Below are 56,607 nucleotides of genomic sequence, written 5' to 3'. Positions count from 1 at the left end.
CGCACGTCTTCTCATTGCGTTTCATCGCATGTCTCCGGTCGATCAGGTGGCAGGGACACAACATGACGGCGCCGACCGAACCATTGGTTCGATCGGCGCCGCCCTTGGATGCAGTCAAGACCTCGCCGTGGGCGAGAGCTTGATCACTCGGTGTAGGACAACGTGACCGGCTTGCTGAAGTCGAACGCGTCGAACATATCAGACAATGCCGGGCTGTTGGTCGGAACATACTCGTTGTTCTTCGAGTAGGTCGGGTTCGGCAGGTTGTCGCGGCTGCGGTTCGTGAGCGGCTGGAGAGCCCAGTTGCGCTCGATGAACTTCAGCAGCGAAACGTGGTCGGCGTAGTTGTGGTTGACCTTGCCGCCCGTCGAATAGGGCGAAAGGATCAGGGTCGGAATGCGCGGTCCGTCGCCGAAGAAGTCGATGGACTGCTGGTAGCCGGAATCCCAATAGCCGCCGGCCTCGTCCCAGGTGATGAAGACCGCGGTTTCAGCCTTCAGCTCCGGATTGTTGTCCAGCGAGTTGAGCACGTTGAGGACATAGGCCTCGAACAGATCAACCTTCGAGCTCTGCGGATGACCGTCGAGCAGGCCGTCCGGCTTGCCGAACGACACCGCAGGCAGCGTGTTGTTCTGGATCGCCGTGATCAGATCGGCAGTGTCCTTCATGTGAGCCTGACGCACGGCCGGGTTGGCCATGATCGAGGTCGCATACTGGAACGGATTGCAGATCTGGCAGTAGGCAACACCGAGCGCGTGCGCCGGATCGGCGACCGCAGCGGCGCTGAGGTTGGGGTTCGACGGATTGGCGGCAACCGCGGCGTTGGAAAGCGCCACGGCGTCGTTGAACGCGCCACCATAGAACGCCCAGGAGACGTTCTTCTCCATGAGCGCATCGCCGATCGTGCGAACCGACGACGGCGGCACGTTGTTACCGCCCGACAGCGCGCCGTTCGGCAGATAGCCCGGGTTGACGTTGTTGAGCATGTAGTAGTGGTTGGGCTTGCAGTTCGGCTCCGCCGCGTATGGCAGATTGTTGAGGTAGGTGACGATCGGCTTGACGCCGGGCTGGAAGACATCAGAGCAATTGCTCCAATTGCCGTCGACAGTGTAGCGGTTGACCGAACCCGCGACCGGATTCGGATTGGCGATCAGGTTGGCCGGCGGCGTCACCGGATTGCCCTTGCCGTCGCTCCAGAAGGCCGCGTCGCCGGTACCGAGCATGAAGTGGTTCGCGCCGGTGCCGCCGTGGAACGACTGGTGGAAGTTGTCGCTCAGGGTGAAGCGGTCGGCCAGCATCTTCAGGACCGGAGCCTGACCCTGCTGGGCATTGTAGAAGCCCATCGAGTTGGCCATGCTCTTGTTGGACGCCGAATAGGTCGCCATCACGAACGGGAACAAGTCGTTCAGGCAGCCCGAATTGTTCTTCTTGGTGGCGTTGGCGGCGCTGCAGTCTTCCTGCTGCCAATCCTGATAGAAGCGATGCGTCGAGTCGCCGGTATAGTCGTCGTCGCTGATCTGCTCACCCTGCAACTGGAACGGTCCGTTCAGACCGCCGGCGCCGGGAATGCGGGTATCCAGCACACCGGTCGGCAGGCCGCTGAAGCCGGTGGTGAGGATATCGAGATCGGCCGGGTCCATGTCCTTCTCGACGCTGGCTTCGGCGATCGTCTTGAACGGGGGCGCGGTGTCGCTCTGCGCGGTCGGCGTGCCGGCCGTGTTCGGCTGCGGCATCGGGTTGGTCGCGTTGTAGGGCGACTTCGCGATGGTCGGTGCGCCGATATAGTACAAGGGCTGGCCCGCGACCGAGGACTGCTGCGCCTGCGCAAAGTTCGGTCCCGGCGTTCCATCCTCGTTGACGATGCCCTTCGACAACAGGTTGGAGATGGTCTGTCCCTTGCCCTTCGGCTTGTAGATGCCGAAGGTGTGATCGAGGCCGCGGTTCTCACCGATCAGGATGATGACGTGCTTGATCGGCGACGCGGTCTTCACGCCGTGATCGCCGTCACCATGATGGCCATGGTTCCCATGATTCGCACGATCGCCCTCCTCGTGCGCCTGGTGATTGTGATGCGGACGCTTGTCCCAATCACTGCGGCCGCCCGGATAGTGAGCAGCATATGCGGCCGTTGCGACGAGCACCGTTGACGCGATGCAGAGCGCGGTGCTGGTTCGCCAGTGCTTTTTGTAATTCAAACTCATTGTCGACCTCAGGGTGTTTGCGGTTAGCAACACACACTGCTTAGTGCGACAATATGACGCATGGTTTTCGCTTACGTGAAAGCGCGCAAGAAATTTCGAAACGTTCAAATATTTTCTAAGGAGACATCTGCCGCCGCGCGGTGCATCTCCACGATTCAATCATGCAACCAATGATCGAAAATTGATCGAGCATCCGCGCCCGCAGCGCAGATCGCAAAATCACTTCAATACAACGCAATCAATGCGAAAGGTGCCTGGAGCGCATCACCTGGCGAAGCGCAGCATAATGTTGGTCATGCACGCCCTGATTGAATAGCGACCACGGCTCGGCGCTGGCCAACAGCGCCGGCACTGCAGCAGCCATCAGATTGCGATAATTCCTGAACTCGGTTGCGGCATCCGCGTTGCGCCCTGCCGCAACCGCCATCTCGATTCGCCGCAGCGTGAGCACGAGCTCCTTGAGGCCGTTGCGCGCAAGTACGCGCTGCTGCTCCCCGCCCGAGACGCTGGTGTTCTTGCGGTCGGGATACTGCTCGGTCAACTCGCGCAGTTCGCGGCCGATCGTATCGACCGCCAGCGCAACGATGTCCTTGTCACCTGCCGGAATCGCAGTCGCGAGCACCATCGAGAAATCGTTGATCTCTTTCAACGTTGCACCGGCACCGTCGCGCTCATAGGGCTGAACGCCATCGCCGACTGCCGTGAGATAGGCGACGAGGTCGCCCTTGTCCTGCGCCGAGAGCTCGAGCTGAAAGGTCCGGTCGAAATAATCGACAACCTGGTCGTAATTGTCGAAGCGGCCGTCGTGAAAGTACGGCGCGTTGAAATCGGCATTGCGCAGCGTCGGCGTCTTGAACAGTCCGCCCGAACCGACATCGTGCTGCTGGTGATCGACAAAGCCGGACGACGGAACGTGGCAGCCCGCGCAGCTCAGCGCGGGATCGTGCGGGAACGGCTTTGCGAACAGCACCTCGCCGCGGCGCTCCGCGTCGCTGATCTTGCCGGCCAGCCGTCCGGCGGGACCAAGGCTCGGATTGGGCAGGAAGTCGATGTCGTGAATATACGCCACGATCGCATCGAGCGTTGCCGGCGACGGCTCGGGACCTGCGAACTCGTTGGTGATGACGTTGTGGACGAAGTCGCGCAGCGAGGCGAAGCGGCCGTCGGCGCCGTAGGGCGCAAGATAGCGGGCGCCGCGCAGGCTCGGGATCCGCACGGAATCGAACGCCAGATTGTTGGCCTTCGGATTGAACAGCGGACCGGTGGTGTCGAACGTGCCGGGCCGGCTCGACATCTTCGGCATGAAGAATTTGGCGTTGTTCGCGCCATTGACGTGGCAGGTGCCGCAGGTCACGCCGGCCTGCCGCGCCACGTCACCGAGCAGCCCAGGCGAATTGAACGCGAGATCGCCGAGATTCACCAGATACGACTTGGCTCCGGTCCGCTCGGACTGGAACACCTCGCGCGGCTTGTCGAGCGCATCCTCGTTCAGTTCGGTCGCGACAGGCAGCACGGTCTTGTCACCGTCGACCGGAAACGCCACCGCACGCCCGAGCAGTGCCAGGGCGATGACACCGGAGAGCAGCGTGGCCAGACGCAGGTGAAGCGATGTCATCGCGCCTGGGCCTCCAGGGTCGGCCGCTGCAGCCCGAGCTTTGCCGAGGCGCTCTGCAACGCAACCACCAGTTCCTCGCTGGTCTGGCGCAGATCGGCAATGTTGACATGCGGCAGGTCGGGCGTAGCGACGATCGCTTCGAGCTGCTCGATCCGGTTGGTCACCATCTCGTCGAGCTTGCCGTCGACCGTGTTGAGCGCCGCCGAGAAGATCGTGTGGTAGGCGAAGTCGATGCCGGCGATGTTGTTGCGCATGTCGTCCAGCGAGGTGCCGCTAATGCGCGACTCGCCGCCATCGGCCTTGCTCTCTCCGACCTCGTAGGCAAGCCGCACCGTGCCATCCAGAAGGCCCTGCGGCGTCAGCTTGATATCCTTGAGCTTGCCGTGGAGATCGTTCAGATGCTCGACAAGGCCGGTCGCATCCGTTGCAACGTCGGTGCTGGCAGCTCCGAACAGTTTCGCCTCGATGGCGTGGAACCCGCTGTCCGCGTTGGGCCAGGCGTCGATCTGCGCATCGAGCTCAGGCACGAAGCCCGCGGTGAACACCTCCGAGCGCTCCCAGCCGGCGCGCGCCGACAGCCAGGCCTTCTTCGCTCCGGGCAAATCCGCCGCTGCGGCGCGCTCGCGCAGTGCACGCGCGCCTGTCAGCGCACCGGCGACGCCCTCGATCAAATATGGCCGGTAGCGCTCGGCGCCCTCCTCGAGAGCGCCGGCATTCGCGGCGCGCACGCCTGCGAACGCTACCAGCAAAGCAAGGCACGCCGCCACTTGCATCTTGTGCATAGTCAACCCACTCGTCTGCCACGAAGGGCTCGCGGCATGTAGCGGGGCGAACTATTGTCGGTATCCTATGCGGATTTGTGACAGCGCAGACTTTTTGTCGCATCTTTTCTGCTTCGCGATCGTCGATGACGATCACAATCTCGCAAACTCGTTGGCGCTGCTGCAGACGGATTGAAATTGGACTGTTCAACGCGCGTGAGTTGTTGCAACACAACGTTCGCACCCGTCACACTTGTCCGTCGTCATGCAGATTGATCGCGAAGCTCTCTATTTTATCGGATCTTACGGCGCGCTTTGCATGCTTTGCTGCGCGGTCGCGCTGATCGATCTTCGCCACGGCATCATCCCGAATTGGCTGAACCTTGCGATCGCGGCGCTCGGTCTCGCCAACGTCGTCGTCACCGAAGGCACGATGGCCGCCTTCACCGCCATGGCGATTGCGGTCCTGGTCGGCATCGTGTTCCTTCTACTGCAGCGTCTTTACTTCGCCTTGCGGCATGTCGACGGATTGGGACTTGGCGACGTCAAGTTTCTTGCCGCCGCGGCGATCTGGGTCGGCGCGACAGGCGTTCCGACCTTGCTGCTGATCGCGGCACTCGCGGCGCTCGGTGTTGCCGGCGGCCTGCAACTCGCAGGTCACGAGATGAAGCGCCAGAGCTCGATCCCGTTCGGCCCGTTTCTGGCGCTCGGGTTTCTCGTGACGCCGGCCCTTCAGAGCTGGCTCGCGTTGAACTAGCATCTCGGTCCGACGCGCGGTCACATCTGGCGCCGCGCGGCCAAGGGCTTCCTTTCCGTGCTGACCGGAACCAGGCGGACATCGCCGCTCTCGTCGCCACCGGGCTGGGGCAATGTGAGCACGGCCCCCTGATCGTCCTTCTGCATCGTGACTTCGCGGCCGTTGATGGACCGCAGCTTCCATCCCTGGAAGTCGTCGCCGATCTTCAGCCGCAGCGCCGTCTTGGTCGACTGATCGAGAAAGATCCCGAAGCTTTCGTCATCTCCCGCGATCGTGCCGACCAGCGACAGCGGCGGTGGCTCGATCGCGACCTTGCGCGGCGGCGGCGGCGCCGGCTTGCTAACCTCCGGTTCCGCAACGACGGCAGGCGGCGGTCGCCGCGACGGCGAGAACACCGGCCGGTCGCGCGTGTTGGACAGTGTCTTGAGCGGGATGCCCCACAATGGATTTGCGCTGAGCGGCCGGGGTGTCGGTGCCGGCGACGGGACCACCCGGACCGACGTCACCGGTTCGGACGGTGGCGGTGAACTCAGCACCGGTCCGCCGAGGCGAGTATCGTCGAGCATCCCGGCGTCCAATGCATCGCCGGACGGGGCAGGCACCGCAGCCGGCGACGAATAGGCCGACACTGCCAACAGCACGATGGTCGCTGCGAAGCGTCGCATCATTTCGCTCCTCGCCATTGTCCGGAGACGCCGAGCAGCACGCGCAGCTTGCCGGGATCGGCGCTCTTGGCGGCCTCGTCGGCGACGGGTTGCACGACCAGTTGGTCGATGAACAAAAACGGCATGCCGGCTTCCAGATCGTAGAGCACCTGCTGCAATTGCGCTTGCTCGATCTCGCTGCTCGCGACCATGCTGATGAAGCCGGCCTTGGCCGGCGCGTTCGGAACGTCGAGCTGCGTCGACAGCACGTTGCCGCCGGCCTTGATCACCGCACCCGACACCCGTTGCAGCAAGGTGGCGCCGGCCACCGTGACGGTCGCCCCCTCGAGATAGGCCGAGCCGGTCGGCATCGGCGGCTGACCGGGCGCGGTATTCGCCCTGGATCTCCCCTCCAGTTGCTCGAGCATTCCGGCCGCTGCCGCGACATCGCTGCGCAGGCCGATGATGTCGGAGAGTGACGAGATGACGACAAAGAGCAGCAGCACGAACAGGCCGAGATAGCTCGCGGTCGCGACCATTGGCGAGGTGCTGACAGCGGTCAGCGATCGGGATGCTGCGCTCATGAGCCGGACCCAAAATAAGCAGTGATGTTGGCCTCGACGTGGAACCGCTCGGCCGATTCATTTGCCGCACGCGTCGTCGGCGCGAAGAACGTCGCGCGGGTGAATTGCGGCGACTGCTCCAGCAACCGGATCAGGGATGGCGCATCCTGGGTCAGTCCGACCACCTGCACCTTGTTGCCCTCGATGCGAAGCTCCGTCACATAGGTCGTGTCGGGCAGCACGCGCGAGACCGCTTCCAGGACCATGACGCTCGACGGCGTCGTCTGCTTGCGCTTGGCCAGCAGGCCGAGCCCGGACGAGTCGCCATTGGCATCGAGACGCAGCGCGGCGCGGCGCTGCGCGATCCGGTGTTGCAGATCGTCCTGCTCGGATTGCAGCCGCCCGCCGAGATAGATGTTCAGCAGCAGCGAGCCCGCGGCCGCGGCCGCTGTCGAGACCAGGCCGACGCGCAACAGGCGCGGAACCGAAGGCCCGGCAAGGCCGCGCAGCGACTTGTCGAGCAGCGTCACCTGCTGCGCGGCGCCGTCGCCGCCAACCGCCGGCGCGAAGACCGCGACGGAGGCGGCGCCGAGCATCCTCGCCATCCGGATCAACGGATCGACCTTCGCCGCCGCGGTCGCGCCGAACGCGACTTCGATGCGGTCATTGGCGATCGGTTGCGGCGAACTCCAGCCAAACACGGCATCGGCAGCGCTCCATGGAGTCAGCCGGTCGACCTGTGCGCGGATCATGCCGTCGAGGAAGTCGCTTGCCTGGCTCGGGAAATCGAGCACGCGGCTGACGATTTGATCCGATCGCAAACGCACCTCGATGCGGCTGCCGTCGAACGCGGTCTTCCACTCCGCCGGCAGCGGAGGCTGCGGCGCATCGTGATCGAGCCGGAACGAAACCGGCATCGAAGGCGAGCCATCCTTCGAGACCGCGAGGCGGGCGGTGAACGTACCATCGCCATTCTCGTCGAGCTCGATGCTGCGCCGGCGCATGAACATGCCGGCGACGCCGTCGACGGCCGTCGCGACCGCGGCGATCCATTGCTCGAACCATTGCCGTGCCTCGGCAAGCATTGCCATCAACCTCTCCTGCGCGGCAGAGCCGTAATTCGCGCCTCGACGTCGTTTTGCCAGGACAACACCCGATAGGGCTCGACCTTGTCACCGAGTGCGATCACCGCCTCGGATGTGGTCCGGTGACCGTTGCGGAAGCGGATCGAGATTGCGATCCGGTAGCACGGGCTCTGCGCCGTCGATGCCGCGCTTTGCTGGCTTGGGGCCTGCGTTCCGGCAGCGATTCCGCTCGGCGAAGCCGGGCGCGCCCCGAAGCCGTCCTGGTCCTTCCCCGGTGCCTTATCGACGGCGAGAGCGACTTCCGGTGCGGCAATGGTCGGATCAACGTCCGGACCGCCGTTAAACACCGTCACGAATGGCAACACGCGATCGACAAACGCTTCGGGGATGCCGGCGACCAGCGCCAGCTCGTTGACATGGGTGAACAGCCCCTGCCGCGGCGAATAGCCAAGCGCGTTGTAGCGCGCCGCCTCCACGTTCTCGCTGCCCGGCGCGGGCCGGGTTCGCCAGCCGACGATCCGGTCGGCATATTCGGCGGCGGCGTCCTTGCGGGCACCGAGCACGACGAACAGGCCGATCAGCATCTCCTTCGATGCATAATTCAGATCAAGGCGGCCGGCCTCCGACGTGAAGGTGACATCGACGCTGGCATCGTCGAGACCGAAATGAAACGTCCCCTGCTGCGGCCTCGTCTTCTCGTCCGCCAGCGTCAGCTGATAGGCGGTGAGCTCAACCCCGGCCGACACCAGCGCCTCGGTCTGCAACGACAGATCGCTGGCCGCCAGCGCGCGCGCCGACGCGGCCAGATAGGCCGAGAAGATGATCGCCAGCGACGACAGCGCCAGCAGGATCCAGAGCACCGCAACGATGACGAAACCGCGATTGGCCGGCGATCGGCCGATCTTGCCGGACGCGCCCATCACGTCTTCCCCTGATCGGTGTCACTGCCGGAACTCTGCTTGTCGCCGCAATTGCCGTCCGGCTTGGTGCAGTCGCTCGGAATCTGGACATGGACCGGCGCGATGGTCGAAACCGACAGGACGCGCTGGCTCGCCGCGTCGCGCACGGTCAGCCGGATCATCGCCGGCAGTCTGTCCGCGTCCTTCCACGCGCTCTTCCAGGCCCGGTCAGCACCGGCATAGGCGAACGACAGCCGATAGGGCGCGCGCAGCAGCACCACCGGGCTGGCGAGATGGACCTGTTCCGACAGCGACACCCCTTCAGCCAGCGGCGTGAACCGCGTCTGCGTGCGAACCGTGACGAACTCGCCGCGATCGCGCGTCTCGCCAAGGCGCACCACGTCGAGCCCCGGCCCGGCATTCGGCCCCACCGACGTGCGCACAAACATCACGGACAACTCCGATCCGTCGAACAGCGGCTTGTGGCTGTCGCGGTTGGCGGCAACGAACTCCGCGGCCGCAAGATCGGCGCCGATCCGCTCCAGCGCGATCCCGATCAATTCGCTGCGCTGGATCCGGTCGAGGCCTCTGTTCCAGCTCGGCAGCCACTGCGCCGTGATGCTGGCGAACGCCGACAGCAACAGCCCCATCAGCGCCAGCGCGACGATGGTCTCGATCAGCGTGAAGCCGCGCTCGCCCGTTCGCTGGTCTGCCCATGCCCGGGTCATTCCGACGACCTCGGCATCAGGCGCACGGTGCGAATGTCGGACAGCGCACCGCCCGGAGATTTGACGCGAATCCGTACCAGCTCCGGAGCCCAGGGCACATTGCCCTCGGGCACTTTCCAGTCGCCACCGAGCGGACTGACATCAATCGTCCAGCGGTAGCCCTCCGCCTGCCCCGTCGAGGTGCCCGACTGCAATTCCGCGCGGGGCGGGATGCCGACCGTCATCAAGGTGCGCACCGCCTGCATCAGCGCCACGTGCTGCTCCAGCGCCCGCACGCCGCGCGTCTTGACGCCCATGACGGCGCCGATCGCAACGATCGAGACGGCCACCAGCGCCAGCGCCACCAGCACCTCGATGATGGTGAACCCCGCATCAGTGCGGTTAGTTGGCGGCGACGTCGCGAGCAACGATTTCAACCCTTCCGGTAAGCCAGTTGACGCGGACCTCATATCCCGCATCGAGCCGCGTCAGCGCGATGGAGCCGCCGCAGGAACCGCCATTGGCGAAGAAGCGGATCGTCGACAGTGCGGCGCGGCGCTGACAGCTCTGCGGCAGCACGGCATCGAACCGCACGTCTTCGGGGATCCGCACCGTCATGCGCGACGCGCCGGAGTGGATCACCCGGCTCGGCGCATCGACCAGCGTCGCAACACTGGTGCTGCGCTCGATGGCGGCATTCCGATCGGCCTTCAGCAGCGTCGCGGTCTGCAATGCATAGGCCTGCAGGCGCGATCGCGAGGTCTGGTGCGGAATGAACGGAAGCAGCACGGCCGCCAGCAGCGCGATGATGGCGAGCACGCACACCATCTCGAGCAGGGTGAAACCGCGCTGCGTCGCGTCACTCATGCTTGCGATGCATCCTTACTGGTCGTTGTTGTTGGCGGCGGTGGTCTTCTCGAGCGAGATATCGGCCGAGGTGCCGCTGCCGCCCTCCTGACCATCGGAGCCGTAGGAGACGATGTCATAGGGTCCGTGCTCGCCGGGCGAGCGATAGAGATAGGGGTGGTTCCAGGGATCGTTTGGCACGTTGCCGCCCTTCAGATACGGGCCGTTCCAGGCCGCGACCCCCGGCGTGCGCCGCACCAGCGCGGCGAGCCCCTCAGCCGTGGACGGGAAGCGCCCGGCGTCGAGATAGAACAGGTCGAGCGCGCTGGAGAAGCTCTGCAACTGAATTCGCGCGGTCTTGACCTTGGATTCGCTGAGATAGTTGAGCACGCGCGGGCCGATCAGCCCCATGATCAGGCCGATGATCGCGATCACCACCAGCATCTCGACCAGCGTGAAGCCCTCCTGCCCCGAACGCCTCTGGCTTTGCGACGGCGCGCGAGCGCGTTCCACTCGCGTGGCGAATGCCTTTATGATGGTGTTGCGCGATATCATGGCCGATGACCCCTGCTCTAACCGACTAGCTGCGTGACCGAGAGCAGCGCCGTCATGACCGACACGATCAGTCCGCCGACGACGGTGCTGATCGTGATGATCGCCAGCGGACCGACGATGCCGACGACCCGGTCCAGGCTGCGCTGCAATTTTGCTTCGTAGAATTCCGCGACCCGCCCGGCCAGCACCGGCAGCTGCCCGGTCTCTTCACCGAGCCGCAGCATGCGGACCGCCATCGGCGGCAGACTGTCCGCCACGGCGAGTGCTTCCGACAATTTGCCGCCATGGCGGACGCGGTCGGCGGCGGCGGTCCAGTTCGCCTCGCTTCCGGTCACTGACATGATGTCGACCAGGATGCGCAACGCGGCGGTGAGGTTGACGCCGCTGCCGAGCAGGACGCCGAGATTGCGGCAGAACAGGCTGGCGCGATAGAACTGGAAGGCGCTGCTGATGCCCGGCACCCGCGAGATGGCGTTGACCAGCGCGGCGCGGACGCGCGCCTGCCGCAGCAGCCACCATGCGAGCGCAATCGTCGCCGCGCTGATCAGGCTTGCCGCGGTGGCATTGGCGCGCAGGAAATCCGACACCGCGATGAAGCTGGCGAGCGCCGTGTCCGACTTGCCGCCGAAATCGCCGAGCACGGTCGAGAATTGCGGCAGCACGAACAGCAGGAAGAACAGCATCACCCCGGACGCTGCGACCAGCACGAAGGCCGGATATTGCATGGCGTCGGTCAGCTTGCGCCGCATCTGCTCGGAACGCGCGCGCTCGGTGCCCAGCATCTCCAGCACAGAATCGAGCGTGCCGGAGATTTCTCCCACCCGGACCAGGGCGATGTACATCGGCTGGAACAGGGTTGGATGATCGGCGACCGCGTCGGCGAAGCTCTCGCCGGTGAGCAGGGCGGCGCGAATTTTCGCCACCACCGGACGCATCCGGCCCACGTCCGCGTCGCCCGACAGCAGCTCCAAGGCATCGTCGAGACGCGCACCGGCCTTGAGCAGCAGTGCGAGATCACGCGTGAACGTAGTGACCTCGGCCGCGCTCGGCCCGCCGAACAAGCTGCGGGCGCCGACGGCGCCGGATGCGCGCTTGTCCTCGGTGGTTTCGATCGGCAGCAGCTTGAGATATTCGATCCGCCGCGCCACCTCGGCCGCCGTCGGGGCGGAGATCGTGCCGTTCACGATCTCGCCGGCCTGGGTCAGAGCGCGATAGCGATAATTCGGCACGGCGTCACCGCACCGTTGCGACGCGGAGGATCTCGGCGGGCGAGGTCAATCCGGCGCGGCATTTGGCGACCCCATCGTCGAGCATCGTGGTCATGCCCGAGCGGATCGCCATCGTATCGATCTTCAGCCCGTCGGTTCGCTCCCCGATCAGTTCGCGCAGTTCATTGGACAGTTCGAGCAGTTCGAACACGCCGAGGCGGCCGCGATAGCCGGTCCCGCCGCAGCGCTCGCAGCCGCATGGCTCGTGAATGATCTCGTCGGCCTTGAAGCCGAGCGCGGCGAGCCGGGGGTCCTCGGCGAAATCGGCTGTTGCAAGCGGCCGCGCCGTCTTGCAGCGCTCGCAGAGTTGCCGGACCAGACGCTGCGCGATCACGCCGCGCAGCACCGAACGCAACAGATAGCCTTCGACCCCGAGGTCGAGCAGACGCGGCACCGCGGCAGCCGCGGTCTCGGTGTGCAGCGTCGTCAGCACCAGATGCCCGGTCAGCGCCGCATGCACCGCGACATGCGCGGTCTCGGAATCTCTGACTTCACCGACCATGATCACGTCAGGGTCCTGGCGAACGAAGGACCGCAGGGCGGTGGCGAAGGTCAGGCCGATCGCGGGCTTGATCTGGGACTGGTTGACGCCGGGAAGCTCGTATTCGACCGGATCCTCGATGGTCAGGATCTTGCGGCTCGGCTCATTGAGGATCGACAGGATCGTCGCCAGCGTCGTGGTCTTGCCGCTGCCGGTCGGCCCCGTGATCACGACCATGCCGTGCGGCAGCTTCAAGAGCCGCCGCAGCTTGGCTTCGTCAGGCTCGGAGAATCCGAGCTTTTCGACCACCAGCAAGCCGCGATCCTTGGGCAGGATGCGGATGACACAGGATTCGCCGTGCTGCGTCGGCATGATCGCGACGCGGATATCGATGTCGGTGCGACCGGCCCGCAGCCGCGCCGCGCCGTCCTGCGGCAGGCGGCGCTCGGCGATATTGAGGTTGGCGATGATCTTGATGCGGGAGACCACCGCCTGGGGCAGCACGCCCGACAGCGCGGCGACCGGCCGGAGCAGACCATCGATCCGTAAGCGCACCATCAGCCCGCCGGAAAACGGCTCGATATGGATGTCGCTGGCGCGAAGCTCGACCGCCTTTTCGATCAGATCGTTGACCGCGCGCACCACCGGCGCGCCGCTGGCGAGATCGCGCAGGCTCTCGATGTCGTCTTCGCGGGGCAGCGCCGCCGCGCTATCGGCGGCCTCGGCCTCTTCAGTGCTGGAAGAGTTGTTCAGCGCGATGGCGACGTCTTCCGACGATGCCACTTTCACATTGATATCAGCGCCAAGCACGATCTGTGCCGCGCGCAGCGTCGCCTGATCGGTCGGGTCGACGACGGCGAGCACCGTGGTCCCGTCGACCGCCCGGCACGGATAGACCATGGTCTCGCGCAGGAAGCGCGGCGAGAACGCCCCGACCAGCGGCTCGGCCGACGTCATCTCCTGGAGCGTCAACCGGCCGAGCGCAAAGAAGCGCGCGGCTTCGTCGGCGAAGTCGGTCGGCGAGAGGCTGGTGACCTCCCACAGCTTCGATTGCCTTGCGTCGGCGCCCTGCCCGGTCCGCTCGGCCGTTCCATCGCTCGGCGCCAGGTGATTGTTCTGACGCAGATAATCCACGAACCGAACGGACAGGTCGTTGGCCATTCTCGATATCCCGCCACACTATCCCGGATCAGTTCGTGCCAAGTGCCGCTGCGTGCCGTCGCGTTCGGCTCCCGGCAATTGTGCGGTTATCGATCCGAAGTGTGACAGCTGTGCGAAGTCACATCATTCGTCGCGCTCAAGAAACTTTGAGGGTGGCATCGCGGACACAAGCAGCGCGCCGGCTGCACAGTTTAGGTGCGATGCGATGGGCAGGTCGCGAACGACAATCATGTAACCAATTTATTTCTGTCATGTTCGATCGCTAAGAGTCGCTCCGGGGCAGGACCGATCGTCGCAAGCAATCGAAATTTCAGTTAGTCAAAGCGAAGGGCCTTCATGCAACGCGTAGGCACAGTGGGCCGCTGCCCGACGATCCGTGGCGGCCTCGCAGCCATTTTTGCCTTGACGTCATTGGGGCTGTTGGCGTCCTGCAATTCTGCGACGGTCGGCGAGAGCGTGGACGCATCCCAACTCGACGTCACCGACAAGGTGCGCTCGCTGGACCTGGCGCAGCGCCAGCCGCAACCGGCGAACGCACTGGCGGCGACGGGCGGCAGCCAGAGCGGCAGCGTCCGCGCAGCGATGTATGACGGAAGCGAAGTGACGGCGGTCGCGGACGCGCGGCCTCAGCCGGCGTCGAACGGCAATGGCTTCGATCTGAATTTCGAGAGCACGCCGGTGGCGACCGTCGCCAAGGTGGTGCTCGGCGACATCCTGCATGTCGGCTACACCATCGACCCGCGGGTGCAGGGCACGGTCAGCCTGGTCTCGGTCCGCCCGGTGCCGAAGTCCGACATGGTGTTCGTGCTTGAAAACGCACTCCGCCTGAGCGGCGTTGTGCTGCTCAAGGATACGGCAGGCTATCGCCTGACGCCGCTCGGCGACGCCGTCGGCGGCGGCCGCGTCGATGCCGCGGCGGCCAATCCCGAACCCGGATTCGGCATCTCGGTGGTCCCCCTGCAATATGTGTCGGCGCAGACCCTCATGAAGCTGACCGACAGCTTCGCCACCAGGGCGGGCGCGATCCGCGCCGACACGACACGCAACCTGCTGCTGATCCAGGGCACCGGCGCCGAGCGCCGCACCGCGGTCGATACCGTGCTCAGTTTCGACGTCGACTGGATGCGCGGCCAATCCGTCGGCATCTTCCCGATCTCGAGCGGCTCGCCCACGCCTGTCATTGCCGAGCTGGAGAAGATCGTCGATTCCGGCGAGAACGGCCTCAGCCAGAATATCATCAAGTTCATGCCGATCGCGCGCCTGAACGCGATTTTGGTGGTGACCAAGAAGCCCGACATGCTGCACACGGCCGCGACCTGGATCAAGCGCCTCGACCGCAACGACACGGCGCGCACCTCGGTCCATGTCTACCGCGTCAAATACGGCGATGCGCGCCAGATTGCGCGGGTCCTGACCGACATGTTCCTTGGCGGATCGTCTGGCAACCTGCTCGACAGTGCCGACAGCCAGCTCGCGCCCGGCTCCGGCACCTCGTCGACCTCGAGCGTCGCCGACCGTCTGTCGCTCAACAACAACAACGGCGCGAATTCAGGCATGAGCAGCTTCGCATCCCGCGGCACGTCGGGGACAGGCGCAACAGGCCAGGGCCTTGGCCAGGGATTCGGCGCCGGCGGGCAAGCGAACAATCCCAACAATCCTGGCCAGGGCAACAATGCCGCGCTGGATGCCGGACGCGGTGCCGGCGGCGGCAACGGGCAGCCCGTCATGCAGGACGTCCGCATCACGCCCGATATCGTGAACAACAATCTCCTGATCTATGCCGACCAGGCCAACTACCGCATTATCGAGTCGACCCTGCTGCAGATCGACGAGCCGCAGCTCCAGGTCGCGATCGACGCGACGATCGCCGAGGTCACGCTCAACAACACCTTGTCCTATGGCGTGCAGACCTATCTCACCAGCCAGAACCTCGGCCTGAAGCCGAACACCGGCTCGATCCTCGGCACCCAGGCCACATCCGCTCCCGCGACCACCACCGACGCGACCACCGGCGCGGTCTCGGTCGCGGGGTCGCTCACCAATGCCTTCATCAACCAGAGCTTCCCGGGCTTCAACTTCCTGATCGGAAATGCAACGCAGCCGAGCCTGATCCTGGATGCGCTGCACGCCGTCACCAGCGTCAAGGTGCTGTCCAATCCCTCGCTGGTGGTGATCAACAACCAGGTCGCGACCCTGCAGGTCGGCGACGTCGTCCCGGTCTCGACCGGCAGCGCGACGGTGCTGACCACGAGCAACACGGTGGTCAACACCATCGACTATCGCAACACCGGCATCATCCTGAAGGTCTCGCCACGCGTCAGCGTGAACGGCACCGTACGGCTCGATGTCGAGCAGGAGATCAGCAACGTTCCCCAAAGCAGCGGCAGCACGGTCAACCTGACGCCGACCGTTTCGGAGCGACGGGTCAAGAGCCAGATCTCGGTGGCCAACGGTCAGACCGTGCTGCTGGCCGGCCTGATCAGCGAACAGCAGAGCGGCGCCCGCAACGCGCTTCCGGTGCTCGACCAGATTCCGGGCCTCGGTGACGCCTTCGGACATCAGAGCAACGGCACCCAGCGTACCGAGCTGATCATCTTCATCCGCCCGCAGATCATCCGCAACGGCTCCGACGCCCAGACCGTGGCCGAGGAGCTTCGATCGAAATTGCGCGGCAGCATCGCCACGACATCGACCAATGCGCCGATCACCACCAGCTATCACTGAGCCGGGCAGCAGGATGCGCCGCGTTCTCGCCCAACGGACAGGCCTCTCGGCTGCGCTTGCGATCGTGCTTTGGGCGATGACCGCCTCTGTCGCGAGCGCCGACAGCGTCGCGCGCGGATCGGCCGCTTTCCATCGCGGCGACTATGTCCGGGCGGCTCGGGAGCTCGCGCCGGCCGCCGAGCGCGGCAATGCGCGCGCTCTCGGCATGCTCGGCTTCTTGTATGAGCACGGCTTCGGCGTGCCGCAGGCCTACGCAGCCGCCGCCGACTGCTACTATCGCGGCGCCGTGCAGGGCGACCCGTTCGCGCAGGCCCAGCTCGGCCTGATGTACGACAAGGGTCACGGCGTTCCGACGGATTTCGTGCTGGCCTACAAATGGCTCAATCTGGCCGCGGCCCGCTCGAACGGGCGGCAGCGCGATGCCTATCTCCGTTTCCGCGATGCGGTCGCATCCAAGCTCTCGACCTATGAGATCATTGCCGGTCAGCGGTTTGCACTGGAATGGGCCCCCGATCGGCCGGCGCCGGACGTGCACCTGACCGCCAAGTAATCGCGCCTTACGGGGGTGTGCGCACGAGGCCCGCCGACACGCGCCTGCCTCGTACCCCCCGCCGCCGCAACCGGCGCCACCCGATCACGATCCCGCTGATCGAGATAATCGTACCAGCCGCCGATAGCAGCCACACCACGACGTCGCGCGCCGGCCAGATGCGCAGCAGCAGCGGGACATCGAGGCTGTGCAGCGCGTTGAACAGCCAGCGGTAGGACCGGCGGCTGTCATCGCTGCGCTCGAGGATCTCGCCGGTGACGGGGGAGATGTGCAGCCAGGTGCGGGCGGGATCGTCGAACCCGATCCGCAATACCGGAAGCTCGCGCGCCTGGTGCAGCGTGTACCAATAGGCGTCGGGTTCATCGAGCTGCCGCGCTGATGTCATCGCAGCGCCGGGCATTGCGTGTCGGGCGGCAGCGATGACCTCGTCGCGCGAGAGGGTCATCCGCGCACCGGTCACAGGATCGGCGATGCTGCGGCCGCCGTTGCCGTCGTCGAGCAACATTAACCGGTGTCCGCCGATCCAGACGAAGCGGGCCTCCACCGCAGGCATCGATGGCGACGACTGGAAGCCGGCGACGATGTCGGCCGTGTCATGGCCGCTATAGCCGATCGCGATCTCGCGGGTGACGCCGCGGCCGGAGAACGCGCCGCCGGGATTGAGCGACAGCCAGCCGCTAAACATCCAGGTCAAGACGCAGATGCCGCCGACCAGGCCGGCGATGTGATGCCAGGCCATCCAGCCGCGATAGGGCGAGACGGCGCCATCAGCGTAGCGGCGCATCAGCCGCAGGCGGAGGACGCCGATCCAGAAGCCGGTGACCGCGACGACAAGACAGACACCCGAGATCCACAGCACCACATCCCGCCACAGCGGGCCGTCCTTGCGCAACACGGTCGGATAGATCCAGTGCGGGATCGAGCCGAGCCAATTCCAGATCCGCTCGCAACGCGTGGTGTCGAGCGCGATCTCGCCGGTGCGCGAGGAAACATAGAGCTCGGTGCCATCGGCGTCGCCGAGACCGATCAGATAGAGCGGCCGCAACGGATCGAAGCGCGACGTGACTGACCATTGGTCGCGCGTGATCGTTTCGATCAAGCGAGGCTGCAAGGCATGCGGATGATGAGCGGCAATGGCCAGCGCCTGGTCCGGCGTGATCCGGTCAATCACGCTGCCGTCGGTCGCCGAAATGGTGACCGTCCCTCCCTTCCAGCCGGTCACCCGATAGACGGGCGTGTCGTCCATCATCGAAAGCCGCAGGTCACGCGGATAACGCTCGACACCTGCGATCGCCATCGCGCGATCAGGCGTGACCCGCACCTTGCTCCAGGGAATGACAGGAAGCGCGGCGAGGCGCTCGCTGTCGGTAAGGCGCGGAAAGGCCACGTACATCATGACAAGGCCGGAGATGAACCACATCGCGAACAGGAGACACGTCGCAATGCCGATCCAGCGATGGACGATATAGAGCCACCGCCGCCCGCGCCGGATCAGAGCGTTGCGCATGGTCAGAACTTCACGTTGACGGACAATTCGGCGGTACGCGGCATGCCTAGCAGCCACTGCCCGGTGCCGTTCGAGGTCACCGCGTAAGCCTTGTCGAACAGGTTGTAGACGCGGAACGCGACCGTGGTGCGGTTATCCGGCTTCCACCTGACGCCGCCATTGACCACATTGTAGCCCGGACGCAGCTGAGTGTTGGCAAGATCGGAGTACATCGCACCGACGATCTGCACGCCGCCATAGACCGACCAGTTGGGCGCGAAATCCCAGGTCAGCCAGACATTCGAGACCTGCTGCGGCACGTTGACCGGGACATTGCCGTTGAAGCTGACGATCTTGCCGCCGACCACCTGGCTGTTGTTGTCGTATCTGGCGCGCAACAGCGCAAGATTGGCGTCGACGCGCCAGCCGTCGTTCAGCGCGAGCCCGATCGATCCTTCGACCCCGCGGGATGATTGCTGGCCGATCTGCAATGCCACGCCGCCGGTAGGGTTGCCGGGATCGGGAATCGTGAGCCCGGTCTTGACGATCTCGTAGGCAGCCAGCGTCCACTCGCCGCGGCCGCCCCAGAACGACTGCTTGACCCCGATCTCGGTCTGCTTGCCGGTCGCAAGCTGGAATGTCTTCTGCGTGGTCGACAGTGAGATCAGATTGCTGACCGGATCGACGCCGACCGCGTACTGGCCATAGAACGCGAGGTTCTTGATCGGCTCGTAAACGAGGCCCGCGCGCCAGCTGGTGCCCGATAGCGTCGTCTCAAAACTGTTTGCCGGCGTCTTGTAGTCGGTGCGGTCCACTTCGGGGCGATCATACCTGACCCCGGTCACCAGCGACAACTGATCGTTCAGCGAGAGCCGATCCTCGGCGAACAGCGCGTATTGATTGACGATCGCGTTGAAGCCCCGCGTGGTCGCCGTCGTCGTGGCGAAGAACGATCCGGGATCGAACACATAAGGATTGACCGACGACGCGCCGCCATAGGGCGAGTTGTTGGTATGGGTGAAGTCGATCCGGTTGACGTCGAACCCGGCGACGACCTGGTTCGCAAGGCCGAACACGTGGCCGCTGAAGGTCGTATCCATCCGGTTGCCGAGCTGCTTCTGGTCGTGGAAGATCTCGATATAGCTCGTGCGATCGATCAGCTGGGTCTTCGGATTCCAGGTGTAGTTCTCGATGTCGCGCCAGTGCCGCTCGCTGGTCAGGTAATACAGCGTGTTGTTGACCTTGATGCCGTCGGCGACGTCCCACTCGGTCTTGAACCGGGTCCAGCTGTCCTGATAGCGGATCGCGCTGTCCGCTGCATTGTAGTTCTTGAAGCGCAGCGCGTCCTGGATCGAGCCGTTGATCAGCGGCGTGCCGAAATAGCGCGACGGGCTGCGGTCGCCGTAGTCTTCCGACAGCGTGAAGGCGAGATTGTCCGACGCCTGCACCCGCACGGCAGCGGAGACCATCGCGTTCGAGGTCTTGTCGCGATCGACCCAGCCGTCCGACATGTTGCCTGTGGCATTGACGCGGTACGACACATTGGGATTGATCGGACCGGTGCTGTCCACCGAGAGCCGCCGCGTCATGTTGCTGTCGAGCGAAACCTCGGCCTCGTTAGTGGGCGTATTGAGCGGTTTCTTCGGGATCACATTGATGACGCCGCCGATCGCGCCTTCGCCGTACAGCACCGAGGCCGGACCGCGCAGCACTTCGATGCGTTGCGTCGACCAGGTGTCGTAGGGGAACGTTAGCGTGCCGGAACCGATATAGAAGCGCGTGCCGTCATACAGCGTCATCACCGAGTTGCTGCCGGCAAAGCCGCGGGTGCTGAACGACAGGCCGCCGTTGCCGGGTGCCGGCGTTGCGACGAACCCGGCCGCATCCTGGGTGACGGCATCGAGCACATTATGCTGGCCGCGTTCGGCGATGGTCTGCGCCGTGATGATCTCGACGCTTGCCGGCGTCTGCAGCGGCGTCAGGTTGAGACGACTGCCGGTGCCGCCCTGCGTGGTGGCATTGAGCGTCGGCGATGCCGATCCCGGTACGCCCGACGCCGCGACGCGCGGGGCGTTGCCGGCTGTTGCAGGCCTCGGCCGTGGCCGCGCCGCAGCGGTCATGTCACGGCTGCGCGCCGCAGGCTTCGGCTTTGCCGCAGCGGAAGGCGCGACCTCAATCGGATCGAGTCTGGTTGGTGGCGGCGTTTGTGCCGAGCCTTCGACCGGCAACAACAATGATGACAGGGAGCAGAGAAGACCGAGGCGCCATTTGCGCGCAACGGGAGAGGACGGAGACATGAAAAGGACTCGCGGTAACGTGGCACGTCACCGCGAACGTGGACTGGCGCATTGCCAAAAAAGGCAGTGCTCCGATCCCACCAGGACGCCCCCGCCCGATGTGCTCGCGTGTGACCACGACTGACGGCAGGTCTCCTGGCTCACGGGTCATCGCCTGTCGACGCCTTCCCGGGCCTGATGGCCCAGTGGCAAATTGACGAAAGGCTCGCCGTTTACAGTTGCGGGGACAGCTGCGGCATTGGGGTTACCCTCGCACCGCATTCCCTTTTGATCCCCGAAGGGAACCGTCGGCAAAAACGATAGGTGCTGGCTGCAGAGCTGTCAATTCGATGCGATTGTCGCAGACCTGCTTTGCGGGTGATGCTGCGGCGATGACACAGCGACGTCGAGGGCTGACGCCGAAAAGCAACCCGTCATCCTGAGAGCCTGACTGAAAAATGGGTGAGTGATCTCAGTGGGGTGTGATTCCATCGGATTTGCAAAGATTCGAGGGAGAGCACGATGCCCTGGACCAAGATCACTCGGGAGCAATATCGGCGGGACGATCTGCGTTATGCAAGCGATATGACCGATGCGGAGTGGGCGGTGATCAGACGCCTGTTGCCGCGAGCGAACCGGCGCGGCCGGCCGCGTAAGACGGAGCTGCGTCGTGTGATCGAAGCGATCCTCTATATCGTTTCGACCGGCTGCCAGTGGCGGGCGTTGCCGCAGGAGTTCCCGCCCTATTCGACGGTGCAGGGCTATTTTTATAGATGGCGGGATACAGGCCGGTGGCAGAGGATTGTCAGCGTGCTTGTCCGCCGGGCGCGAAAAAAGCTTGGACGGACACCGAAGCCGACGGCAGCCGTGATCGACAGTCAAAGTGCGCCAACCACGCAAGCTGGCGGACCGCGCGGCTACGATGCAGGCAAGCGCATCTACGGCCGCAAGCGGCACATCGTGACGGATACCAATGGCCTCCTCCTCGGGGTTCATGTTCATCCGGCCAACGTTCAGGACTGCCATGGCGCCGTACCGCTGCTGAAGAACGTGCGGATGAACTTCCCCCGGCTGCGCCACGTCTTTGCCGACCGGATCTACCGCGGAAATCAACTCCTCGACGCGCTCTCAGACTGCGGTCCATGGACTGTCGAGATCGTCGAGCGGCCCCAAGGCGTCAAAGGCTTCCAGCTTCTGCCGAGGCGGTGGGTGGTTGAACGCACATTCGCTTGGTTCGGCAGATGCCGCCGCCTCGCCAAGGACTTCGAGGCGACGGTGGCAACCGAAGCTGCCTGGCTGCTGATTGCACACATCAGGCTCCTGACCCGCAGACTCGCGGCTGCAGCTAAGGTTGGGTGATTTATGAGTCAGACTCTGAGGAGCGCGGCACGCGCGTCTCGAAGGATGCACGGCCCGGCTGGTGGCCGATTCATCCTTCGAGACGCTGCTTCCCTCGCACCTCAGTATGACGGGAAACGTAGGTTCGCGTCACTGAGCCTCGACGCATCCCTGCATCACCTCATCAATCTCCGCGCGCGACAGCGCACCCATCTCGGCGATGAACACGATGCGCGTGCGCGGCACGCCGGGCGACGGCACGCCGCCCGCAGCCAAGGTCGCGCGGCCGCCGGCGAGTTGAAACACGGTCAGCCGCCCGGGCTGCTCCACCGTCTCGAACAATCCCTTCGCCCGCGCCAGCTTCGGCGCCAGTCTGCCGATCGCCTGCTGCAAGCGCGGCAGCACGACGGGCCACTCCGAGGTCCAGCTCAGCGTCTCGAAGCGATCGGACGCCGGCCGTCGCGGCGCGGTCTCGCGCGGAGCCGGCACATGATCGAGGTCCGCCGGGAACAGCAGCGCGGCCGGCACCTCGCCATGCAAGGCATCCACCACCACGGCCGCCGGACGCACCGCGCGCACGGCGTCGCGGATCGCGGCGCACGCAGCGGCGTCAGTCAGATCGACCTTGCTCAGCGCCACCACATCCGCCGCCCGGAGCTGCGAGCGCAGCAGCGCATCGTTCAGCATCGCCGCAGGCTGCGTCGCGTCGACCACGCACAGCACGGTCTCCAGCGGCGCCTCCTTCCAGATCACGGGATCCATCAGGTTGCGGATGATGTCGGCGGGATCGGCGATCCCGCTGGTCTCGATCACGATGAATTCGGGACGCGGATCACGCCGCAGCAAGGTTGCGAGCGTGCGCAGCAGGTCGCCCTCGAGTGTGCAGCAGATGCAGCCATTGCTCAGGCTGACCACGCCGTCGCCGGCGCCGGCGATCAGTTCCGCATCGATATTAACGGCGCCGAAATCGTTGACCACGGCGGCGATGCGCCGCCCTTGCGCATGCGCCAGCAGATGGTTGACGACCGTGGTCTTGCCCGCCCCGAGGAAGCCCGCGACCAGCAGGATCGGGACCGGCACCTCAGCCCCCCGTGATAGGCCGGCGCACCGGCCGGCCGGGACGCGCCGCGACATCGAGCACACCATCGCTGATCAGCGGCTGGCCGCTGACCACGAGATGCCGCACGCCCTCCGCCGGACGATTCATCGCCGAGAAGGTCGCGCGATCGCTCAGCGTCTCGTAGTCGAACACCACAACATCGGCGTCGGCGCCGACCTGCAGCCGGCCCTTGGCCCGCATCGCCGGCGTGCTCGCCGACAGGATCTCGGCCGGGATCAGCGCGCATTTGCGGATGCCTTCGAGCAGCGACACTTTCTTGCGCTCGCGCACCCATTCACGGATGAAGCGGGTGAAGCAGCCGGCCGAGCGCGGATGCGAGGTGGCATCGTCGGGCAGCGGCCACGCGTCGCCGCTGTAGGGACGGCCGTCCGACAGCGTCCACGGCATCGCGTCGGAGGCGATCGCGCCGCCCGGATACAGCACCGCCATATCGAGCAGATCGCGATGATGCGCGTTGTTCTCGATGTCGAGCACATGCCACAGCACCAAGGTCGAGGGCTCTTCGGCCTGTGCCGCCAGCAGCTCCTCGCGGCTGCCGAAACGGTGACCGTCGGTCACGCGCTGCACCGAATCGTAACCGAGGCCGTTGCGCTCCTCGAATTTCGGATCGCTGAAGAAGGTCGCCGCCAGCACGGTCGAGCCGGTGCCGTAGGGATAGGCCTCCACCGTGATCGGCAGGCCCTGCGCCTGCGCTTTCGCGATCAGCGCGACACAGCGCTCGATATCCGTCTTGCTCGACGAGTTGAAGTGGCAGATGTGCATATGCGCGCCGGTGGCGCCGGCATAGCCGATCAGGCGGATATAGGCTTCCGCCGCACTCTCGGGATCGATCCGCGACATGTAGGCGACGTGGGTGAAGGTCGGCACCGCATGATCCGCCGCGAGCTGGCACACCGCGGTCAATTCCTGCACGCCGGCGCCCGGCGCATAGGCGTTGAGAATGCCGATGCCGATGCCGCCCTCGTTCAGTGCGTTGGCGAGGCGCTCCAGGATGCCGCCGACCTCGCCTTCGGTCGCGACGTTTTCGATCCAGCGGCGATCGCGCATCGCGGCACCAAACGATTCCAGCGAGCTCTCCGAATTCGAGCCGGTCATCGCACCGATGCGCGCGAAGGCCCAGTTGGCGGCGGCGCCGTAGTTCAGCACCCTGCCCTTCTCGGCCTGGCGCTTGTACCAGGACGCGACCGGCAACACGCCGGCCTCGAGGTCGAGCGAGGTCGTCACCCCGTCGAACGCCTGCATGCGGTCGGCTGGAATGGTCTGGCCATGCGCGTGCAGGTCGATGAAGCCCGGCGCCACCACGAGCCCGGTCGCGTCGATCTGCCGTTCGGAACCGCCGAGGCCGGTGCCGACCGCGGCGATCTTGCCGTCGACGACGGCGACATCGCCGATCGCGTCCATCCCGCTGGCCGGATCCACCACCCGGCCGCCGCTGATCACCAAGCCACCCATCTCGCCACTCCCCGCATTCCGAAACCGACCGGTCTCCTGTCGAGCACAGAGAAGCGCATCGCACTGATCGCAGCAAGCCGGCCAGGGGTGTGGCGACATGCTGTGACGGAATATCCGCCGCGCCGTGATGGCGATTGCAGAGTGAGGCCCTTCCTACGTTCCGGTTGCACGCCGCGACGGCAGCCCGCGCCAGAGATCGGCGCCGGGCTTCACGTGGCTCGCCACGAGTTTCGGCGGCGTGCGGTCCCTGGCTATCGCCGCTTCGACCGCACGCTTGAGCCTGACATTGTCGATCTGCGCCAGGAACCGCCGGATGACGGCATCCTGATCCGCGCCCTGACCGGAGATCGCCGCGCACAGCTCCGCGGTCGTCCTGCGGAAGAAGTGGAAGGCGTCATCGGCCGCGCCGCCCAGCCGGTCGACCTCGCCGGCCACACCGAGCGCGTGCATCCGATCGTCGTCGTCGAGCGTCACTGCGAAGCGCAGCACGGCAAGCTGCCAGGCACGGAGCAGCTTGCTCTCCGGTTCGGTCGCATTCTCGCGCATCAGTCGAACACCCCGCGCGCCGGACGTCCTTCGGCTGTCGATGGAGGTCGGGCGCGGCGCGACTATCCTTGCGCAGGAATAGGTTTTCGAGGGGAGCGCGCCCCCGATTGCATAGGAATCGCATAGGCGGAGCGCGCCGAGCCCCAATTCTTTCAGATCCCCTCGAATTGCAGCCGGGCCAGCCGGGCGTAGAGTCCGCCCGCGGCGACCAGTTCGGCGTGGGTGCCCTGCTCGACGATCCTGCCCTGGTCCATCACCAGGATGCGGTCGCAGGACAAGACGGTCGCCAGCCGATGCGCGATCACCAGCGTGGTGCGGTGGCGCATCAACTCCTCCAGCGCGGTCTGCACCAGCGTCTCGCTCTCGGCGTCGAGCGCCGAGGTCGCCTCGTCGAGCAGCAGCAGCGGCGCGTCGCGCAGGATCGCGCGCGCGATCGCGATGCGCTGGCGCTGGCCGCCGGACAGCGTCACGCCGCGCTCGCCGAGCTGGGCGTCGAAGCCTTCGGGCAGGCGGCGCAGGAACTCGGTGGCATGGGCGAGATCGGCGGCACGCTCCACCTCGGCGTCGCTGGCATCGGGCCGGCCGAACCGGATGTTCTCGCGGGCGCTTGCGGCGAACACCACGGAATCCTGCGGCACCAGCGCGATGCGCGCGCGCACCTCGGCCGGATCGGCCTGCCGGATCGGCACGCCGTCGAGCGAGATAGTGCCCGATTTCGGATCGTAGAAGCGCAGCAGCAGATGGAACAGCGTGCTCTTGCCGGCGCCGGACGGGCCGACGATCGCGACCTTCTCACCTGACCGGACCGAGAGCGACACTTCATCGACCGCAAGCGCGTTGGGCCGGGTCGGATAGGCGAAGCTGACATTGTCGAAACCGACATCGCCGCGCGCCGGCTGCGGCAGCGCGCGCGGCGACGCGGGCGCCGCGATCTGCGGCCTGACGCGCAAGATCTCGAACAGCCGCTCGGCGGCGCCCGATGCGGCCGAGACCTCGCCCCAGACCTCGCTGAGCTGGCCGAGGCCGCTCGCGGCGAACGCCGTATAGAGAATGAACTGGCCGAGCCGGCCCGGACTGATGGTTCCGACCAGCACGTCGTGCGAGCCGACCCAGAGGATTACGACGACGCTGGCGAACACGATGAAGATGACGATTAGCGTCAGCACCGCCCGCGCTTTGGTCGAGCTGCGCGCGGCTTGATAGGCCTGCTCGACCTCGCCGGCAAAGCGCGTCCTGGCGAGCCGTTCGCCAGTATAGGCCTGCACGGTGCGGATCGCGTTGACCAGCTCGGAGGCATAGGCGCTGGCATCGGCCAGCGTATCTTGGGCGGTGCGCGACAGCCGCCGCACCCAGCGGCCGAACGCCACCAGCGGAATCACGATGATCGGGATCGCGAGCAGCACGAAGCCGGACAGCCGCGGGCTGGTGATCACCATCATCGCGGCGGCGCCGAAGAACAGCATCAGATTGCGCAGCGCAATCGACACCGACGCGCCGACCGCGGACTTGATCTGCGTGGTGTCGGCGGTAAGCCGCGACACCAATTCGCCTGATCGCGCGGAATCGAAGAACGAGGGCGACAGCGAGATCAGATGCGCGAACACGTCGCGCCGGAGATCGGCGACGATGCGTTCGCCGATCGTCATCACGAGGTAATAGCGCGATGCGCTGGCGCAGGCGAGCACCGCGACGACCACGATCATCACGCTGAAATAGCTGTTGATCATCGCGATGCCTTCGGGCGTGAAGCCCATGTCGATCATCCGCCGCACCGCGACCGGCACGATCAGCGTGGTGATCGCGGCGATCGTCAGCGAGATCAGCGCGAGGATCGCCCGGCCCTCGTAGCGCGCCACATAGGGCGCGAGCGCAAGCAACGGCCGCAACCGGGCACGGCTCTTCGCCGGCTCAGTGATCTGGCTCTCGATGAAGGCTTCCTCATCGAGCAACGCGTCGCGCGGAGGCTGCGGGGCGCCGCGCGGGGTCTCAAGCTGTTCGGCTACGCTCATCAATCTAGACCAGTTCTATCGCCCTCCACATAGGCCCGCCGACCCCCCGCTGGCAAATCCGGTAAAGTCCCAATCCGGTGATGGGCTTAGGCCCTTTCTTGGCTTGTTTTGGCGGGCTCCATGGGTTATAGACCCGCGCAAATCCCGTATTCCAGACATCTTGAGACGGGCGCCGGCGCGCCGAAGGAACTGTCATGAAAGCCGATATTCATCCGAATTATCATACGATTAAGGTCGTCATGACCGACGGCACCGAGTACCTGACCCGCTCGACCTGGGGCAAGGAAGGCGACACGCTGAACCTTGACATCGACCCCAAGTCGCACCCGGCCTGGACCGGCGGTACCCAGCAGCTGATGGATCGCGGCGGCCGCGTCTCGCGCTTCCAGAAGAAGTTTTCGGGCTTCCTCAAGAAGGACTAAAGTCCGCTTCGGGATCGCCCCGGCGACCACACGCAAAACGCCCCCGTCTCGGGGGCGTTTTTGTTTTTGGGGGCCGCTCCGGACCGGCGGGCTGAACGGGCCCGCGATCCTCCCGATGCGTCGTCCTGGCAAAGGCCAGGACGACAGCGAATGTGTGGCACGGCTTCCATCCACAATCGTCGCCCCTGCCTAGTGCGCAATTGCGCACGGGAGCAGGGACCCACAACCACAGGGCTGTGTTGTTGAAGAGGGCTGCGGCCCCAGCGTCGCGCAACTACTGTCATTTGTGGTTATGGGTCCCGGGTCAAGCCCGGGACGACACTGAATGTGTGGCTCGACTTTTGGGTCATACATCTGCAAGCAAGCATGGATGGGCTACTTCTTTAAGCGCGCTGCAGTCAGCCGGCGGCCTCGCGCAGACTTGCTTCGTAACGCGCGCTCGCCCGTTCGAAGTTGCGGCGCGCTTCTTCGCGGTCGGAGCGGCCCTCTTCAAGCGTCAACGAATCCCATTTGCTCCGCTCCGTGGCGAAAAAATCGCCGCCATAGACGTGGATTGCGCCGCTCAGCCGGTCGATTGGATTGATCACCGAATGGATGATGTCGGTGCCGAGCGGCACGGTATCGCGCACGCACAAGGCCCTGGCGCCGGCAGCCTCGATCCTGTTCGGCTCGCTCGGAATGCGCCGCCAGAAGACGTTGTCCTCACGGCCCCCATAAACGCCGATCACGGCCCACATGTGATGGTCGTGAGGTGGCACGATATAGCCGGGGGGCCACACCACGTTGAGGATGGTCAGCGTCTCGGAATGGAAGAGCGCGCGGCTTTCGGGACGCTGCGGCTCGCCGAGTCCCTTGAATACCGCAGCCGGTTCAGACATCGCGCGGGCAACGACCTCATGAATGGCTCGGTGAGACGGGTCCGCCGCGAACGCTGCGCGGCAGTCGGCAACGAAACGCTCGGTGTCAAACATCGCGATTCCCTTTTGGACAAATCTCGGCTGAGCGACGTAAGGATGTCGCGGCTTGCTCAATGTGTCCAATGCATTTATTATCCATCTATTCATGCATTTGGTGCATTGAAAATGGACCTTCGCCAGCTGCGCACCTTCGTCGTCGTTGCCGCGGCAGGCGGCTTTGCCGCCGCTCAGCAACAGCTGCGTCTGAGCCAGCCGGCGGCCTCTCGCCAGATCCAGGCGCTCGAGGACGAACTCGGAATTCCGTTGTTCGATCGCGTCGGCCGCGGGATCAAACTGACTTCAGAAGGCGAGGATCTGCTACGGCGCGGCCGCCGTCTCCTGCAGGATGCCGAATCGTTCGGCGAGCGTGCCCGCGCGCTGAGAACCGGCAAGGCCGGCGCGCTGCGCGTCGGCTGCAGCACCCAACATATGGAAACGGTGCTCGCCAATTTCCTCCCCCTGTTCCGGCGCAGGCACCCCTCCGTGGCCATCGATTTGATCGAGGATGGTGGTGCCCGCGTTCCGGATCGTCTGCAGCGGGGCGACGTTCATCTCGCGATCATTCCGGCCGCCGACGACGGCTATCACCGCCGGTTGCTGGCTCCCGTCCATATGCTTGCTGCGGTTTCGCCGCGGCATGGCTTCGCAAGCAGGCGGAAGCTGGAGATTGCCGAACTCGCCGAAGAGTCATTGCTGCTCCTGCGGCGGGACTTCGCATCTCGCGGCTGGTTCGATGCCGCCTGCAACGTCGCACACATCAGGCCACGCGTGATCCTCGAAAGCGCAGCGCCTCACACCTTGCTCGCGCTGGCAAAAGGCGGCAACGATGTCGCCATCGTGCCGTCGAATGTCCAAATCCCGTCCGCAGGCGTCCGCGCCTTTCCGCTGATTCACAGGGGCGCCTCGATCGGGCGATGGACTGCGGTGGCTTGGGATCCGCAGCGCTTTCTGGCTCCTTATGCCAAATCCTTTATCGACGAACTCGTCGCCTATAGCGGCCAGCACTATCCGGGACGCGAGTTTGCCAAGCGCGTCTCCCCTCTAGCGAGGCCGGAAGAAACAAAGGCGTAGTCGCCTTGCGGGAATTGCCGCGGATGGCCTGCTTCCGGGACCCGCAACGACGACTCAATCACGAACATGAAATGGTAGCTCGCGCCGTCGCGCGGATTCCGACGGCGAACCTAGCGCGGACGTTTCGGTCGCTTGAGTTCGGCGACCTTAAACTTCCCCGCGGCCTGCAGGCTGCTGCAAAGCCACCAGGCCCTGTTTCGGTACTCGCCCAGGAACCATTTGGTCTCGACGCAATCGACGTAGGACTTGTAGGTGAGGTTGTCTCGGCACGTCGACGAGAACGGTCCGTGGGTTTGTCCGCCCGTCGACTCGCTGCACCCGACCCAAGGGTCCTTGCCATGCGGGAGGCTCGATTCGCAGCCACCGTTGCAATTGCTGGCGACTTTCTCCAGCGCGGCAATCCTGCCCAGCACTGAATCCGGCGCCGGCGACGGCGCTCGAGCGGTTGACGACGACGTCTGGGTGGTTCTCGATCTCCGGTGAGATACCCCCGTGGTCACCACCTGTGTCGGACGATTTGGCCTTGCCACCGGCTTCGGCGCCTCGACCGTGATGGAGGGAAGCGGCTTGGCTGGGTCTGTTTGCGACGCTGCCGGGCCGCACAGCCAGACAGTTGACAACACGGCGACGGCTGAAGGCGCGACAAGGCTCGACGGCAATCTCATGACATAGCCCTCCCAAATCCGGGACGGAAATGCCGTCCCGACGAGGGCACGGTACCATACAGCCCGAGTTTGGCTACCTAGGGTTGAGGATAAATCTCCCGGTGTCTCACGATCGACGTCGACATGGCGGCGAGAGAACGCCCACCGCTCGCACCGTTCCGGCGTCTAGCCCAAGGCTGAGCTCGAACGGCTCTTGCCGATATTCGCCTTTGACCCGGAGCGGTTACTTGAACGACGCCGACACGCGGCGGGATCGGGTCGATTTTGCAGGCCCACGCCATTAGGTCAGCGGTTCTGCCCCATGGTCTCTTGTTCAGAAGTTGCTGGCGCCCCCTACTCTGGATCCAGCGGCCATGCTTTGGTCAAAACTGCGTTGAGTGTTTGGCAGGGGTCATCGACTTGGCGAAAATACGATCGCCCTCCTTCGGGTGACATGGAACCGGGTGCCAGGTCGTTCCCTACCGCATTCTTGAGGTGCCCACCGCAAAGGCTTGTGATGGAACGGGCAAGGTTCGATAAGGCCGGGATTTTCGCTTTTGGCGATGCTCGGAGCGCTGTGACCTACTCGATCGAACTTTTTATCGTCACCGCGATCTACGGGAGCCTTGCGGCCTCCGCACATTTCCTTCCCGCTATCAATCCGACCGCGACACCGCTGTGGCCGCCAACCGGGGTTGCGCTCGCGCTTATGCTGCTGCGTGGCTACCGGATCTGGCCCGCGATCCTGGTGGGCGCCGTCGCGCCTTACCTGATAACCGACCGATCGCTCCTGGAATTTGTCGCCGCCGGGATCGGCACCCTCCTTGCTGCACTGGCCGGGACATGGCTGATCGGACGCTGGTCGAACGGTTGCCAGACGTTTGCCACGCCATCCGGTGTCGCAAAGTTTGCAGGTGTCTCCTTTGCGCCGACCGCGATGATCAGTTCATTCTCCGCCCTGGCCGGATCCATCTTCGTCAACGAACCGAGCTTTCCCGATTCCGTCGCCGCCGGGCTGACCTGGTGGCTTGCCGACGCAGCCGCGATCCTGGTGATTGCTCCGGTCATCGTGCTCTGGGCGATGATGCCCTTACGGATTTCCTCCAGATGGGATCTGTTGGAATCGATCGCAGTTATCGCTCTCGCTGGTCTCATTGGGATCGTAGCCTACAGCCCGCTCATCGGCAGTGACCTCGTCAGCGACGATCTCAACGTGGCGTTGCCGCATCGCAGCCTGCTGGGTTTTCTGGCTTTGCTCCCGTTGATCTGGACCGGTCTGCGCTCATTTTCACCGGAATCGCAGTCTGGGGTTTCGCGTTCGGTAATGATCCGTTTCCGAAAACGGATCCGAACGGAGCATTGTTGTCACTGCTCGTGCTTTCGATCACCGTATCGGCCCCCTCTCTTGCCCTGGCAGCGGCAATCGCCACGCGTCACACCGCGGAAGCCCATCTGCTTTCCGTGCAGGACCAGTTGAACGGTCAACTTGAACGGAACGCTTCGGCGCTCGACAGCATCAGACGGCACTTCCAAACCCTTATCGAAGGCGTCGTCGATTATGCGATTTTTGCGCTTGATAGAGAAGGACACGTTACGAGTTGGAATAGCACCGCTCAAAAGATCATCGGCTACACCTCGGAAGAAATCATCGGCAAGCATTTTGGAATATTCTATCGGCCGGATGAACGCCGCGCGGGTTCGCCGACACACGCGCTGGAGACGGCAATCGAAAGAGGCAAGTACGACGTAGAGGGTTGGCGCATCAGAAAGAATGGTACGCCGTTCTTTATCACGGGCTCGGTCTCGTCGAGCCATGATGACTCAGGAAATCTGATCGGCTTCATCAGTATTCTGCGGGACGCAACCGAGCGACGCGACGCGGAGGAGAAGCTGGTTCAGGCACGCGAACAGCTCGCGATGTCGCAGAAAATGGAGGCAATCGGCAAGCTGACCGGCGGGATTGCACACGACTTCAACAATCTATTGATGATCATCGGAGGCAGTGCCCAGATCTTCACACGCCTGCTTGATCCAAAACTGCCCAAGGCAATTGAAGCCATACAGACCGCGGCCAAGCGCGGCGAAAGCCTCACCCGCCAATTGTTGACATTCTCTCGTCATCAGCATCTCAGCCCGACGGTCGTCGATCTGAATGCGTCCATCAAGAACATGCGGACCATGATCGAGAGCTCGCTGCGCGGGAACATCGTGTACAATGAGAACGTCGGCGAGGGTGTCGCGTCGGTCAAGGTGGACCTCGCCGAGCTGGAACTTGCGATCGTCAACATCGCCGTCAATGCGCGCGATGCAATGCCAAGCGGCGGCACGTTCACCTTATCCGTCCATGCGGTGACTGCGAACCAGGAAACCGGCGGCGATCGCCGCGCAAAGGCTTTCTTTGCGATCGCGCTTGGCGATACCGGCACCGGCATTCCGCCAAACCTGCTGTCCAAGATGTTCGATCCGTTCTTCACGACCAAAGAGGTCGGCAAGGGTACCGGGCTCGGCTTGTCCCAAGTCTATGGTTTCGCGCACCAGGCCGGCGGAACGGTGACGGCGGACAGCAAGGTTGGACAGGGAACAACGATTACAATCTACTTGCCGTCCTGCGCAGACGAGCAGATCACCAGTAAAGAACTGGCCGCTGCCAGAACAAGAGCAAGGCAGCCGCAGCGGCAGACGGTTCTCGTTGTCGACGACAGCCCCGAAGTGGCGGATGTGACTTCCTCGCTGTTCGAGCATCTGGGTTACGACACGATCTATCGAGATTCGGCCGAAGCGGCGCTGAAATTGCTCGACGCCGGTACAAAGATCGATCTCGTCTTCAGCGATATCGTCATGCCCGGGACCATCGATGGCGTCGGGCTCGCGAGAGAAGTCCGGTCGCGATACCCCGGTTTGCCGATCGCCCTTACAACCGGCTACAGCGATGCCGCAAAAGCAGCTCCGCCAAGTCTAAAAATACTCCGCAAGCCGTTCGATACCGACGCACTGAGAGATTTTATCCACGATCTTGCGCCGCCGCGACCACCGCGATCATCCGGCGCGCCCATGACGTCGAACACGACTGAAGCCTCGGGCAGAAATTGACCGGTCGCGCCATTGCAGAAGCAGCTCGTCGCGCAGCTTGGCGAAGCGTTGATCCGCACCATCGCCGCTGATGGACATGACTGCTTCTAGCGATCCTGGAAGGCCAGCCGCGCACCGAGCGCGACCAGGATGCTGCCGCCGATCCGCTGCATGATGCGCCGCGACCTCTTCGAGCGCTGCAGCTTCGACATCACGGCGCTGGCGAAGAACACGCAGACGATATCGACCGCCGAGAAGGTCAGATTGACCGCTGTGCCGAGCAGAAACAGCTGGGCCCAGACCGGCAGGCTGGCCGACGCATCGACGAATTGCGGCAGGAACGCCAGGAAAAAGATCGCCGTCTTCGGATTGAGCACCTCGACGACGATGCTTTGCGCGAAGGCGCGCTCCGCGGAGAGCGGCGCAAGTGTGGGGCGCTTTGCATTGTCGCGGTCGCGGAACAGCGACAGCCCGAGCCAGACCAGATAGGCCGCACCGGCAAGCTTCATCGCCATGAACAACGGCGGCACCGCATGAAACAGCAGCGCGAGGCCGGCCGCCGCGGCGACGACATGGACATAGCCGCCGAGATGCAGCCCGAGCGAGGCCATCAGCCCCGCGCGCCGGCCGCCTGCCAGCGTGCGGGCCGCGGCATACAGCATGGCGGGACCCGGGATCAGCGCGAAGGTCGCGGTCGTGATCGCGAAGGCGAGGTACAATTCCATGTGTGGGCGTCAATCTCTGCAGGGGTCGAGCGGGCGCAACTTCCTCCGCCGTCATTGCGAGCGAAGCGAAGCAATCCATCTGCCCGCATATGCCGATAGATGGATTGCTTCGTCGCTATCGCTCCTCGCAATGACGGTCTGGAATTTGTTCAAGGCGTCTCAGCTCGCCGGAATCATTGCCGCGACCTCGCGATCAGTCGGATTGTCGCTGGCCTCAAGCCCCGCGATCACGCCGGCGCGATCCTCGAGCTTGCGGTTCTGGCTCATCTTCTTCTTGGCATCGATCCGCGTGATTGGCATCCGGAAGCCGACGATCCCGCGCAGCTGCGCCTTGATGAAATCACCAGGCGCGTCACTGACCTGCCAGGCTTCCGGGCGCGAAGTTTCGTGCAGCTCGGTCAACCGGGTCACGACGTCCAGCAGACGATCGGCATTCTCGAAGAACTCGGCCGCGCCATAGGCGTGGACGGCGACGTAATTCCAGGTCGGCACCACTTTGCCGTGCTCGGCCTTGGTCGCATACCAGGACGGCGTCACATAGGCGTCGGGCCCCATGAAGATCGCCATCGCCTCGCCGACCGCGGGCAGCTTCCACTGCGGATTGGGCCGCGCGACGTGACCATACAGCGTGCCGTAGTCGCCCTCGTTCTCATTGAGGATCAGCGGCAGCGGCGTGCCGATCAGGCCGTCGGCGGTTGCGGTGACCAGCGTCGCGAGCTTCGAGGCCCGCATCGCGGCGTGGACCGGACCGAGCTCATCCATCCTGAAATGCGGCGGCAGGTACATCGCGGACCTCTTGACAGACCTCATCAATTGCTGCTCGCACCATAGCGCCGAAGTGGCCTATGATAAGGGCCACTTTCGATCAAACTAATTGGTCCACTATGCCCCGCCTGCGCGCCACGATCAGCATCCCCTCGCTCGCCACGATCGACCGCGCCGCCGGACAGGTCGGGCGGCAGATCGCGCAGGCCCTGCGCGCCGCGATTGCGAGCGGCGAGCTGAAGGCCGGGGATTTTCTGCCGTCGACGCGCGCGCTGTCGGCCTCGCTCGGCGTCGCGCGCGGCACGGTGACGGAGGCCTTCGAGCAGTTGCTGGCCGAGGGCTATCTGGAATCGCAGGTCGGTGCCGGCACCCGCGTCGCGCCGACGCTTGCCGAGCAGGCACGGCCCGTCGTGGTCAATCGCAAGCCTAACAAATCAGTGCCGATCCGGTTGCCGCCGCGCGCGGCGCGGCTTGCCAAAGTGGCGGCGGCCTTCAGGCCGATGCCGGAGGTCCCGTTTGCGATCGCGGTCCCCGGCGGCGCGGTCGCGCCCGACGACCATTGGCGCCGCCTCGGCAACCGCGTGCGCGCATCGCGCGCCGCGGCGCCGGCGAGCTATGGCGATCCGCGCGGCCTGATCGAGCTGCGGCAGGCGATCGCCGACTATGTGCGCAAATCCCGCGCGGTGCATTGCGAGCCCGAGCAGGTCGTGATCACGGCCGGCACCCAGCAAGGCCTCTATCTCGCCGGCCGCGTGCTGCTGTCGTCAGGCGATCCTGTCTGGGCCGAGGATCCCGCCTATCCCGGCATGACCGCCGTGCTCGACGATCTCGATCTCGTCACCACGCGCGTTGGCGTCGATGCGCAGGGCATCGACGTCGATGCCGCCACCGCCGCGTGCCCGCACGCACGCGCGGCGTTCGTGACGCCGTCGCATCAATATCCGCTGGGCATGCCGATGAGCATGGCCCGCCGCAATGCGCTGGTGGCGTGGGCGCAACGAAGCAATGCGTGGATCGTCGAGGACGATTACGACAGCGAGCTGCGCTACGCCGGGCATCCCTTCCCGTCGATGCAAGGCCTCGCCCCATCGCGGGTGATCTATTTGGGCACGCTGAGCAAGGTGCTGTTTCCCTCGCTGCGGCTCGGCTATGTCGTGGCGCCTTCGCCGCTGATCGACGCTTTCGCCGGCGCGCGGGCGCTGCTCGACCGGCATTCGCCGACCGCCGACCAGCATGTGCTGGCAGCCTACATGCGCGAGGGGCTGTTCGAAGCGCATATCAGGCGCATTCGTGGCGTCTACGCCGCACGGCGTGCGACGCTGATCGCGGCGCTGACGCACCACATGCCTGGTGACGTCACGCTGCAGCCGAGCGACCAGGGCATGCATCTGCTGTTGTGGCTGCCCCACGACCTCGACGATGTGCAACTGGCAAAATCAGCGCTTGCCGCCGGCATCGTGGTGCGGCCGATCTCGCCGATGTACAAGGCCGCGCCACGCCCCGGCCTGATGCTCGGCTTCGGCGGTTTCGAACCGGAGGAGTTGGAGGCGGCGGCGATCAGGCTGCGGCGCGTGATGGATCAGCACACGTCGCCGCGGCGGACCAGGCCACGCCGCGCGGACGCGTCACACTGATTTGCTGTCCGGATTACTGCTCGAACGCCGCCTTGAGGCGGTTGAGCTGCGGCACCAGCGGGTTGCCGATCGTCGAGCGGTCCGGCGCCGGCGCGTGGATCGTGGTGTCGAGGCGGCGGACGCGCGCCTGCAGATCCATCGAACGGGCGATCAGCTGCTGCAATTGCTCGGGCAGCTTGGTCACCATGTCGGCCGGGCCGGGATCGGCGGCCGACAGCTTCACCTTGGTCTTTTCGCGATTGGCCTGGGTCAGCGTCATCTCGCCTTCCTTGACCGCGCGATGCAGCAGCAGCCAGGAGGCGAGCTGCATCAGCCGCGTGGTCAGGCGCATGCTTTCGGTGGCATAGGTCAGGCTCACGGACCGTTCGAGCGCCTTGGCCTCGGCACGTCCGTCGCCGTCGAGATAGGCGGCGGTCTGCTCGACCAGGTCCATGCCTTCCCGGAACAGCACGCCGAATGCCGCAGAATTGGTCAGCCGTTCACTGAACAGTACAAGCCCGGCTTCGCTCTGGGAACGATCGGCCATGGTTAACGCCCTCACACCACCGTAACGCCCGCTGGCATCTGACGCGCCAGCTTATGATGAACAAATCATTGCGCGGGCGCGCCGAAGAGTCCAGCCGCAACCGGATTTATGGTTTCCAGCCCCTAGGACGCACAAAAAAGAGCCGCCGTTTCCGGCGGCTTTGAAGTTGATAACAGGGAGGCGTCAAACAGAGTGGACAGGAGCCACTCGGTGTCCAAACGAGGACAATGCAGTCATAATCGAGAAAGCTTAACCGATCGTAAATGAACGGATTTCTTGACACTTTGTTTGCCATGTCGGCCATTGACCTAGTTTGGGACAGGCCTCTTCTCCTTCCCCTTGAGAGGGGAAGGTCGGGATGGGGGTCAACCGCAGGCGACGGCGTATGTGAAGAGAGCTGATCCCCACACGCTTTGCTCTGGCGAGCAAAGCGACCTCCCCTTTTCAAGGGGAGGTGGAGCCGCGTAGCCCGGATGGAGCGCAGCGAAATCCGGGAACGGTCCATCCGCGGATAGCGCGGCTCCCGGATTGCGCTTCGCTTCATCCGGGCTTCTGTAACGGGCCTTGGTTAGTCAATCCCTTTTCGCGTCATCCACTCGCCGGGCACTTGCTTCTGTACGGGATCGGCGCGAAGGCCGTCGCCTGATGGGGTGCATTGAGGAGCCGGCCGGCCAATCTACGGATTGCGTGGTCGTGAGCCACTTCCCGGATGGCGGCCTGACCGGATCCATCGTCCCAGCGGAGGGACTTCGCTCGGGGAGAGCCTGGTGTCGTGGCCCGCCCGGAACCGATTGCTGCTCCTGGCTAGATGGCCTTGGTCATCGGGTTGAACGGTTTGGTGTCGGCGAGCATGCGATGCAGGATCACGGCGAGCTTGCGAGCCAGCGCTACCTTGGCCTTGCGCATGCCTGCGCGCCGGGCGATCCGCATCGCCCAGCTCTTCAATGCCGAGCAATTCTTGACCGGCTTGGTCAGCATGACGTGAGCTGCCTGGTAGAGTGCCTCGCGCACGGAGGCATCCCCGATCTTGCTGATGCGGCCGGTGTAGTCGGTCTCACCGGACTGGTACTTCTTCGGGGTGAGCCCAAAGTGGGCTCCCGTGGCCTTCGAGGAGCGGAAGCGCTTCGGGTCGTCGATCGCCGCGGCATAGGTGAGCGCCACGATCGGACCAACGGACGGCGTTGTCATCAGGAGCTTGGCGGATGGATGCGTCCTGGCGAGCTTCTGGGTGTGCTTGTCCAGGCTCTTGAACTCCCGCAGCAGCACCGCATGGGCTTGGAGCAGCGCCGCCGCGACCAACTCCAGTCCGGGATGGCCGGTCACGAGCTCGCGGATGCGTCCGGCGAACGTGCGCTCGGTGGTCGCACCGACCTTCAGGCCAAAACCGCGAAGTATGCCGCGCAGGCTGTTCTCGACATCGCGAAGCTTGGATTGCAGCAGCTTGCGCGCCGTCAGGATGGCGCGGGTCTCCTGCGCCGCGACCGACTTGCAGTGCACCGGCCGGAACCAGCCGAGCCGCATCAACTGCGCGATCCGGCGGGCATCGTTGCGGTCCGTCTTCACCGGCATCGACTTGAAGGCTTCGCGAACGTGCCGCGTTTCCAGCAGCTCGACCGCAAGCCCTGCGTCTCGCAGACCCGCATACAGCCATTGCGACAAGGGGCCTGCCTCCAGCCCGATCCGTTCCAGTACCAGACCCAGCGACCGGAACCAGGCGATCAGCGCCGCCGGCTCGCTCGCAACCTTCGTCTCGCGCAAAATCTTGCCTGTCCCATCGACAAGGCAAACGCTCGAGCATTCCAAAGACACGTCAATTCCTGCATAGTGGTACATGGTCGTCCCTTAATGATGCTTGGAGCGGGCTTGCCCGACTCCGTTGAACACCATCAGTTTGAGGGACGACCGCCTTCCAACCAACAGGCCGCTCGCGAGCGCGCTTCCAAATTGCGCCGTAGCGAGCGGGCGGCCGGCCCGTTACCCCATCTACGACAGAAATGATGGCGCAGCGCTACGACTTGAAGAACGCGTTGGCGGCGTCCTTCGACGCGCGCTTCTTCGTCACCGCCTCTTTCAGGCGATCGACTTCGGCGTTGAGCAGCGCGATGCGCTCCGTCAACTCCTCGACCGACAGCAGCGAGAGATCCTGGCCGATCTCATGGCTGATTTTCTTCCGCGGCCGGTCCTCATTCTCAATCGGCATGTGTCTTCCCCGCGATGCTGATCTGGCGTCCTGCGTCCAGCGATGATAGATATCCGTCCAGAGGAGAATTTTGCAGTGACTTTCGTGTGCCCGCAACATCTGACGCGAATGCCCCGGCCCGACCGCAAGGAATCTGACCGGACGGGATAGTTGCGCGCCTGCGCGCGAGGCATGAGCCGACCCCAAGCCCTTCCGGTCACGCGGGAGGGCTTTTTGATTTTCCGCTTTGATTCTTGCGGGGTCGGCATCACCGAACGCGAAAGACCTTAATCCATGACCAAGATTCTCATCACCAGCGCGCTGCCCTACGTCAACGGCGTCAAGCATCTCGGCAATCTCGTCGGCTCGCTGCTGCCCGCCGACGTCCACGCCCGCTTCCGCCGGCAGACCGGCTGCGACGTGCTCTTCATCTGCGCGACCGACGAGCACGGCACACCGGCCGAGCTCGGCGCCATCGAGGCCGGACAGGATGTCCGGGCGTTCTGCGACGCACAGCACGCCGTCCAGGCCGACATCTATCGGCGCTTCGGTCTGTCGTTCGATCATTTCGGCCGCACCAGCTCGCCGTACAACCATGCGCTGACGCAGCACTTCTATCGCCGGCTCGATGACGCCGGGCTGATCGAAGCACGCACCTCCCGACAGGTGTTCTCGCCGGCCGACCGGCGCTTCCTGCCAGACCGCTACGTGCTCGGCACCTGTCCGCATTGCGGCGACGCCGGCGCGCGCGGCGATCAATGCGACCATTGCGGCACGCTGCTCGACCCGCCGGACCTCATCGATCCCCGCTCGGCGCTATCCGGCAACCGCGCGCTCGAGATCCGCGACAGCCGTCATCTGTATCTGCGCCAGTCGCAGCTGGTCGACAGCATCGGCGCATGGATCGACAGCCGCACCGGATGGCAGCCCTTCGTGGTGTCGACCGCGAAGGGCTGGCTCAATGCCGAGCTGCGCGACCGCTGCATCACGCGCGATCTCGCCTGGGGCATCGCGGTGCCGCGCGACGGCTTCGACGGCAAGGTGTTCTATGTCTGGTTCGACGCGCCGATCGGCTACATCGCGGCGACGCAGGAATGGGCCGACGCCGCGCCAGGCCGCGACTGGCGGCAATGGTGGTGGCAGGCCGATGACGTCAGCTACATCCAGTTTCTCGGCAAGGACAACATCCCGTTCCACACCGTGAGCTTTCCGGCGACGCTGATCGGCTCCGGCGAACCGTGGAAGACCGCCGATGTGATCAAGGGATTCCACTGGCTGAATTACGAGGGCGGCAAGTTCTCGACCAGCAGGAAGCGCGGCATCTTCACCGATGCGGCGCTGGCGGAATTGCCCGCCGATCTCTGGCGCTGGTGGCTGATCGCCAACGCGCCGGAGAGCGCCGACACCGATTTTGGCGTCGCCAGATTCGTCGCCGACGTGAACAAGGATCTCGCCGATATCTTCGGCAATCTCGCCAACCGCATCATCAGCTTCGCGCATCGCGCCTTCGACGGCCGCATCCCGGATGGTGGCGCTCCCGGCGATGCCGAGCGCCAACTCGCGCTTGAACTGGAGCAGCGCATCGCAGCGCTGCACCGCCATCACACGGCGCTGGAATTTCGCGCGGCGGCGGCCACGACCCGCGCGATCTGGGACACCGCGAACGCTTATCTGCAACACGCGGCACCCTGGACAGCGATCAAGTCCGATCCGGCACGCGCGGCAGTCATCACCCGCACCGGGCTCAATCTTGTCGCGCTCAGCGCCACGCTGGCGTGGAGCATCGTGCCTCACCTCGCGGCGCGCGTGCTCGGCGCGCTCGGTCAGAGCGATGCCCTACCGCGCTGGCCCACTGGCCCACTCGTTCCGCTGCTCGATCGTGGCGCGGGCACGCCGGTCGCAAGGCTCGGCCCGCTGGTCGAGAAGATCACGCCTGAGCGAGCCAGCCAGCTCACGGCGCGGTTCGGGGCTTAATGGCGTTTCGCTTCGGTGGAAAAGGCGGTATGCCATCCGCCGATCCTCTCCACTGACCAGGGACCAGCCATGCCAAATCTGCCCGCGCAAATGACCGTCGTTGCCATCAGCAAGCCGGGTGGCCCTGAGGTGCTGGTGCCGGAGACCCGCGCGGTGCCGGTGCCGAAGGCCGGCGAGATTTTGGTCAAGGTCGCGGCCGCCGGCGTCAATCGTCCCGACGTCGCGCAGCGCTCCGGCTCCTATCCGCCGCCGCCCGGCGCCAGCGACCTGCCCGGCCTCGAAATCGCGGGCGAAGTGGTCGCGCTCGGCGAAGGCGCAAAGCACAAGATCGGCGACAAGGTGATGTCGCTGGTCGCCGGCGGCGGCTACGCGCAATATTGCATCGCGCAGGACGCGCAGGCGATGACCGTGCCGCCCTCGCTGTCGATGCAGGAAGCCGGCGCGATTCCGGAAACGCTGATGACGGTGTGGCACAATGTGTTCGAGCGCGGCGCGCTGCAGGCCGGGGAGACGCTGCTGATCCACGGCGGCTCGTCCGGTATCGGCACGATGGCGATCCAGCTTGCCAAGGCGTTCGGCGCCAAGGTGATCGTCACCGTCGGCTCGCAGGCCAAGGCCGATGCCTGCCTCAAGCTCGGCGCCGATCACGCGGTCAATTACAAGACCGAGGATTTCGTCGAGGCGGTGAAGAAGGCCACCGGCGGCAACGGCGCCAATGTCATCCTCGACATGGTGGGCGGCGATTATATCGACCGGAACTATGACGCCGCCGCGGTCGAGGGCCGCATCGTCCAGATCGCGTTCCTGTCGGGAACACCGAAGGCCACGGCCAATTTCGCCAAGCTGATGGTCAAGCGGCTGCACCACACCGGGTCGACCCTGCGCCCCCGTAGTAATGCGGACAAGGCGGCGATGGTCGCGGCGATCGAGGCGAAGGTGCTGCCCTTGCTGCGCGAAGGCCGCGTCAAACCGCTGATGGACAGCACATTCCCGCTGGAAAAGGCCGCCGACGCGCACCGGCGCATGGAGACCAGCGAACATATTGGCAAAATTGTGTTGGCGGTTTAACCCTCGCGACGGAAGCAGGGGCGGAAACCCTTTGATTCGCTTCGCTTTCGTGTCATTTATCGCGCCACCGCCGGGCCGGTCGCCGGGTCCGGTCAGTTTGTCGATCGCGGAGTACTGACATTGCGTCTGATCAGGTGCCTTGCGCTGCTCGCGCTGGGCCTCATGATGTTTGCCGCCGCGCCTGCCGCGTATGCGATCGACGCGGTCAGCGTGCGCAGCGATGCGCCCGCGATCGATCTGACGGCGGTTCTCGACCATCAGCGCAGTGAAGCCGACCGCATCCAGGTCTCCACCGCCCCCGGAACCGACGGCATCGTGCGCCGCATCGAGGTTCGCGCCCGCGAAGGCGGCCAGAACTGGGTGGTGTTCGCGCTCGCCAACAACACCGACGACCAGCTCGACCGCCTGATCGTTGCGCCGCACTACCGCATCGTGTCGTCCGGCTTGCTGTGGCCCGACCTCGGCCTGTCGCGCATCGCTACCATCACGCCGTCGGTCGGCGATCGTCCCGAGCGGCAGGAGAGCCCGACCGCCGACGTGTTCCGCATCACGCTCGATCCAGGCGCCGTCGTCACCTATGTCGCGGAACTGCGCACCGACAAGCTGCCGCAACTCTATCTGTGGGAACCCGACGCCTACAAGGACAAGGTCAACTCGTTCACGCTGTACCAGGGCATCGTGATCGGCATCTCGGGCCTGCTCGCGCTCGTGCTCACGATCTTGTTTGTGGTCAAGGGCAGCATCATGTTCCCGGCCGCCGCGGCGCTGGCTTGGGCGGTGCTGGTCTATATCGGCGTCGACTTCGGCTTCTGGGGCAAGGTGCTCGACATGTCGAACAACGCCGAGCGCGTCTGGCGCGCGGCGGGCGAGGCGATCCTCGCTGCGACACTGCTGGTGTTCCTGTTCGCCTATCTGAATTTGAGCAGATGGCACGTCCGCTACTCGCACATCACGATCGGCTGGCTGGTCTTCCTCGGCTCGCTGGTCGCGCTGGCGCTGTTCGATCCCGCGGTCGCCTCCGGCATCGCGCGCATGTCGCTGGTGATGATCGCCTTCGCCGGCTTCGCGCTGATCGTCTATCTCTCGACCCACGGCTTCGACCGCGCGGTGCTGCTGATCCCGACCTGGTTCCTGCTGGTGGTCTGGGTGGTCGCGGCCGGCATGACGGTCGCCGGCTCCGTCACCAACGACATCGTCGGCCCGGCGCTGCTCGGCGGCCTGGTGCTGATCGTGATGCTGATCGGATTCACGGTGATGCAGCACGCCTTTGCCGGCGGCGGCGCCACCACCGGCGTCGTCTCCGATGTCGAGCGCCGGGCGCTGGCGCTGACCGGCTCCGGCGACCTGATCTGGGATTGGGACGTGTCAGCCGACAAGGTGTTCACCAGCCCGGAGACCGAGGCCCTGCTCGGCCTCAAGCGCGGCACGCTGGAAGGCCCGGCGGCGAAATGGCTCGAGGTGCTGCACCCGCTCGACCAGGACCGCTTCCGCGCCGCGCTCGACAGCGTGCTCGACCAGCGCCGCGGCCGCCTGGTGCAGGATTTCCGGCTACGCACGCCGGACGGTCACTTCATGTGGTTCGCGCTGAAGGCGCGGCCGGTGGTCGGCTCCGACGGCGAGGTCTCGCGCGTGGTCGGCACCCTCACCGACGTCACCGAGTTCAAGAACTCCGAAGAGCGGATGCTTCATGACTCCGTCCATGACAACCTGACCGGCCTGCCGAACCGCCGGCTGTTCATGGACCGCCTCGGCGCAGTGGCGAATCTCGCCAAGACCATGCCGAACCTGCGGCCGACCCTGATGGTGATCGACCTCGACCGCTTCAAGCAGGTCAACGATTCCGTCGGCATCGCGGTCGGCGATTCCATTTTGCTGACGCTGGCGCGGCGGCTGACCCGCATCCTCAAGCCGCAGGACACGCTGGCCCGCATGGCCGGCGACCAGTTCGGCCTGATCCTGCTGTCGGAGCAGGACCCGGCACGGATCACCAATTTCGCCGAGACCATCCGCAAGACCATCCGCGCGCCGATCGCGTTCAACGACCGCGAGATCTTCCTGACCGCCTCGATCGGGCTTGCGTTGTCCGACCCGGCGGCGCCGCTGACCGACGAGATCATCAAGGACGCCGAGCTTGCGATGTATCATTCCAAGCGGATCGGTGGCGACCGCATCGACGTCTACAAGCCGGCGATGCGGGCGCGCAAGACCGACCGCCTGACGCTGGAGAGCGACCTGCGCCGCGCCATCGAGCGGCAGGAGATCACGATCCTGTACCAGCCGATCGTGCGGCTGGAGGATCGCGCGATCGCCGGCTTCGAGGCGCTGGCGCGCTGGGATCATCCCAAGCTCGGCCGGATGTCGCCGTCGGAGTTCATCAACGTCGCCGAGGAGACCGGCCTGATCGTCGATCTCGGCATGTTCGTGATGGACCAGACCGCGCGCCAGCTCGCGGTGTGGCAGCGCGCGATGCGCGCCCGCGAGCCGATCTTCGCGTCGGTCAACGTGTCGTCGCGGCAGCTGCTGCGTCACGATCTGATCCACGATATCCGCACCGTGCTGTCGCGCTCCTCGGTGGCGCGCGGCACGCTGAAGCTTGAGCTGACGGAATCGCTGGTCATGGAGAATCCGGAGCACGCCGCCCAGATGCTGGCGCGGATCCGCGAGCTCGGCACCGGGCTGTCGCTCGACGATTTCGGCACCGGCCACTCCTCGCTGTCCTATCTGCAGCGCTTCCCGTTCGACACCATCAAGATCGACCAGTCCTTCGTCCGCACCACCAGCCGCGGCACCCGCCCGGTGATCCTGAAATCGATCATCGCGCTGGCGCACGATCTCGGGATGGAGGTGGTGGCGGAAGGCGCCGAGACGGATTCGGATGCCGTCGAGCTCTACCAGCTCGGCTGCGAATACGCCCAGGGCTTTGCCTTCGGCGAGCCGATGGACGCCGATGCGGCGACCCGGCTGCTCACCGAGGAACGGCTGGAAGCCGCGAGCTAACTCTTGTCGTCCCGGCCTCGTGCGCAATTGCGCACGGGAGCCGGGACCCATACGCCGCGGCCCATCCATGACGCGCTGGGGCCGGTTGCCTTCGTAACAACAACGCCCTGTGGTTATGGGTCCCGGCGTTCGCCGGGACGACGGTTGGGCATGCGCTTGAACCTGACGCTCTTGCCGTCGGCCTGGCGGGTGGCGATGTAGCCGGCCTCGATGCAGGCCTCGCGCTGCGGCATCTTCTCCTGCGGGCTGCGCAACGTCTCCCACCACGAGGCCCGGTGCGCGGCGCGCGGCAGCGCCGCATCGATGATCGCCTCGATCTCCTCGAAGGTCAGCACGAATTCCGGCAGATGCTGCTTCTTCAGATAATCCCGCAATGCGTCGTAGTCGTTCACAACGTCCTCGATGACAAAAGTCCGGCAACCACCCGTTAACCCATTCGGCGGCTGCTGTCGCCATTTAAGGCGACAACAAGATTTCCCGTTGCATGACGGCGCATTGGAGCGGGACATGTCATTTCGACGGCGAAACGACGCAAGGCGGCGCTGGCGGCTATCGGCAAAGCTGCTGATCGCGGCGTCGGTTGCGACCGTCCTCGGCTTCTCCGCGGTCTGCGCCGGCGTGATGTTCGACATGCGCCGCGGCGAGGAGGAACTGGCCCGCCGCACCCTGGAGAATCTGGCGTCGGGGATCGAGGCCGACATCAGCCGCAACATCGAGCTCTACGACCTGTCGCTGCGCGCGGTCGCCAGCAATCTCGAGATGCCGGATATCCGCAATATCAGCAAGGAACTGCGCCAGCTGATCCTGTTCGATCACGCCGCGACCGCAAAACATTTCGGCGCGATCCAGGTGTTCGACACCAAGGGCAATTTGACCATCGACGCAGCGAGCCTGGATCCACGGCCGGAGACCCGCAGCGACGAGGAGTACTTCACGGTCCAGCGCGACAATCCCGATGCCGGCCTTTACATCAGCCGGCCGATGCTGCATCGCGGCGCCTACGCCATCGTGCTGAGCCGGCGCATCGTCGACGACGAGGGCCGCTTCCTCGGCGTCGTGGTCGGCTCGATCCGCTTCAGCTATTTCCACGATCTGTTCGGGCGGCTGAACCTCATGCCGGGCGACACCATCACCGTGCTGCGCAACGACCGCACCATCATCATGCGGACGCCGTTCGATCTCGACGTGATCGGCAAGAACCTCGCGGAGCGGCTGGACTGGAAGGCCGAGAACCTGAAGGTGGGCGGCGCCTTCTCCGGCAAGGGCCCGGTCGACGACATACCGCGGCTCTATGTCAGGCGCAGCAGCTCCGGGCCGCTTTACGTGGTGGTCGGCAAGCCGCTCGAAGCCGTCTTCAACCTCTGGCGCACCGAGGCCATTCGCATCGGCGCGATCATGGCGTTTCTGATCCTGTTCGTGCTCAGCGCAACGCTGGTGCTCGCCCGCGAGATCGTCCGCCGCGCCGACGCCGAGGACAAGCTCGAGGAGATGGCGACCACCGACGCCCTCACCGGCCTGAAGAACCGGCGCAAGTTCGACGGCGAGATCGAGCGCGAATGGCGCCGTGCCGGCCGCTACGGCCAGCCGGTCGCGCTCTTGATGATCGATGCCGATCATTTCAAGGCCTACAACGACACCTATGGGCATCAGGCCGGCGACCAGGTGCTGGTCGGGATCGCGATCTGCATTTCGGACGCGGTGCGCCGCGCCGGCGATTGCCCGGCGCGCTTCGGCGGCGAGGAGTTCGCCGTGCTGCTGCCCAACATGACCGCGCTCGAGGCCTTCAACCTGGCCGAGACCATCCGCCGCAAGGTCCAGCAATGGTGCGCGGGCGAACTGATCACGACAGTCAGCATCGGCGTGGCCAGCATGCGGCCGACCGCGGGCCAGCAATGGTCCGATCTGATCGAGGCCGCCGACAAGGCGCTCTACGCCGCCAAGGCCAACGGCCGCAACCAGTCGGTGCTCGCGACCGTGCCGAAGATCGCGCTGGTGGCGTGAGGGGCCAAGCGGCTGCAAAATACCGGGCGTCACAAGCAATCAGTTAGACGCGAAGCCCTCTCCGCATCGTCGTCCCGGCGAAGGCCGGGACCCATAACCACAGGCGTTCGTTGTCGAAGCGAGCTGCGGCTCCAGCGTTAGGCAACAATGAGCATTCGGGGTAATGGGTCCCGGCCTTCGCCGGGACGACGGTGAGGATGTGGCACGGCTTGTGACTCACACATCCGCACGCCAACTCAGCCCCGCCGCTTCTTCTTCGGCTTCTTGCCGAACTTCGGTTTCGCCGACACATCCGGCCACTGCGTGAGTCCGGCGTGGCTGGACTTGCCCGGATGCTTCTTTTTCTTTCCGAACCGCGGCTCGTCGCCGGATTTCGGCCTGAAGCCTTTTCCGTCCCGATCGGATCGGAACGAGTCCCTGGATTCCCTCTTTGACGCGTATTCCTGACGCGAACCGCTCGCGCCTTCGCTCGAAAATGCTCTGGCCTCTCGGTCCGGCGCGCCGCGCCGCTTTCCTGCACCCTCGGCGCGCGGCGCGCCGTATCCGCCGTCGCCATCGTCGCGCCAGGGCTTGCGCGCCGGCTTCTCGCGCACCTCTCCCTGCGGCGCGCCCGCCAGCGGCTCGATGCGGATGCTGTCTTCCTTGTCCGGACGCTTGATCTTGACCGCGAAGGAATCCGCGACCCGCGCGGCGATCTCGAATTCGGTGCTCGTGTCCATGATCTTGATCGCGCCGATGTCGCGCTTGTCGATGCCGCCACGGCGGCAGATCATCGGCAGCAGCCAGCGGGCTTCGGCGCTCTTCCGGCGTCCGATCGCGGCGCGGAACCAGACGGTCGCCTCCTCCATGCCGTGACGCGCGGAGGACTTGCCGGTCTTCGATCGCGGCCCGGCGGCACGATCATCGCGGCGCGAGGCGCGCTCGCCGCGGCGATCGTCGCGGTCCCGACCGCGTCCCTCGCCGGGATCGAGAATGTCTTCGGGCGCAGGCAGCCGCGCACGGTAAAGCCGGGCGAGCGCTGCGGCAATCGCCTCGGGCGCGCGTTCGGCGAGCAAGGCCTGCGCCAGCGCCAGATCATCTGACGTCGCCTCTTCGGAGAACACTGCATCCTGCAGCAGGCGATCATGGTCGAGCTTGCGGATCTCCTCCGCCTGCGGCGCGGAGCCCCAGACCACATCGATGCCGGCGAGATCGAGCAGCAATTCGGCGCGCCGCCGCCGTGCCGGCGGCACCAGCAGGATGCTGACACCCTTGCGGCCGGCGCGGCCGGTGCGGCCCGAGCGATGCTGCATGACCTCCGGATCTTTCGGCAGATCCGCGTGAATGACGAGATCGAGGCTCGGCAGGTCGATGCCGCGCGCCGCGACGTCGGTCGCGACGCAAACCCGCGACCGCCCGTCGCGCAACGCCTGCAGCGCCTGGGTCCGCTCGTTCTGGGTCATTTCGCCCGACAGCGCGGCGACGGAGAACCCGCGCTCGAGCAGCGCCGCCTGCAAATGCCTGACGGCCTCACGCGTGTTGCAAAACACCAGCGCGCTCGGCGCCTCATGGAAACGCAGCACGTTGACGACGGCGTGCTCGACATCGTCGGCGGCCACCCGGATGGCGCGGTACTCGATATCGGCATGGCCGCCTTCGTCACCCGCGACCTCGATCCGGAACGCCTGCTCCTGATACTGCTTGGCGAGCGCGACGATGCCGCGCGGAAACGTCGCCGAGAAGAGCAAGGTGCGGCGGGTGTCCGGCGTGGTCTCGAGGATGAATTCCATATCCTCGCGGAAACCGAGATTGAGCATTTCATCGGCCTCGTCGAGCACGACGACCTTGAGTTCCGAAATGTCGAGACGGCCGCGCCGCAAATGGTCGCACAACCGGCCGGGCGTCCCGACCACGATGTGGGCGCCCTCGGCAAGCTCGCGCTGCTCGCGGCGCGGGTCCATGCCGCCGACGCAGGAGACGACGCGGCCGTCGGCGTGTTCATAAAGCCAAGCAAGCTCGCGCTGGACCTGCAAGGCGAGCTCGCGCGTCGGCGCGACGATCAGGGCCAGCGGGGCGGCGGCCGGCTCGAACCGCTCGGCGCCGTCGAGCAAGTCCTTTGCCATGGCTAGGCCATAGGCAACGGTCTTGCCCGAGCCGGTCTGGGCCGAAACCAGGAGATCACGGTCGACCGCGTCGGCGGCGAGCACGGCGAGTTGGACCGGGGTCGGTTGATCGTAGTTGCGCTCAGCCAAGGCGCGGGCGAGCGGCGAACTTGTGGTCGGAAAGGGCACGAGATGGGAAACCTTGATTGGTCCGGGCGCAGAACGTCGAGCGGGACGACCTGGAGCTGCGTACCCGGCAGGCGGCACAGCCGCATGACGATTTGGGCTGCTTTACGCCAAGAAGCGCCAAATCGCCATGCCCCCGTCGCAGAAAAGCTGGCGCCCGGACCAGGCGGCCTGCCCGATCCGGGCCGTAGGGCTGGTCAGCGCGATGGCGGGTGACGGCTTCGCCTAACCTGCAAGACCGTCCGGTCGGCGACAGCCGCCGCTACTTTGCCGCCTTGGCGCATTTGAGAGGTCAAGAGGAACGAGAACGGGGCAAGCACCGTTGCGGGACTCTCTGGACGCGGCATCACTTCGCCTTGAGCGCCTTCTCGTGGCTCTCGAGCGCCGCTGTCATCAGCTTCGGCAATTGCGCGGCATAGACCTCGATGAAGGTGGCATCGCCGCAGGCCTCCGGATCGCGCGCGGCCTGCTCGGCGATGCGCGCGGCCCTGGCCTCGCATTTCGCGAACATGTGCCAGAACCAGTCCGCGTTCTTGCCGAGTGCCGGCTTGTTCTTCTTGATGACGGCGGCGCCGACCGCGCTCATCGCGCTGACGACGCCGGCGCCCAGCGTGCTGATGGCGCGCGCGTTGAGGATGTCCTCGCGCCCTTGCGCGGTGGCGTTGGTGGCGGTCGCTCGTCCCTTGGCCGGCATGCTGTGAGCTCCTTCGATCCCTGCGGCGGATGCAGCATCGGCCGCGGAAGTTGAGGAAAGCTCAAGGGGCATGGTTGAGAACCGCTATGGATTTCATTCCGGTTTTATGCGCTTCCGAGCGATCGGGCCTGGAGGGGCGTTTTGCCCTCTTCTCTGCGCGGGAATCCGTCAGGCGTCGTTACCCTTTGGCGCCGTAGCGGCGGATCAGCTGACCGGCGACATCGTCGAGATCATTGCCGACGACCTGCGGCTGCGGGCCGACGGCGAGGACATCGTTGCCGGGACGCTTGATCAGCGCGGCCTCCCAGCCGGCCGCGACCGCGCCCAGCGTGTCCCAGGTGTGGCAGGCGATCAGGCAGAACTCCGAGGGCTTGCCCCGAGCTCCTTCTCGACATAGCCATAGGCCTGCCGCGACGGCTTGTGATGCTTGACGCCGTCGGCGGAGAAGCGCCGCTCGAACAGATCGACGATGCCGCCATGGGTCAGCTGCCGGGTCTGCACCTCGAGCAGATTGTCGGTCAGCGTGAACAGGCGGAAACCCGCCGCGCGCAGCCTGCGCAGCGCGCCGGGCACTTCGCCGTGCGGCGGCATGGTGGAGAATTTCTCGGTCAGCTCCTGCTTGTCGGCATCGTCGATCCTGATGCCGCGGGTGTCGACCAGCATCTTCATGACCGCGGCGCCGATATCGGTGAACGGCACGTAACACCCCGCGACGGTGAGCGAGGCCGAGTACATGATGAAGTTGGCGAACCACAGCCGCATCGCGCTCTTGTCGTTGAAGATGCGCGCGAACACCGGCTCCATGGTCTCGAGGTCGAGCAGGGTTTCGTTGACGTCGAACACGATCAGGGGAAGTGCCGCCATTTTGTTGGGCTCCTGTTGGGCTTTGTTTTGAGCATGATCTTTTCGGAAAACCGCTACGCACTTTTCCGGATCATGCTTTGGTGGTCTCAGCCCCTGTCCTTCATCCGGCTGCGGTGCGCGGCCTGCTTGGCGCGGTTGCCGCAGATCGCCATGCTGCACCATCGGCGCGCCCGCGCCCGCGTGTGGTCGGCAAACATCAGCGTGCAGGCCGGGCCCTCGCACGCCTTGATGTCGGAGAAGCTTTCCTCGCAGGCGACCCTGGCCATCGCTTCCCCGATCGGCAGCAGCAATGTTTCGGCCGAACGCCAGCGCCGCGTCCGCTCCAGCGCGAAACCGTCATGGCCGCCATCGCCGTCCTTGTGGCGATGCGCCACGATCCGGCTGAACGCCTGATCGCTTTCCAGCAGCCGGTTCAGCGGCTCGATCTCCTTGAGCGCACGCGGCGCCAGCGGCCGGCCCATATGCTTGCGCACGAAGCCGCGGAACCACTCGCGCAAATCGCGGGCCTGACCGGCGACGTCGTCGAGCTCGCCCGGCGTCGCGCGCGCCTTGAGCTCGTCGAGCACTTCGGGCGGCACCAGCTGCGCCTGCGCGAGCCAGCGCAGCAGGCCGTCGCCATCGCCGATCCAGTCGACCGGCGTATCGACCGGCGTCGCGATCGAATTGATGAAATCGATGCCCAGGCTGTCTGCGATGAACATCGCGGGCGGATGGGATTGCACGGTGACGCCCTCCTGGCGGCTTTCTGACGGCTTCCTCAGTCACGGAAATAGTAACCTGATAAAATTCATTTGACAAGTTACGCGTCCTGGACCATAAGCGCGATAACCTGTAAAATAGCATTTTAGAGGTTATGGCCAAAACGGGCCTGAAACGAGGGAGCGGACAATGTCGAACAAGGATGTCAGCGTGGTGCTTGCGCATGGCGCGTGGGCCGACGGCTCGAGCTGGGCGCGGGTGATCACGGCGCTCGACGCCGAGGGCATTACAGCGGTGGCGGCGCCGCTGCCCCTCACCTCGCTCGCCGACGACGTCGCCGCGCTGAACCGCACTCTGGACCGCGTCGCGGGCCCGGTGGTGCTGGTTGGCCATGCCTATGCCGGCGCCGTGATTGCCGAGACCCGCTCGCCGCGCGTCAAGGCGCTGGTCTATGTCGCGGCGCTGGCGCCGGATGAAGGCGAGACGGTCGCCGACGTATTCTACCGCCTGCCGCCGCATCCGTTCGCGCCGAAGCTCGCGCCCGACGCCAATGGCCTGATCTGGCTCCCAGAGTCCGCTTTCGCAGCGGCCTTCGCGCAAGGCGCGCGGTCCGAGGACCTTGCGGTGCTCGCCGCGGTGCAGCGGCCGATCTCACCGGCCTGCATCACCGTGCCGGTCGGCCGCCCGCTCTGGAAGGACGTCCCGAGCTGGTTCCTGGTTGCCGAGGACGACCGGATGATCGCGCCCGAGACTCAGCGCAGCATGGCGGCGCGGATGCAGGCGACCGTGCGTTCACATCCCGTCGATCATACCCCGATCGTCACCGCGCCGAAGCTCGTCACCCACATCATCCGGGAAGCGGTCGAGAACGTTACAGAGCACTGACCTCTTCCCACGATTTCGGACAGGAGAGCTGCCATGCAGGAGAAACGTCTCTCGGCCGACCGGCTCGGCGCGTTTTCCGATGCGGTGATCGCCGTCATCATCACGGTGATGGTGCTCGAGTTGAAGGCGCCGGAGGGCTCGCGGTTCGCCGACCTGCTGCCGCTATGGCCGACCGCGATCAGCTACGCGGCGAGCTATCTGTTCATCACGGTGATCTGGGTCAATCATCACCATCTGCTGCATCTCGTGCAGCAGCCGACGCCACGGCTGATCTGGCTGAACTTCGTGCATCTGTTCGCGGTCTCGCTGCTGCCGTTTGCCACCGCATGGGTCGCGCGATCGCACATGGCCGCCGCGCCGGTGGTGGTCTATGCGGTCATCTTCCTGCTGATCGATCTCGCCTATCTCGCCTTCGAGCGCGCGGTGCTGACGCAGGCAGACCAGAGCCTGATCTCCGAGCGCGTGCGGACATGGACGCAGCGCCGCACCTTGCTCGCCGTGCTGGTGTTCGCGGCCGGCGCCGCCATCGCCCCGTTCATGCCGCTGCTGGGCTTTGCCACCGTGTGCTGCGCCCTGCTGCTCTATCTGCGTCCCGAAGCGATCAGCGGGCTCGCGAAGCAAATCAAATCCTAAGTCCCGGAACTCACCAACGCACGACCACAAGGAGTGACAGATGTCCCAGGTCAAATACCGCATTGCCGATGTCGACGGCTTTAACATCTTCTATCGCGAAGCCGGTTCGCCCGGCGCGCCAAAGCTGCTGCTGCTGCACGGCTTCCCGAGCGCCGGCCACATGTTCCGCGATCTGATCCCGCAGCTCGCGGACAAATTCCACATCGTGGCGCCGGATTTGCCCGGCTTCGGCCAGTCGGACATGCCGCCGCGCGACAAGTTCAACTACACTTTCGACAGCATCGCCGGCGTCATCGATCGCTTTACCGAGGTGATCGGCTTCGATCGCTTCGCGGTCTATGTGTTCGATTATGGCGCGCCGACCGGCTTCCGCCTGGCGGTCAAGCATCCGGAGCGGATCACGGCGATCATCTCCCAGAACGGCAACGCCTATCAGGAAGGCCTCAGCGACGGCTGGACGCCGATCAAGGCCTATTGGCAGGATCCCTCGCCGGCGAACCGCGACGCCTTGCGTGCGTTCCTGACGCCGGAGACCACGCGCTGGCAGTACACCCACGGCACATCAGATCCGCAAACGGTGTCGCCGGACGGCCAGAACCTCGACAACTACTACATGGCGCGGCCCGGCGCGCACGACGTGCAGCTCGATCTGTTCGGCGACTACAAGAGCAACGTCGCGCTCTACCCCACCTTCCAGACTTACTTCCGCACCCACCAGCCGCCGTTCCTCGCGGTGTGGGGCAAGAACGATCCGTTCTTCCTGCCGCCGGGCGCCGAGGCGTTCAAGCGCGACAATCCGAAGGCGGTCGTCAAATTTTTCGACACCGGCCACTTTGCGCTGGAAACGCACGCCGCCGAGATCGCGCAGGCTATCCGCGAGTTCCTGAACCGCTGACTCAAGGATGTCGGCACCCACAACTCTATCCGCGTCTTTGCGAGCGAAGCGAAGCAATCCATAGCTCCGCACAACGGAAGGATGGATTGCTTCGTCGCTGTCGCTCCTCGCAATGACGGGCTCACATCCACTCAGTCGCGCCGACCACTGCAAGGAAGTACACATGACTACATCCGTCGCCATCGTGACCGGCGCCAGCTCCGGCATCGGACGCGCCGCCGCGCTGCGGCTCGCGCGGGATTTTTCCGCCATCGTCCTCGTCGCGCGCAGCGGCGAGAGGCTGCGCGAGGCCGCTCAGGAGATCGAAAGACGCGGCAGCACGCCGCTGGCGCTCGAGCTCGATCTCGCCGCGCCTGATGCCGCTGATGAAATCGTCAAGGCCACGCTGGATCGCTTCGGCCGCATCGACGCGCTGGTCAATGTCGCAGGCTCAGTGCCCGGGCTCGATCTGTTCGAGCTGACCGACCAGCAATGGGACGCCGGCCTCGCGCTCAAGTTTCACGGCGCGAGGCGGCTGACGATCCGCGCCTGGGACGCGCTGAAAGCGTCGCAAGGCGTTGTCATCTTCACGTCAGGCAATGCCGCCGTGCTACCCCGCGCCGGCGCCGCCGCGGTGGGCACGATCAACGCCGCGATCGAGGCACTTGCAAAAGCCTTCGCCGAGCGCGGCATCGACGACGGCGTGCAGGTGAACTGCGTGTCCCCGGGCGCCGTGATGACCGGCCGACGCCTCGCGATGCTGGAGAAGATCGCAGCGGCAAGGCAGCTCGATGTCGACGCGGCCAAGGCCGGCTTCCTCAGGCAGGCCGGCATCAGGCGGTTCGGCACGCCGGAGGAGATCGCCGACCTCGTCGCCTATGCCGTGTCGCCGCCGGCGCGCTGGATGACCGGCACCGTGCTGCGCATCGATGGCGGCGAGATCAGGACTGTCTGACATCGCCGCGCTATTGCCGATCCGCGCGCGGTCATGCTTTCGGCCCCTGCGCGGCGCGTGCCGCGAACATCGCGAGCAGCCGGCCCCAATCGCCTTCGGTATCAAAGATGCGGCGCATCTCGGCGGCGCGGGCGCCGTAACGGTCGAGCTTGCGGTGCTCGAGCTCGACGCGGGTGGCGTCCTTGCCGTCGGCAATGAAGCGCACCTCGATCTCGGTCTTCAGGTTCGGATCGTATTGCCAGTCCGCGGCGATATCCCACGACAGCACGAGGCGCGACGGGGGCTCCCAGAGCAGCACGCTGCCCCAGTCGCAGGTACTGCCGTCGTCGCCGCGTTCGTACCAGCGGCCGCCGACGCGCGGCTCCATGATTGCATCGACCGCATTGGTCTTGCCGATTTTGTAATGCGCGAGCGGCCACCACGTGCCCATCTGCTCGGTGAAGACCCGCCAGGCCACCGCCGGCGGCGCCTCGACATTCATCACCTTGCGGACGCTGTAGGGATCGTAATTGTCGGAGGTCGCTTGCATCGTCATCGGGATCTCCTCTCTTTGGCGGCTTCGCGTTCGGCCGCTTGCTTGAAGGCGGTCAGTGTCTTGTCCCAGAATCCGTCGAGCCAGCCGCGCAGGCTCTCCAACCCGCGGGTGTCGATGGCATAGAGCCGCCGCGTGCCTTCGATCCGCACCACGGCAAGGCCGGCGTCCTTCAGCACCCGAAGATGCTGCGACACTGCCGGACGGCTCACCTTGAGGCCGTCGGCGATCTCCTGCACCGATCGATTGCCCTCACGCAGCCGCTTGAACACCAGGCGGCGGGTCGGGTCTCCCAGCGCGTCGAGCGCGCGTTCGGCGCTGATCATAATCGTGTCGTCCGTTGTTGGATTTAACGTAAGTCTACACTTACGGTAAGTCAAGGCTAACGCTCTGTTCCAAATGAAACGGCGCGGCTCCGATCGAAGCCGCGCCGTTCAAATCGTCTTGCCGCAAGTGCAGGCGCTTACGCCGCCGTCACGCGCCAGATCACGTTGCCGACGTCGTCGGCCACCAGCAGCGAGCCGTCGGGGCCGAGCGCGACGCCCACCGGGCGGCCGTACGACACCTTCTCGTCGGGCGCGAGGAAGCCCGAAAGGATGTCGCGCGGCGGCCCCGCGGGATGGCCGTCCGCGAACGGCACGAACACCACCTTGTAGCCTGACAGCGTCGAGCGATTCCACGAGCCGTGCTGGCCGATCACCATGCCGTCGGGAAAACCCGGCAGCGTGCCCTGCGGCATCCAGCACAGGCCGAGCGAGGCGGTGTGGCCGCCGAGCGCGTAGTCCGGCTGGATCGCCTTGGCGACCATCGCCGGATCCTGCGGCACGCGATCGTCGACCGTCTTGCCCCAGTAGCAATAGGGCCAGCCGTAGAAGCCGCCGTCGCGTACCGAGGTCAGATAGTCCGGCGGCGTCTCGTCGCCGAGGCCGTCGCGCTCATTGACGACGGTCCAAAGCACATTGGTGCTCGGCTCCCACGCGATGCCCACCGGATTGCGCAGGCCTCCGGCGAAGATGCGGCTGGTGCCACCTGCGAGATCGAGCTCGTAGATCGCGGCACGGCCTTCCTCGACCGCAAAACCGCTCTCGGCGATGTTGCTGAGCGAGCCGACGCCGGCATAGAGTTTCTT

The 56,607-nt window shown here is 65.2% G+C and carries 53 protein-coding genes and 1 riboswitch (2 of these 54 only partly in view); of the genes, 18 read left to right on the top strand and 35 right to left on the bottom strand.

All coding sequences use genetic code 11. From position 1 onward, the window contains the following. The 4 genes from J2R80_RS11425 to J2R80_RS11410 all read right to left on the bottom strand — a co-directional run. Window positions 1–25 carry the 5' end (the start) of a hypothetical protein gene (locus J2R80_RS11425; RefSeq protein WP_253588790.1) on the bottom strand. It extends 662 nt beyond the left edge of the window, so 25 of the gene's 687 nt are visible here — the first part of the coding sequence; the start codon lies at window positions 23–25; the stop codon falls past the left edge of the window. 118 nt (window positions 26–143) lie between these two features. Beyond that, window positions 144–2,195: an alkaline phosphatase family protein gene (locus tag J2R80_RS11420; protein ID WP_057017773.1), complete on the bottom strand. Its 2,052-nt coding sequence runs from the start codon at window positions 2,193–2,195 to the stop codon at window positions 144–146. Window positions 2,196–2,439: 244 nt separating this feature from the next. After that, window positions 2,440–3,816: a cytochrome c peroxidase gene (locus tag J2R80_RS11415; protein WP_253638603.1), complete on the bottom strand. Its 1,377-nt coding sequence runs from the start codon at window positions 3,814–3,816 to the stop codon at window positions 2,440–2,442. Continuing rightward, on the bottom strand, window positions 3,813–4,598 hold the full coding sequence (locus J2R80_RS11410; RefSeq protein WP_253588788.1) for an EfeM/EfeO family lipoprotein: 786 nt from the start codon (window positions 4,596–4,598) through the stop codon (window positions 3,813–3,815). The genes J2R80_RS11415 and J2R80_RS11410 overlap by 4 nt, the downstream gene beginning before the upstream one ends. Before the next feature lie 298 nt (window positions 4,599–4,896). On the opposite strand from J2R80_RS11410, the gene J2R80_RS11405 reads away from it, so the two are divergent. Next, a complete protein-coding gene (locus J2R80_RS11405; protein ID WP_253638602.1) occupies window positions 4,897–5,334 on the top strand; it encodes an A24 family peptidase in 438 nt (145 codons plus the stop codon). 20 nt (window positions 5,335–5,354) lie between these two features. Here J2R80_RS11405 and J2R80_RS11400 read toward each other — a convergent pair whose 3' ends face one another. The 10 genes from J2R80_RS11400 to J2R80_RS11355 are packed head-to-tail and all read right to left on the bottom strand — an operon-like array spanning window position 5,355 to window position 13,543. Beyond that, window positions 5,355–5,999, bottom strand: coding sequence for a hypothetical protein (locus tag J2R80_RS11400; RefSeq protein ID WP_253588786.1), 645 nt, complete (start codon window positions 5,997–5,999; stop codon window positions 5,355–5,357). Next, entirely contained in the window at window positions 5,999–6,562 is a 564-nt protein-coding gene (gspM, locus tag J2R80_RS11395) for a type II secretion system protein GspM (protein WP_253588785.1), read from the bottom strand. Before gspM ends, J2R80_RS11400 begins: the two co-directional genes overlap by 1 nt. Beyond that, window positions 6,559–7,632 (bottom strand): PilN domain-containing protein, encoded by a 1,074-nt coding sequence (locus tag J2R80_RS11390; RefSeq protein ID WP_229190383.1) that lies wholly within the window; start codon window positions 7,630–7,632, stop codon window positions 6,559–6,561. The genes gspM and J2R80_RS11390 overlap by 4 nt, the downstream gene beginning before the upstream one ends. Next, entirely contained in the window at window positions 7,632–8,546 is a 915-nt protein-coding gene (locus tag J2R80_RS11385) for a general secretion pathway protein GspK (RefSeq protein WP_253588784.1), read from the bottom strand. Before J2R80_RS11385 ends, J2R80_RS11390 begins: the two co-directional genes overlap by 1 nt. Beyond that, window positions 8,546–9,253: a type II secretion system protein J gene (locus tag J2R80_RS11380; protein ID WP_253638601.1), complete on the bottom strand. Its 708-nt coding sequence runs from the start codon at window positions 9,251–9,253 to the stop codon at window positions 8,546–8,548. The genes J2R80_RS11385 and J2R80_RS11380 overlap by 1 nt, the downstream gene beginning before the upstream one ends. Further along, window positions 9,250–9,660 carry a prepilin-type N-terminal cleavage/methylation domain-containing protein gene (locus J2R80_RS11375; RefSeq protein ID WP_156436257.1) on the bottom strand — a complete coding sequence of 137 codons (411 nt, stop codon included), beginning with the start codon at window positions 9,658–9,660 and terminating at the stop codon, window positions 9,250–9,252. Before J2R80_RS11375 ends, J2R80_RS11380 begins: the two co-directional genes overlap by 4 nt. Next, the gene (locus J2R80_RS11370) at window positions 9,635–10,099 is read right to left on the bottom strand and encodes a type II secretion system protein (RefSeq protein WP_050386340.1); all 465 of its coding nucleotides are present in this window, start codon (window positions 10,097–10,099) and stop codon (window positions 9,635–9,637) included. Before J2R80_RS11370 ends, J2R80_RS11375 begins: the two co-directional genes overlap by 26 nt. Before the next feature lie 15 nt (window positions 10,100–10,114). Next, window positions 10,115–10,633, bottom strand: coding sequence for a type II secretion system major pseudopilin GspG (gene gspG / locus J2R80_RS11365; protein WP_057017723.1), 519 nt, complete (start codon window positions 10,631–10,633; stop codon window positions 10,115–10,117). A gap of 17 nt (window positions 10,634–10,650) precedes the next feature. Next, window positions 10,651–11,862, bottom strand: coding sequence for a type II secretion system F family protein (locus tag J2R80_RS11360; RefSeq protein ID WP_057017722.1), 1,212 nt, complete (start codon window positions 11,860–11,862; stop codon window positions 10,651–10,653). Window positions 11,863–11,866: 4 nt separating this feature from the next. Then, window positions 11,867–13,543, bottom strand: coding sequence for a GspE/PulE family protein (locus J2R80_RS11355; protein WP_253588781.1), 1,677 nt, complete (start codon window positions 13,541–13,543; stop codon window positions 11,867–11,869). A gap of 336 nt (window positions 13,544–13,879) precedes the next feature. On the opposite strand from J2R80_RS11355, the gene gspD reads away from it, so the two are divergent. Next, window positions 13,880–16,267: a type II secretion system secretin GspD gene (gspD, locus tag J2R80_RS11350; protein ID WP_253638600.1), complete on the top strand. Its 2,388-nt coding sequence runs from the start codon at window positions 13,880–13,882 to the stop codon at window positions 16,265–16,267. A 76-nt stretch (window positions 16,268–16,343) separates the two neighbouring features. Further along, entirely contained in the window at window positions 16,344–16,817 is a 474-nt protein-coding gene (locus J2R80_RS11345) for a tetratricopeptide repeat protein (protein ID WP_057017771.1), read from the top strand. 7 nt (window positions 16,818–16,824) lie between these two features. On the opposite strand, the gene J2R80_RS11340 is transcribed toward J2R80_RS11345, so the two are convergent. Further along, on the bottom strand, window positions 16,825–18,324 hold the full coding sequence (locus J2R80_RS11340) for a PepSY domain-containing protein (protein ID WP_253588779.1): 1,500 nt from the start codon (window positions 18,322–18,324) through the stop codon (window positions 16,825–16,827). A 2-nt stretch (window positions 18,325–18,326) separates the two neighbouring features. Continuing rightward, window positions 18,327–20,600: a TonB-dependent receptor gene (locus J2R80_RS11335; protein WP_375162574.1), complete on the bottom strand. Its 2,274-nt coding sequence runs from the start codon at window positions 20,598–20,600 to the stop codon at window positions 18,327–18,329. Between the two features lie 107 nt (window positions 20,601–20,707). Further along, window positions 20,708–20,904: riboswitch (cobalamin riboswitch) on the bottom strand. A 197-nt stretch (window positions 20,905–21,101) separates the two neighbouring features. On the opposite strand from J2R80_RS11335, the gene J2R80_RS11330 reads away from it, so the two are divergent. Then, a complete protein-coding gene (locus J2R80_RS11330; protein ID WP_076824982.1) occupies window positions 21,102–21,938 on the top strand; it encodes an IS5 family transposase in 837 nt (278 codons plus the stop codon). A 129-nt stretch (window positions 21,939–22,067) separates the two neighbouring features. Here J2R80_RS11330 and J2R80_RS11325 read toward each other — a convergent pair whose 3' ends face one another. From J2R80_RS11325 to J2R80_RS11310, 4 genes are all read right to left on the bottom strand, one after another. Next, window positions 22,068–22,997 carry a GTP-binding protein gene (locus J2R80_RS11325; protein ID WP_253588777.1) on the bottom strand — a complete coding sequence of 310 codons (930 nt, stop codon included), beginning with the start codon at window positions 22,995–22,997 and terminating at the stop codon, window positions 22,068–22,070. Window position 22,998: 1 nt separating this feature from the next. After that, complete coding sequence (locus J2R80_RS11320; protein ID WP_057017717.1) at window positions 22,999–24,489, bottom strand: amidohydrolase family protein; 1,491 nt, start codon at window positions 24,487–24,489, stop codon at window positions 22,999–23,001. Between the two features lie 153 nt (window positions 24,490–24,642). Further along, entirely contained in the window at window positions 24,643–25,035 is a 393-nt protein-coding gene (locus tag J2R80_RS11315; protein WP_253638598.1) for a hypothetical protein, read from the bottom strand. A 152-nt stretch (window positions 25,036–25,187) separates the two neighbouring features. Next, window positions 25,188–27,044: an ABC transporter ATP-binding protein/permease gene (locus tag J2R80_RS11310; protein ID WP_253588775.1), complete on the bottom strand. Its 1,857-nt coding sequence runs from the start codon at window positions 27,042–27,044 to the stop codon at window positions 25,188–25,190. Between the two features lie 194 nt (window positions 27,045–27,238). On the opposite strand from J2R80_RS11310, the gene rpmE reads away from it, so the two are divergent. Further along, a complete protein-coding gene (gene rpmE / locus J2R80_RS11305; protein WP_016845230.1) occupies window positions 27,239–27,466 on the top strand; it encodes a 50S ribosomal protein L31 in 228 nt (75 codons plus the stop codon). 398 nt (window positions 27,467–27,864) lie between these two features. Here rpmE and J2R80_RS11300 read toward each other — a convergent pair whose 3' ends face one another. Next, window positions 27,865–28,344, bottom strand: a complete 480-nt coding sequence (locus tag J2R80_RS11300) for a hypothetical protein (protein WP_210262858.1) — start codon at window positions 28,342–28,344, stop codon at window positions 27,865–27,867. Window positions 28,345–28,362: 18 nt separating this feature from the next. On the opposite strand from J2R80_RS11300, the gene J2R80_RS11295 reads away from it, so the two are divergent. Beyond that, window positions 28,363–29,493, top strand: coding sequence for a LysR family transcriptional regulator (locus tag J2R80_RS11295; RefSeq protein ID WP_253638597.1), 1,131 nt, complete (start codon window positions 28,363–28,365; stop codon window positions 29,491–29,493). A gap of 110 nt (window positions 29,494–29,603) precedes the next feature. Here J2R80_RS11295 and J2R80_RS11290 read toward each other — a convergent pair whose 3' ends face one another. Beyond that, window positions 29,604–30,158, bottom strand: a complete 555-nt coding sequence (locus J2R80_RS11290; RefSeq protein WP_253588773.1) for a hypothetical protein — start codon at window positions 30,156–30,158, stop codon at window positions 29,604–29,606. A 556-nt stretch (window positions 30,159–30,714) separates the two neighbouring features. On the opposite strand from J2R80_RS11290, the gene J2R80_RS11285 reads away from it, so the two are divergent. Both J2R80_RS11285 and J2R80_RS11280 read left to right on the top strand, forming a co-directional pair. After that, on the top strand, window positions 30,715–31,614 hold the full coding sequence (locus tag J2R80_RS11285) for an MASE1 domain-containing protein (protein WP_253638596.1): 900 nt from the start codon (window positions 30,715–30,717) through the stop codon (window positions 31,612–31,614). After that, complete coding sequence (locus J2R80_RS11280; RefSeq protein WP_253638595.1) at window positions 31,500–33,227, top strand: PAS domain-containing sensor histidine kinase; 1,728 nt, start codon at window positions 31,500–31,502, stop codon at window positions 33,225–33,227. Before J2R80_RS11285 ends, J2R80_RS11280 begins: the two co-directional genes overlap by 115 nt. A gap of 86 nt (window positions 33,228–33,313) precedes the next feature. Here the strand turns inward: J2R80_RS11280 and J2R80_RS11275 are convergent, their stop codons facing one another. Both J2R80_RS11275 and J2R80_RS11270 read right to left on the bottom strand, forming a co-directional pair. After that, window positions 33,314–33,931: a LysE family translocator gene (locus J2R80_RS11275; RefSeq protein WP_076827353.1), complete on the bottom strand. Its 618-nt coding sequence runs from the start codon at window positions 33,929–33,931 to the stop codon at window positions 33,314–33,316. A gap of 159 nt (window positions 33,932–34,090) precedes the next feature. After that, window positions 34,091–34,717: an FMN-binding negative transcriptional regulator gene (locus tag J2R80_RS11270; RefSeq protein ID WP_076827351.1), complete on the bottom strand. Its 627-nt coding sequence runs from the start codon at window positions 34,715–34,717 to the stop codon at window positions 34,091–34,093. A 98-nt stretch (window positions 34,718–34,815) separates the two neighbouring features. Here J2R80_RS11270 and J2R80_RS11265 point away from each other — a divergent pair, with 98 nt between their 5' ends. Next, complete coding sequence (locus tag J2R80_RS11265) at window positions 34,816–36,330, top strand: PLP-dependent aminotransferase family protein (RefSeq protein ID WP_253638594.1); 1,515 nt, start codon at window positions 34,816–34,818, stop codon at window positions 36,328–36,330. Window positions 36,331–36,343: 13 nt separating this feature from the next. Here the strand turns inward: J2R80_RS11265 and J2R80_RS11260 are convergent, their stop codons facing one another. From J2R80_RS11260 to J2R80_RS11250, 3 genes are all read right to left on the bottom strand, one after another. Beyond that, window positions 36,344–36,856 (bottom strand): DUF1465 family protein, encoded by a 513-nt coding sequence (locus J2R80_RS11260; RefSeq protein WP_028333674.1) that lies wholly within the window; start codon window positions 36,854–36,856, stop codon window positions 36,344–36,346. A gap of 804 nt (window positions 36,857–37,660) precedes the next feature. Further along, entirely contained in the window at window positions 37,661–38,689 is a 1,029-nt protein-coding gene (locus J2R80_RS11255; RefSeq protein WP_057016162.1) for an IS110 family transposase, read from the bottom strand. A 175-nt stretch (window positions 38,690–38,864) separates the two neighbouring features. Further along, on the bottom strand, window positions 38,865–39,056 hold the full coding sequence (locus tag J2R80_RS11250; RefSeq protein ID WP_253588770.1) for a DUF1192 domain-containing protein: 192 nt from the start codon (window positions 39,054–39,056) through the stop codon (window positions 38,865–38,867). A 273-nt stretch (window positions 39,057–39,329) separates the two neighbouring features. Between J2R80_RS11250 and metG the strand changes: the two genes are divergently transcribed. The 3 genes from metG to J2R80_RS11235 all read left to right on the top strand — a co-directional run bounded on the left by metG (window position 39,330) and on the right by J2R80_RS11235 (window position 45,074). Further along, window positions 39,330–41,009: a methionine--tRNA ligase gene (gene metG, locus J2R80_RS11245; protein WP_253638593.1), complete on the top strand. Its 1,680-nt coding sequence runs from the start codon at window positions 39,330–39,332 to the stop codon at window positions 41,007–41,009. Between the two features lie 69 nt (window positions 41,010–41,078). Further along, window positions 41,079–42,077, top strand: a complete 999-nt coding sequence (locus J2R80_RS11240; RefSeq protein WP_253638592.1) for an NAD(P)H-quinone oxidoreductase — start codon at window positions 41,079–41,081, stop codon at window positions 42,075–42,077. 120 nt (window positions 42,078–42,197) lie between these two features. Further along, a complete protein-coding gene (locus J2R80_RS11235) occupies window positions 42,198–45,074 on the top strand; it encodes an EAL domain-containing protein (protein WP_076827342.1) in 2,877 nt (958 codons plus the stop codon). Between the two features lie 113 nt (window positions 45,075–45,187). On the opposite strand, the gene J2R80_RS11230 is transcribed toward J2R80_RS11235, so the two are convergent. Continuing rightward, window positions 45,188–45,466: a hypothetical protein gene (locus J2R80_RS11230; RefSeq protein WP_253638591.1), complete on the bottom strand. Its 279-nt coding sequence runs from the start codon at window positions 45,464–45,466 to the stop codon at window positions 45,188–45,190. A gap of 115 nt (window positions 45,467–45,581) precedes the next feature. On the opposite strand from J2R80_RS11230, the gene J2R80_RS11225 reads away from it, so the two are divergent. Continuing rightward, window positions 45,582–47,075 (top strand): sensor domain-containing diguanylate cyclase, encoded by a 1,494-nt coding sequence (locus tag J2R80_RS11225; protein ID WP_253638590.1) that lies wholly within the window; start codon window positions 45,582–45,584, stop codon window positions 47,073–47,075. Between the two features lie 236 nt (window positions 47,076–47,311). Here the strand turns inward: J2R80_RS11225 and J2R80_RS11220 are convergent, their stop codons facing one another. Both J2R80_RS11220 and J2R80_RS11215 read right to left on the bottom strand, forming a co-directional pair. Next, on the bottom strand, window positions 47,312–49,345 hold the full coding sequence (locus tag J2R80_RS11220; protein ID WP_253638589.1) for a DEAD/DEAH box helicase: 2,034 nt from the start codon (window positions 49,343–49,345) through the stop codon (window positions 47,312–47,314). A gap of 343 nt (window positions 49,346–49,688) precedes the next feature. After that, a complete protein-coding gene (locus J2R80_RS11215) occupies window positions 49,689–50,036 on the bottom strand; it encodes a hypothetical protein (protein ID WP_076827336.1) in 348 nt (115 codons plus the stop codon). A 70-nt stretch (window positions 50,037–50,106) separates the two neighbouring features. Here J2R80_RS11215 and J2R80_RS11210 point away from each other — a divergent pair, with 70 nt between their 5' ends. Then, on the top strand, window positions 50,107–50,433 hold the full coding sequence (locus tag J2R80_RS11210; RefSeq protein ID WP_253638588.1) for a hypothetical protein: 327 nt from the start codon (window positions 50,107–50,109) through the stop codon (window positions 50,431–50,433). On the opposite strand, the gene J2R80_RS11205 is transcribed toward J2R80_RS11210, so the two are convergent. After that, window positions 50,388–50,900 (bottom strand): HAD family hydrolase, encoded by a 513-nt coding sequence (locus J2R80_RS11205; RefSeq protein ID WP_253638587.1) that lies wholly within the window; start codon window positions 50,898–50,900, stop codon window positions 50,388–50,390. The genes J2R80_RS11210 and J2R80_RS11205 overlap by 46 nt on opposite strands. A gap of 86 nt (window positions 50,901–50,986) precedes the next feature. Continuing rightward, a complete protein-coding gene (locus J2R80_RS11200) occupies window positions 50,987–51,601 on the bottom strand; it encodes an ABATE domain-containing protein (protein ID WP_253640958.1) in 615 nt (204 codons plus the stop codon). A gap of 187 nt (window positions 51,602–51,788) precedes the next feature. Between J2R80_RS11200 and J2R80_RS11195 the strand changes: the two genes are divergently transcribed. The 4 genes from J2R80_RS11195 (at window position 51,789) to J2R80_RS11180 (ending at window position 54,946) form a co-directional block, all read left to right on the top strand. Continuing rightward, on the top strand, window positions 51,789–52,484 hold the full coding sequence (locus J2R80_RS11195) for an alpha/beta fold hydrolase (RefSeq protein ID WP_253638586.1): 696 nt from the start codon (window positions 51,789–51,791) through the stop codon (window positions 52,482–52,484). Between the two features lie 33 nt (window positions 52,485–52,517). Next, window positions 52,518–53,117 (top strand): TMEM175 family protein, encoded by a 600-nt coding sequence (locus tag J2R80_RS11190; protein WP_253638585.1) that lies wholly within the window; start codon window positions 52,518–52,520, stop codon window positions 53,115–53,117. 40 nt (window positions 53,118–53,157) lie between these two features. Beyond that, window positions 53,158–54,012, top strand: a complete 855-nt coding sequence (locus J2R80_RS11185; RefSeq protein WP_057017696.1) for an alpha/beta fold hydrolase — start codon at window positions 53,158–53,160, stop codon at window positions 54,010–54,012. Window positions 54,013–54,175: 163 nt separating this feature from the next. Continuing rightward, window positions 54,176–54,946 (top strand): SDR family oxidoreductase, encoded by a 771-nt coding sequence (locus J2R80_RS11180; RefSeq protein WP_253638584.1) that lies wholly within the window; start codon window positions 54,176–54,178, stop codon window positions 54,944–54,946. A 31-nt stretch (window positions 54,947–54,977) separates the two neighbouring features. Here J2R80_RS11180 and J2R80_RS11175 read toward each other — a convergent pair whose 3' ends face one another. The 3 genes from J2R80_RS11175 to J2R80_RS11165 all read right to left on the bottom strand — a co-directional run. After that, window positions 54,978–55,481, bottom strand: a complete 504-nt coding sequence (locus tag J2R80_RS11175) for an SRPBCC family protein (RefSeq protein ID WP_253638583.1) — start codon at window positions 55,479–55,481, stop codon at window positions 54,978–54,980. Next, window positions 55,478–55,804, bottom strand: coding sequence for a helix-turn-helix transcriptional regulator (locus tag J2R80_RS11170; RefSeq protein ID WP_141340053.1), 327 nt, complete (start codon window positions 55,802–55,804; stop codon window positions 55,478–55,480). Before J2R80_RS11170 ends, J2R80_RS11175 begins: the two co-directional genes overlap by 4 nt. Before the next feature lie 137 nt (window positions 55,805–55,941). Then, a protein-coding gene (locus J2R80_RS11165) for a sorbosone dehydrogenase family protein (protein WP_253638582.1) crosses the window boundary here: on the bottom strand, window positions 55,942–56,607 show its 3' portion. Its footprint extends 636 nt past the window's final position; the window shows 666 of its 1,302 coding nt (coding positions 637–1,302); its start codon lies off the right edge, out of view — the gene reads right to left on this strand; its stop codon occupies window positions 55,942–55,944.

The sequence above is a fragment of the Bradyrhizobium sp. USDA 4541 genome (assembly GCF_024171085.1).
GTDB classification, from domain to species: Bacteria; Pseudomonadota; Alphaproteobacteria; order Rhizobiales; family Xanthobacteraceae; genus Bradyrhizobium; species Bradyrhizobium australafricanum.
This window is presented reverse-complemented; position numbering and strand designations above follow the sequence as displayed.

Coding starts and splice junctions, on each gene's coding strand:
- J2R80_RS11415 (WP_253638603.1), bottom strand. CDS start 3,816: ATGACATCGCTTCACCTGCGTCTGGCCACGCTGCTCTCCGGTGTCATC.
- J2R80_RS11410 (WP_253588788.1), bottom strand. CDS start 4,598: ATGCACAAGATGCAAGTGGCGGCGTGCCTTGCTTTGCTGGTAGCGTTC.
- J2R80_RS11405 (WP_253638602.1), top strand. CDS start 4,897: ATGCTTTGCTGCGCGGTCGCGCTGATCGATCTTCGCCACGGCATCATC.
- J2R80_RS11400 (WP_253588786.1), bottom strand. CDS start 5,999: ATGCGACGCTTCGCAGCGACCATCGTGCTGTTGGCAGTGTCGGCCTAT.
- gspM (WP_253588785.1), bottom strand. CDS start 6,562: ATGAGCGCAGCATCCCGATCGCTGACCGCTGTCAGCACCTCGCCAATG.
- J2R80_RS11390 (WP_229190383.1), bottom strand. CDS start 7,632: ATGGCAATGCTTGCCGAGGCACGGCAATGGTTCGAGCAATGGATCGCC.
- J2R80_RS11385 (WP_253588784.1), bottom strand. CDS start 8,546: ATGGGCGCGTCCGGCAAGATCGGCCGATCGCCGGCCAATCGCGGTTTC.
- J2R80_RS11380 (WP_253638601.1), bottom strand. CDS start 9,253: ATGACCCGGGCATGGGCAGACCAGCGAACGGGCGAGCGCGGCTTCACG.
- J2R80_RS11370 (WP_050386340.1), bottom strand. CDS start 10,099: ATGAGTGACGCGACGCAGCGCGGTTTCACCCTGCTCGAGATGGTGTGC.
- gspG (WP_057017723.1), bottom strand. CDS start 10,633: ATGATATCGCGCAACACCATCATAAAGGCATTCGCCACGCGAGTGGAA.
- J2R80_RS11355 (WP_253588781.1), bottom strand. CDS start 13,543: ATGGCCAACGACCTGTCCGTTCGGTTCGTGGATTATCTGCGTCAGAAC.
- gspD (WP_253638600.1), top strand. CDS start 13,880: ATGCAACGCGTAGGCACAGTGGGCCGCTGCCCGACGATCCGTGGCGGC.
- J2R80_RS11345 (WP_057017771.1), top strand. CDS start 16,344: ATGACCGCCTCTGTCGCGAGCGCCGACAGCGTCGCGCGCGGATCGGCC.
- J2R80_RS11340 (WP_253588779.1), bottom strand. CDS start 18,324: ATGCGCAACGCTCTGATCCGGCGCGGGCGGCGGTGGCTCTATATCGTC.
- J2R80_RS11335 (WP_375162574.1), bottom strand. CDS start 20,600: ATGTCTCCGTCCTCTCCCGTTGCGCGCAAATGGCGCCTCGGTCTTCTC.
- J2R80_RS11330 (WP_076824982.1), top strand. CDS start 21,102: ATGCCCTGGACCAAGATCACTCGGGAGCAATATCGGCGGGACGATCTG.
- J2R80_RS11320 (WP_057017717.1), bottom strand. CDS start 24,489: ATGGGTGGCTTGGTGATCAGCGGCGGCCGGGTGGTGGATCCGGCCAGC.
- J2R80_RS11315 (WP_253638598.1), bottom strand. CDS start 25,035: ATGCGCGAGAATGCGACCGAACCGGAGAGCAAGCTGCTCCGTGCCTGG.
- J2R80_RS11310 (WP_253588775.1), bottom strand. CDS start 27,044: ATGAGCGTAGCCGAACAGCTTGAGACCCCGCGCGGCGCCCCGCAGCCT.
- rpmE (WP_016845230.1), top strand. CDS start 27,239: ATGAAAGCCGATATTCATCCGAATTATCATACGATTAAGGTCGTCATG.
- J2R80_RS11300 (WP_210262858.1), bottom strand. CDS start 28,344: ATGTCTGAACCGGCTGCGGTATTCAAGGGACTCGGCGAGCCGCAGCGT.
- J2R80_RS11295 (WP_253638597.1), top strand. CDS start 28,363: ATGAATGGCTCGGTGAGACGGGTCCGCCGCGAACGCTGCGCGGCAGTC.
- J2R80_RS11290 (WP_253588773.1), bottom strand. CDS start 30,158: ATGAGATTGCCGTCGAGCCTTGTCGCGCCTTCAGCCGTCGCCGTGTTG.
- J2R80_RS11275 (WP_076827353.1), bottom strand. CDS start 33,931: ATGGAATTGTACCTCGCCTTCGCGATCACGACCGCGACCTTCGCGCTG.
- J2R80_RS11270 (WP_076827351.1), bottom strand. CDS start 34,717: ATGTACCTGCCGCCGCATTTCAGGATGGATGAGCTCGGTCCGGTCCAC.
- J2R80_RS11265 (WP_253638594.1), top strand. CDS start 34,816: ATGCCCCGCCTGCGCGCCACGATCAGCATCCCCTCGCTCGCCACGATC.
- J2R80_RS11260 (WP_028333674.1), bottom strand. CDS start 36,856: ATGGCCGATCGTTCCCAGAGCGAAGCCGGGCTTGTACTGTTCAGTGAA.
- J2R80_RS11255 (WP_057016162.1), bottom strand. CDS start 38,689: ATGTACCACTATGCAGGAATTGACGTGTCTTTGGAATGCTCGAGCGTT.
- J2R80_RS11250 (WP_253588770.1), bottom strand. CDS start 39,056: ATGCCGATTGAGAATGAGGACCGGCCGCGGAAGAAAATCAGCCATGAG.
- metG (WP_253638593.1), top strand. CDS start 39,330: ATGACCAAGATTCTCATCACCAGCGCGCTGCCCTACGTCAACGGCGTC.
- J2R80_RS11240 (WP_253638592.1), top strand. CDS start 41,079: ATGCCAAATCTGCCCGCGCAAATGACCGTCGTTGCCATCAGCAAGCCG.
- J2R80_RS11225 (WP_253638590.1), top strand. CDS start 45,582: ATGTCATTTCGACGGCGAAACGACGCAAGGCGGCGCTGGCGGCTATCG.
- J2R80_RS11215 (WP_076827336.1), bottom strand. CDS start 50,036: ATGCCGGCCAAGGGACGAGCGACCGCCACCAACGCCACCGCGCAAGGG.
- J2R80_RS11210 (WP_253638588.1), top strand. CDS start 50,107: ATGGTTGAGAACCGCTATGGATTTCATTCCGGTTTTATGCGCTTCCGA.
- J2R80_RS11205 (WP_253638587.1), bottom strand. CDS start 50,900: ATGGCGGCACTTCCCCTGATCGTGTTCGACGTCAACGAAACCCTGCTC.
- J2R80_RS11200 (WP_253640958.1), bottom strand. CDS start 51,601: ATGTTCATCGCAGACAGCCTGGGCATCGATTTCATCAATTCGATCGCG.
- J2R80_RS11195 (WP_253638586.1), top strand. CDS start 51,789: ATGTCGAACAAGGATGTCAGCGTGGTGCTTGCGCATGGCGCGTGGGCC.
- J2R80_RS11190 (WP_253638585.1), top strand. CDS start 52,518: ATGCAGGAGAAACGTCTCTCGGCCGACCGGCTCGGCGCGTTTTCCGAT.
- J2R80_RS11185 (WP_057017696.1), top strand. CDS start 53,158: ATGTCCCAGGTCAAATACCGCATTGCCGATGTCGACGGCTTTAACATC.
- J2R80_RS11180 (WP_253638584.1), top strand. CDS start 54,176: ATGACTACATCCGTCGCCATCGTGACCGGCGCCAGCTCCGGCATCGGA.
- J2R80_RS11175 (WP_253638583.1), bottom strand. CDS start 55,481: ATGACGATGCAAGCGACCTCCGACAATTACGATCCCTACAGCGTCCGC.
- J2R80_RS11170 (WP_141340053.1), bottom strand. CDS start 55,804: ATGATCAGCGCCGAACGCGCGCTCGACGCGCTGGGAGACCCGACCCGC.